This window comes from Pseudomonas sp. EL_65y_Pfl2_R96 (assembly GCF_963970905.1).
Lineage (GTDB): Bacteria > Pseudomonadota > Gammaproteobacteria > Pseudomonadales > Pseudomonadaceae > Aquipseudomonas.
The window spans coordinates 54980-110862 of the sequence record NZ_CAXAQH010000012.1 but is presented as its reverse complement, the minus strand read 5'-3'; the positions used below and the strand labels follow the sequence as shown (position 1 = coordinate 110862).

Sequence of the window (55883 nt, the reverse complement as noted above, 5' to 3'; positions counted from 1 at the left end):
AATCCAGACTCAACCCTGCTTCATCCCCAGACATTCAATGGACCGATCCACCATCGCCTTGGCAATCTCCAGCAAATGCCAGACGGAGAACACCATGGCACGGTCAGCCCCCTTGAGTTGATCGCCACACTGATACGCCGTGACCGAGGCGCAGCGCAGCAGATCCGCTACATAGAGCTGGGCGTCCTCGAAGCTCACGTCTTTGCTGACGTTGTAGAAGCGCAGTTCGTCGGGGGCCGAAGGCTGCTTGCCAGTGAGGTGGAAATCGATCGCACGGTAAAGCGCGGACCGGTCCTTGAGCAGTTCGTCGGCTTTGTTTGAGGATGTTTCGGGGGGCGGGTCGGGAACAGATTTTTCCATGGGTATTGCTCCTATTGCTTCATGGGAGCCATCACTTATCGCCTACTAAACGATTGGGTGGCGGCTGTACGCAGGTTAGTAGGCCGGTCAATAGGAAAACCGGTGCACCCGAAGGTGCCCCACGCACAGCCACCATATTTTGCATGCGGCAAACATTGCCGGACATGATCATGGAATCGCTATGCGCCTATTGTTCCGGGCTACTAAACCCAATCACTGATGAGCAGTGACGGATCGAGACTAGCCACGGAATTTGGCAGGCGCAAGCGAGCGGAATGATCTAGGAAACGTCCTGCAAATGAAAGGGATCGGGCCTGCTGGCACTCTGATTTTCCTGTGCGAAATGTTCCCCGGAAGCTAGAGACAATACTTCTGGTGAGAGAGCTTTTCTGTGGCGAGGGAGCTTGCTCCCGCTGGGCTGCGCAGCAGACCCAAAAACCATTCAACGAGGAGTGTCAGATAAACCTCATCGAATGGTTTTGCGATTGCTGCGCAATCGAGCGGGAGCAAGCTCCCTCGCCACAAAGGCCCTTCAACCGCACCGCTCTCAGCGCTTGTTGAGGCCTCGCGCCAACCGATCGCCACCCAACTGAATCACCGCCACCAACACCACCAGCAACACAATCACCGTCAGCATGATCTGGCTATCAAACCGCTGATACCCATATCGATAAGCGATGTCCCCCAACCCACCGGCCCCAATCGCCCCGGCCATGGCCGACGAGTTGATCATCGTCACCAACGTAATCGTAAAACCACCGACAATCCCCGGCAGCGCTTCGGGCAGCAGTACATGCCAGACGATATGCCAGCGTCGGCAGCCCATCGCCTGCGCCGCTTCGATCAACCCATGGTCGACCTCGCGCAAACTGACTTCGGCAATGCGTGCAAAGAACGGCGTGGCCGCAATGGTCAACGGCACCACGGCTGCCCACACGCCATACGTGGTGCCGACGATCAGCCGGGTGAACGGAATCAGCGCCACCATCAAAATCAAAAACGGAATCGAGCGAAACAGGTTCACGAACGCGCCCAACGCGCGGTTCAGTGCCGGTGCTTCGTAGATCCCGCCCTTGGAACTGGTGACCAGAATCACCGCCAGCGGAATGCCCGCCAGCAGCGCAATCAACGACGACACACCCACCATCAAAAAGGTGTCGATAAAACCCTGAAGCAACCGGTCAAACCACATAACCCAGCACCTCCACCTGTTGCGCCCAGTTGCCAGCGCGCTGACGTAGTTCCTCGACGCCGAGGGACGAACCGGTCACCGCCAGCAGCAATTGCCCGAGCGCATGCCCCTGAATCCGTTCCACACCCCCTTGCAGCAAGCGCACGCGACCCCCGAGGGCGCTGAACAGCGCCGCTAGGTCTGGTTCGTCGTTGGCGCTGCCGTTGAATTGCAATCGCAGCACCACGGCGGCGTCCGAAGACTGCGGCTGTGGACGCAAGCGGCTTTGCAGTTCGTCCGGCAGGCCGTGTTGCAGCGGTGCGAGCAAGGTCTTGCTCACTTCATGCTGCGGGTTGCCGAAGACTTCCCAGACCGGCCCTTGCTCGACGATTCGCCCGTGTTCCAGCACCACGACCCGATCACAGATATCGCGGATCACCGCCATCTCGTGGGTGATCAGCACAATGGTCAGGCCCAGCCGTTGATTGATCTCGCGCAGCAGGCCGAGGATCGATTGGGTGGTCTCCGGGTCCAGCGCCGAAGTGGCTTCGTCACACAGCAGAATCTGCGGGTCATGTACCAGTGCGCGGGCGATGCCGACGCGCTGTTTCTGCCCGCCGGAAAGCTGCGCCGGGTAGGCTTTGTGTTTCTCTTTCAGGCCGACCAGTTCCAGCAGTTCGCGGACTTTGCGCTCGCGCTGCTCCTTGGGCACACCGGCGACTTTCAGCGGCAATTCGACGTTCTGCCAAACCGTTTTGGCCGACATCAAATTGAAGTGCTGGAAGATCATGCCGATCCGCCGCCGCAGCGCCACCAAGTGGTCTTCATCGAACTCGCCGATGTCCACCTGATCGATCAGCACCCGCCCGCTGCTCGGTTGTTCGAGGCGGTTGATGGTGCGGATCAGCGACGACTTGCCGGCACCGCTGCGACCGATGATGCCGAACACTTCGCCGCGCTGGATCGCCAGGTCGATGCCGTGCAAGGCCGCCACCGGACCTTGCTGGCCGTTGTAGGTTTTGCCCAGGCCGATGAAGCGCACATGAGCGCGGTTGAACTCCGGATGCAGTTCGGTCTGTTCAGCTTTATGAGGCTCTGGAATCTCCAGTCGCAGTCGGGTAGCGGCCGTCATGCTCAGCTTTCCCAACCGGCTTGATAGAGCTTGCCGTGGGTCTTATCCAGTGCCGCGCGAACGGCAGGCGAGTGCTGATAAATGTCGATGAATTTGATCAGCCGCGGGTCGGTTTTGCTTTTTGGCTGGATCACGAACTGGATCACGTATTCCTTGTGATCGAGACCGTCGAACAACAGGGCGGAGCCGGCATCGAAGGTCTTCGCCAGACGAATATAGGCCGGGTAACCCTGGACCAGATCGGCGTCGTCGTAGGCGCGCACCAGTTGCACGGCTTCGACCTGAAGGATTTTGATTTTCTTCGGGTTGGCGATGATGTCCTCTTCGGTGGCCTTGTAACCGACGCCCGGTTTGAGGGTGATCAGCCCGGCCTTGGCCAGCAATTGCAGGCCACGACCGCTGTTGATCGGGTCGTTGGCGATGGCCACGCTGGCGCCTTCGGGCAACTCGGCGAAGCTTTTGTATTTTTTCGAGTAGAGGCCGACGTTGTTGATGATGCCCGGGGCGAACGGCACCAGGTCAAAACCGGCGGCGGCCTTGGCGTTTTCCAGGAACGGGATGTGCTGGAAATAGTTCACATCGATGTCGCCGGCGGCGAGGCTGACGTTGGGGGCGATCCAGTCGCTGAACTCCACCAGTTCGACTTTCAGGCCCTGTTTTTTTGCCTCCTCTACGGCTGCTTCCAGGGGAATGGCGAAGGCGGCGGTGGTGCCGATTTTCAGTGGTGCGTCGGCGGCGAAGGTGATGGAGCTGAAGAGGCCGAGGGCCAGGGCCAGTGCTTTGACTGGGTGGGTTAAGCGTTTTTTGGTCATGATGAGTTTTCCAGTCAGTGCATTGAGTTTTTGGTGTCTGTTCGGGCCTCATCGCGGGCAAGCCCGCTCCCACAGTGTTCTCGGGTGTTCACACAAACCCTGTGGGAGCGAGGCTTGCCCGCGATGCTTTTAGCGGCGAAACGCCGACCCCGTATGTTGCTCAGGCAAATGCGCCCCTTCGTGAAACAGCTTTTCCCGCAGGCTGCCATCGTCGTAAGCAGTCTTGTACGACCCTCTGCGCTGCAACTCCGGAATCACCAGTTCGATGAAATCCACATAGCTTTCCGGGGTGACGATCCGTGTCAGGTTGAAGCCGTCGAGACCGGTTTCGGCGATCCAGGATTCGAGTTCGTCGGCCACCTGCTGCGGCGAGCCGAGCACGGTGATGTAGCGGCCACCGAGGGCGTGTTGTTCCAGCAATTTGCGGCGGGTCCAATCGTTGTTTTGCAGGTTCTTGGTGGCGGACTGGATGGCGTTGCTCTTCACGTACTGGATCGGTTCGTCGAGTTCGTACTCGGAAAAATCGATCCCGGTGGACGCCGAGAAATGCGCGACACCGGCCTCGGCACTGGCGTAGCTCAGGTACTCGGCGTGCTTGGCCCAGGCCAGCTCTTCTGTCTCACCGACGATCACGTTCAATCCCATGAACACCTTGATGTCCCAGGGATTGCGCCCGGCCTCGACGGCGCTGGCGCGAACCTTGTCCACCTGAACTTTGGTCGCCGGTTTGTTCTGGCCGCTGATGAACGCGCACTCGGCATGCCGACCGGCGAACAGCAAACCGCGATCGGAACTGCCGGCCTGAAACAGCACCGGCGTGCGTTGCGGCGATGGCTCGCAGAGGTGATAACCCTCGACCTGATAGAACTCGCCCTTGTGCTCGACCTTATGCACCTTGTCTGGCTGGGCGTAGATCCGCTGTTCGCGGTCATTGAGCACCGCGCCGTTTTCCCAGCTGCCTTCCCAGAGTTTGTAGAGCACTTGCAGGTATTCATCGGCCTGGTCGTAGCGGCGGTCGTGTTCCACCTGTTCGCTCAGGCCCATGGCTTTGGCGGCACTGTCCAGATAACCGGTGACGATGTTCCAGCCGACCCGCCCACGGCTCAGATGATCGAGGGTCGACAGGCGCCGGGCGAACAGATACGGCGGTTCGTAGGTCAGGTTGGCGGTCAGGCCGAAGCCGAGGTTTTTGGTGACGGCGGCCATGGCCGAGACCAGCAGCAGCGGGTCGTTGACCGGCAACTGGATCGACTCTTTGAGCGGCACCTCCACCGAGTTCTGGTAGATGTCGTACACGCCGACGATGTCGGCGATGAACAGGCCATCGAACAGCCCGCGCTCGAGCAACTGCGCCAGTTCGGTCCAGTATTCGATGGTCTTGTACTGGGTCGACGTGTCCCGTGGATGGGTCCACAGGCCATGGTTGATGTGCCCGATGCAGTTCATGTTGAACGCGTTGAGCAGGATTTTCTTTTTGGACATTTAGATCGTCCCCCGCAGCGGCGGGTTTTCATCATTGAGGTAGTAATTGCCCACCGCGTGATACTTCCAGCGCACCGGGTCGTGCAGGGTGTGCACCCGGGCGTTGCGCCAGTGGCGATCCAGGCCGTGTTCGGCCAGGGTCGCCTGGCTGCCGGCCAGTTCGAACAGTGTGCTGCCGGCGGTGAGGGAAATTTCGGTGCTGATGGCCCGGGCTTCGGCGACGGCGATCGACGCGGCGGCGACGGTCTCGGCAGTGGTGTCGGCCTGGGCCTGGTCGAGGAATTCTCCAGAGCGTTCCAGCAGGGCTTCGGTGGCGTGCAGGCGAATAGCCAGGTGGCCGAAACTCTTGATGGTCAGCGGGTCTTCGGTGGCTTTTTCATGAGTGGCGTCGATCCACGGCCGGGTTTTGGTCCGCACGAAATGCAGCGCATCCTCATAAGCGGCGCGGGCGATGCCGGTGTCGATGGCGGCGTGGAGAATCTGCGCCAAAGGGCCGACGGTGGTCGGGCGTTCGAAAGCGCTTTGAAACGGGATTACGTCCTGGGCGGCGACGTAGACATCTTCGAACACCACCGAACCGCTGCCGGTGGTGCGCTGGCCGAAGCCGCCCCAGTCGTCGATCACCGTCAGGCCTTTGCTGTTGCGCGGGACGAACGCCAGTTGCTGCACACCGTTTTCGTCCACCGCTGACGTGGGGATGCGCTGGGCGTAAATCGCGCCAGTGGCGTAGAACTTGCGGCCGTTGATGCGGTAGCCGTCTCCATCGCGGGTCAGGCTGGTGACGCGGTCATGGGCGGTTTTGGTACCCAGCTCCGCGAGTGCATTGCCAAAGCGCTGACCGGCTAACACTTCTGCGTACAGGCGTTTTTTCTGCTCGTCAGTGCCGTTAACGCGCAGCACTTCGAGGGCGTAGAAATGGTTCTGTGGAATCTGTCCGAGGGAGCCGTCGGCCTGGGCGATCAACGCGATCACCTTGGCCAGGGTGACGTTGGAAACTCCGGCGCCGCCGTATTCTTTTGGCACGCTGATGCCCCAAAGACCCGAACGGGAAAACACTTCCAGTTCCGGGTATGGCAAACGACGTTCGCGGTCGCGCAGGGCGCTGTCGCGTTTGAAATCGTCGGCCAGGTCACTGGCGACGATCAGAGCTTGCTCATCGCTGCTGATGACCGCGACGTGGTGAGAAAGAGTCATGTGTTTCTCCAGAGATCTGGTCAAAAAGGTTCTGGTCGTCAGATCCAGGAATGGCGAGCCGGCAGAGTGCCGTTGAGGTAGTAAGCGCCTACGGCGTGATACTTCCAGCGCACCGGGTCGTGCAGCGTGTGCACCCGGGCGTTGCGCCAGTGGCGGTCGAGATTGAATTCGGCGAGGGTCGCGCGGCTGCCGGCCAGTTCGAAGAGTTTTTCGCTGGCCAGCAGCGAGATTTCGGTGGTCAGCACTTTGGCTTCCGCCACGGCAATCGAGGCGCGTGCCGCGGACTCGGCGGTGAGCGGCGCGGCGTTGACCTGATCCAGCACTTGCCCGGCCTTGCGCAGCAGCGCTTCGGCGGCGTGCAGTTCGATTTTCAGCTTGCCGATGTCGGCGATCACGTAGAGGTCGTCGCTGGCCCGTTCGACCTTGGCGTCGATCCATGGCCGTGCACGGGTTTTCACGAACTCGATGGCGTCATCGATGGCGCCCCGGGCGATGCCGGCGTCGATGGCCGCTTGAATCAGTTGCGACACGGCGCCCTGGGTATTCGGGCTGTCGTTGATCTTCCAGTTGTCCACCACCAGCTCGGCGTCGACCCGCACGTTATTGAGCAAAAGGGTGCCGCTGGCGGTGGTGCGCTGGCCGAAACCCGACCAGTCATCGACGATGCGCAGCCCCGGTGTGCCGCGACGAATGAAGGCCAGCACTTGCTTGCCGTCGTCGTTCAGCGCCTTGACGGCCACCCAGTGGGCGAACAGGGCGCCGGTGGAATAGAACTTCTGCCCGTTGATGACGAAGCCATCGCCGTCGGCGGTGATCCGCGCCTTGAGCTCCAGGGTGTTTTTGGTCCCGCGTTCTGGTCCCGCGTTACCAATTCGCCAGCCTTCGAGCACACTTTTGAACAGCTGTTTTTTCTGCGACTCGGTGGCGCTGCCGAGTATCAGGTTGAGAATCCCGAACTGGTTCTGCGGGATCTGCCCCAAGGCCGGGTCGGCCGCGGAAATGATCGCGAAGACTGAGGCTAAGGTGACGAATGAAACCTGCGGGCCACCGTACTCACGCGGAATGGCAATGCTGCCCAGGCCGCTGCGGGTGAACTGTTCGATTTCCGACCAGGGCAACTTGCGCTGCTGGTCACGTTTGGCGGCTTGCAGGCGGGCGATGTGCGCCAGCTCATGGGCAGCCTTGATGGCTTGTGCGTCGTTGCGCAAGACCTGCGCGGGCAACAACAAGGGGGCGATGTCCAGGTCACTCTGGACGATTGCATCTGACAGACTGGACATCAGTGCCGCTCCTTGGCTGCACGCAATGCCCTGGCGATTTGCACTGGGGTGATTGTGTTCCGGACCATACCTACCTCACATCTCATGAAAGCGCCGCATGGGTTGCGGCGAATGAAAAACACGAATGTCCGGTGGTCCGGTGTATATACCCTAAACGCGTATAAATAATTAATGAACTAACTTTTAGGAATATGTATAGAAGGGTGATATCGCCCGGTTGGTCAGAGCCCCTGTGGCGAGGGAGCTTGCTCCCGTTCGGCTACGCAGCAGTCGCAAAACGGCCACCACGGTTCAATTACGAAAACGCGTGTACCGGGATTGGGGGCGCTTCGCACCCCAGCGGGAGCAAGCTCCCTCGCCACAAAAAGCCCTCATGTCACAACAAGAGTGTTGCTACAGGGTCTTCACTTCTTTCGGGGTTCAGCGGCTCTGAGCGCTTCTTTCGGCGGCACTTTCAGGTAGGGATTGGCACAGCCGATCTTCAGTGTGCGTGCCGGTGCCCAGCGCGAGTTGTTACCTACCCGGTCGAGGATGCAGTAGGTCACTTCCAGTCGAAGGTCCTCGCCGGCTTCGAGAATGATCGCCGGCGGCACCCAGACCTGAATCGGCTGACCCACATCGCACGCCTTGAGTTTGGGCAGGTCCATGCGTACATCGCCCCAGCGCAGGGTGATTTCGTCGTCGGTGGCCATGTTCAGGTACGGTTCGATGGTCAACGGCACGCCACGCTTGACCTGGTTTGGATTGACCCCCTGACGGCGAATGGTTTCGGGGATGAACACGGGCGCCAGGCTCTGGTTTTCCTCATCGCAACGGGGCGAGGGCAGGCCGCCCGGGCAATCCAGTTTGATCTGGACGCGCGCCGCCGGCGATACCGCAGGCCCTTGCCCGACCTGCATGACCTTGTAATGGATGCGCGCAGAACCATTGGCAATGAAGCTCTCCGGCACTCGCAGGCTCACCGCTTTGCCGTCATGGTTGGCACCCAGCACGCTGGAGGCCACGTAGCAGTCGTTCCAGAACAGCTCGATCAGGTCGCCTTCGTCCATGCCGGGGTAGGGCGGCACGTCGATCATAAGATGAGCGGCCGAGGTGATGTTGATGCCGGCCTTGTGGCTTTGCGCCAGGGTCGGGGTCGCAAGTTCGGGTTTGTTCGAAGTACTTGTCATGGGGTTTCTCTCCTTGAAGCCTTGCCGTGAAGTCCGTTTCTGAAAGTTCGAAAGGCGTGAATTACCAGGCAACAAAACAATGCACTATTTGTGCGTTTTAATAATGATCGGGCGATAGCTGACGCCTGTTGGAGACTAGATAAGAGTGCGTTCGAATGGGTGTCAAGAGAGTTGCTCGGTTAAAGGTTGGTTCTTGAGTTATTCAGAAATCTCCTACGCAGTGTAGTTAATAAACCGCATTGCTCCGTCGAATTTAGTATGGTTTTTGATGGGTTTTACGCCTGAGAGGCAGCAAACCGTTGACGATGGATAGCGAAGGGGTTTATGAATTTTAGGCGTTGTGAATCTGTTGCAGGACATATATATGTACCGCATGGGATGGCGGGAAGTTATCTATGATTGGGGCGAATCAAGTAATCGTTGGCGGCTGCTCTCAGAGTGGAGTCAATGTCACTTCCGTCCATGGAAGTTGACAACTCTAGAGTGGGATAGCACTAAGCGTTATTAAGAAACTTGCTGAGAAACTGCTGGGTCCGTTCTTCTTTCGGATGGGCAAACAGCGCCTTGGCTTCGCCCTGTTCGACAATCACACCCTTGTCGAAAAACACCACCCGGTTGGCCACGTCCCGGGCAAAGCCCATTTCGTGAGTAACGATCACCATGGTGCGTTTCTCCTCGGCCAGGCTGCGGATGGTCGCCAACACTTCACCCACCAGTTCCGGGTCCAGGGCCGAGGTCGGTTCATCGAACAGGATCACTTCCGGTTCCATCGCCAGCGCCCGGGCAATCGCCACACGCTGTTGCTGACCGCCGGACAGGCGTCGCGGGTAAGCGTCTTCCTTGCCCGCCAGGCCGACCTTGGCCAACAGCTTTTTACCCAGGGCGACGGCTTCGGCGCGCGGGATTTTTTTCACCACCAACGGACCTTCAATGACGTTTTCCAGGGCGGTGCGATGGGGGAACAGGTTGAAGTTCTGGAACACGAAACCCACGTGCTGGCGCAAGCGCCGTACCAGGCTCTGCTGCTGGTTCAGGGGGCGGCTGCCATCGATCTCGATGTCGCCGACCTTGATCCGGCCGCTGGTGGGCTCTTCCAGAAAATTCAGGCACCGCAGGAAGGTGGTCTTGCCCGAGCCGCTGGGGCCGATGATCGCCACCACCTCGCCTTCCTTCACCTGCAGATCAATGCCGTTGAGCACCACTTGACCCTTGAACTGCTTTGTCAGTTTTTCCACGACAATCATTGGGTCAGGACTCCTGGTCGTGCCGATTGACCCGCGCTTCCAACTGGTTCTGGAAGTGCGACAGCACCGTTGCCAGAATCCAGTAGATCACCGCGGCGGCAAGATACATGGTGAAAATTTCGAAGGTACGGGCGGTGATCAGCTGCGCCTGGCGGAACAGCTCCGGCACCTGAATGGTGGCCGCCAGCGCAGTGTCCTTGACCAGCGAGATGAAGCTGTTGCCCAACGGTGGCAGGGCCGTGCGCATCGCTTGCGGCAGAATGGCCCGGCGCAAGGTTTGCGCGCGGGTCATGCCGATACTGGCAGCGGCTTCCCACTGGCCGCGTTCAATCGAACTGATCGCGGAACGGAGGGTTTCACAGGCATAAGCGGCCATGTTCAGCGAGAGGCCGATCAGGGCTGCCGGTATCGGATCCAGTTCGAGACCTAATTGCGGCAAGCCGAAATAGATCATGAACAGCTGCACCAGCAACGGCGTGCCGCGAAAGAACGACACGTAGATGCGGGCCAGCCAGCTCACCAGTTTGAGGCGCGACAGGCGCATCAACGCCAGGCCGAAGCCCAGCAGCAAGCCGAAGAACATGCCGCCCAGGCTGAGGATGACCGTAAAGTACACGCCCTTCAGCAGGAAGGGCACGGACTCCAGTACGAGTTGGAAAGCTGCTTCCATTATTTAGTGACGTCAGCGTTGAAGTATTTCTGCGAGATCTTGGCCAGGGTGCCGTCGGCGCGCAGTTTCTCGAGCGCTTTGTTCACCGCTGCCAGCAGTTCAGGCTCGCCTTTGCGCAGGGCAATACCGGATTCCTGACGGGAGAACGGTTCGCCGGCAACGGCGGTGTCCTTGGCTTTGGCGGTCAGTTCCAGGGCCGCCAGACGATCCACCAGAATCGCGTCGATGCGGCCTACGCGCAGGTCCTGATACTTGGTCGGATCATCGTCGTAGGTCTTGATGATGGCTTTCGGGACGTTGTCCTTGAGCCATTGTTCGTAGTTGGTGCCCAGGCCCACACCGACTTTTTTGCCAGCCAGATCGGCGACGGTCTTGATGGTGCCTTCGTTCTTTTTCAGCGTCAGGGCCTGAATGCCGGAGATGGTGTAGGGCTCGGAGAAGTCATACTTCTTCTTGCGCTCTTCGGAGATGGTGACCTGGTTGACCACCGCGTCCAGACGCTTGGATTCCAGGGCCGCGAGGAGGCCGTCCCATTTGGTCGGCTGCAGCTTGACCTTCACGCCCAGCTCTTTGGCCAGCGCCTCGGACAGCTCCACTTCGAAACCGGTCAGTTTGCCGTCGGCATCGACGAAACTGAACGGTGGATAAGTGCCTTCCAGACCGACGTTGATCACGCCCGCGTCCTTGATTTTTTGCAGTTGCTCACCGGCAACCGCTTGCCCCAACAGGCCGGCGCCGAGTGCCAGGCCCAGCGAACCTACCAGCAGATTTCGACGTAGTGCGGAAAAATTCATGACAAGCCCCTGTGTTTTCTTATGAAAGACGCTTAAGGAAAGTTGGCAAATTCGGGATTTGAACGACTGCATTATCCTGCCCTAAAGCAGCCTATGCGTCTCGCTGCAAATTCGCCTGCGGCGTGACTATATGATGTGACCTTTAGATTGGAAAATACTGAATATTATGTTTGTTACTCTTTTTTGAGATATGTGGCGCCTTCGAAAAGATCGCAGCCTGCGGCAGCTCCAAGGATCATGCACGCCGCGAATTTCGGGTTAACGCCGATCCCTGTAGGAGCTGCCGCAGGCTGCGATCTTTCGATCTTTGATGCTTATAAAAAGCTTGTGTAGCCAAACAACGTCGGTGCCCCGCCGGTGTGCAGGAAGATGATCGGGCCGTCATCGAAGCGCTGGCGACCGATACCGTCGAGCAAACCGGCCATGGCCTTGCCGGTATACACCGGATCCAGCAACAACCCTTCCTGACTCGCCAACAGCTTCACCGCCGCCAGTGTCCCGGCATTCGGCTCGCCGTAACGCGGGCCGAAATACTCGTCCCACAGTTCAATTTTGAAACTCGCCGGCAGGCTCACGCCCAACAGCTCTGCGGTGTGCTCGGCGAGGCCCTGGACATTCGGTCGTTGAGCTTCATCGCTTCGGGAAACGGTCACGCCGATGACTGGCAAATCCGGCAGTACTTCGCTCAATGCCAGCGCCAGGCCGCTGTGGGTACCGGCACTGCCGGACGCCAGGACCACCGCGGCGAATTGCAGCCCGGTGTCCTTGATCTGTTCGGCCAGTTCCAGGCCTGCACGGACATAACCCAAAGCGCCCACTGCATTGGAGCCACCAATCGGCACCAGATACGGCTTTTTACCGTTGCTGCGCAGACGTGCGGCCAATGCTTGCAATTGCTCGTCAGCATTGTCGAGGTTTTCCACCAACTCGACCTTGGCATCGAACAGGTCCAGCAACAGCCGATTGCCGTTGCCGACATAGTTGCTGTCGTCGGTGCCGAGAGGGTTTTCCAGCAGCGCCACGCAGCCCAGGCCAAGCTTGGCTGCAATGGCGGCGGTCTGGCGCACGTGGTTGGACTGGATCGCGCCAGCAGTGATCAATGTATCGGCACCCTGGGCCAGGGCATCGGCGGCCAGGTATTCGAGTTTGCGCAGCTTGTTGCCACCCAGTGCCAATGGCGTCAGGTCATCGCGTTTGACATACACATCGCGGCCCAACCAGGTCGACAGGCGCTCGAGTTTTTCCAGGGGGGTAGGGCGGCCGAGCAGATCGAGGCGGTTAAAACGGGCAAGCTGATGTTTGATCATGGGGCCGTACTGGCGGAGGAAGATGTCCGGACTATAGGCGCGGGTATTTTAGCGGGGCAACTGCCAATCGCTTATAGCCAAAAGTGTTGACCACAGCACTATTGGTTCTTAATTCGCCTGCAAGCCGTTGCCGTAAAGTAATCGCCGTTGACGCGGCCAGACAGTCCGGCCGCCCGTGAGGAGTTTTTACCGTGAGTGAGCGTTCCAGCCATTGGCAATTGCAGACCATCGTCAGCCAACTGCGTACGGCGCGCGACCAGTGGCGTGCACAAAACGGCCGCGCCAGCGGCGAGCAGGGCGGTCGCGAGTTGCCATCCCGAGCGGCCATGGCGGACATTCTCGAAGCCTTGTGCGGTGCGCTGTTCCCGATGCGCCTGGGCCCGGTGGATTTGCGCGAGGAGAGTGAAGACTTCTACGTTGGCCACACGCTCGACGTGGCACTGAACGCGTTGCTCGCTCAGGCGCGGCTCGAACTGCGTTATGCCGCGCGCCACAGTGCCCAGGCCGACACTGAAGTCGAGGCCAAGACCATTCAGATCATTCAGGACTTCGCCCTCGCTTTGCCGGGGCTGCGCAGCCTGTTGGACACCGACGTGCTGGCGGCCTATCACGGCGACCCGGCGGCTCGCAGTGTCGATGAAGTGTTGCTCTGCTACCCGGGGATTCTGGCGGTGATTCACCATCGCCTGGCCCATCACTTGTATCGCGCCGGGCTGCCGCTGCTGGCGCGGATCAGCGCGGAAATCGCCCACTCGGCCACGGGTATCGACATCCATCCGGGGGCGCAGATCGGTCGCAGCTTCTTCATCGATCACGGGACCGGCGTGGTGATCGGCGAGACCGCGATCATTGGCGAGCGCGTGCGGATTTATCAGGCAGTGACCCTGGGTGCCAAGCGCTTCCCGTCGGACGAAGATGGCCAGCTGCAGAAGGGCCATCCGCGGCATCCGATCGTCGAGGACGACGTGGTGATCTATGCCGGCGCGACGATTCTGGGGCGCATCACCATCGGCAAGGGTTCGACGATTGGTGGCAACGTCTGGCTGACCCGTAGCGTGCCGGCCGGGTGCAACCTGACCCAGGCGAATCTGCAGCATGATGATGGGACGCAGAAGTAGGGTCAAAAATTTCCAGTGGTCTTTCTGACGCCATCGCGGGCAAGCCACGCTCCCACAGGTTTTGTGTCGAACGGTAATTCCGTGAACAACCCAAAACCTGTGGGAGCGGGCTTGCCCGCGATGATTTCAGGTCAGGCCGAAATAATGGCATTTAGCAAATTTCTCGCCGAACGAATCCCGCAAACCCCGCGTCATACCCTCCCTTGAGCTAGCGTACAAAACGCACCGCCGAACCCTGCGATTAGTCCTTAGCCCCCTATCCATGTTTAACTTGAACGCTCATTCAAGTTAAACCACCGGTTTGCTGCCCGCTCACAACAGGAGGCTTGCCTTTGCCGAGTCCGTTATTGATTGCCCTGTTTCACCCCCTTGAGGTGCACCTTTCATGAGTGCATCGTCCACCCCCGCAAGCGGCCAGGTCCGCATGAATCCGCCGGTTTTTTATTTCGCGGCGACCTTCATTCTGTTGTTCGCCGTTGTCGTCATGGCGATGCCCGAGCAGGCCGGTGCCTGGTTGTTGCAAGCGCAAAACTGGGCGGCCAACACGGTCGGCTGGTACTACATGCTCGCGATGACGCTGTATCTGGTCTTTGTGGTGGTCACCGCCTTGTCTGGCTACGGCAAGATCAAGCTCGGTGCCGACCACGACGAGCCCGAATTCAGCTACCTGTCCTGGGCCGGCATGCTGTTCGCCGCCGGGATCAGCATCACGCTGTTTTTCTTTTGCGTGTCCGAACCGCTGACGCACCTGGCGCAACCGCCGCAAGGCGAGGCCGGCACGGCGGATGCGGCGCGTCAGGCGATGCAGATTCTGTTTTTGCACTGGGGCCTGCACGGCTGGGGCGTGTTCGCCTTCGTCGGCATGGCGCTGGCCTATTTCGCCTATCGGCATAACCTGCCGCTGGCCCTGCGTTCGGCGCTGTACCCGCTGATCGGCAAGCGCATCAACGGCCCCATCGGTTACGCCGTGGATGGTTTCGGCATCATCGCCACGGTATTCGGCCTCGGCGCCGATATGGGTTTTGGCGTATTGCACCTCAACTCCGGCCTGGACTACCTGTTCGGCATCGCCCACACCCAGTGGATTCAGGTCGGCCTGATCACGCTGATGATGGGCGCGGCGATCATTGTGGCGGTGTCCGGGGTCGATAAAGGCGTGCGGGTGATGTCCGACATCAACATGCTGCTGGCCTGTGCGCTGCTGCTGTTCGTGTTGTTCGCCGGCCCCACCCAGCACTTGCTCAATACGCTGATCCAGAACGTCGGCGACTACCTCGGCGCCTTGCCGATGAAGAGTTTCGATCTCTACGCCTACGATAAACCCAGCGACTGGCTGGGCGGCTGGACGGTGTTCTACTGGGCCTGGTGGATTGCATGGTCGCCGTTCGTGGGCCTGTTCATCGCGCGGATTTCCCGTGGCCGGACCATTCGCGAATTCGTCTTCGGCGTGCTGCTGATCCCGCTCGGTTTCACCCTGGCGTGGATGTCGATCTTTGGCAACAGCGCCATCGACCAAGTCCTCAACCACGGCATGAGCGCGCTCGGCATGTCGGCCATCGATAACCCATCGATGACCCTGTACCTGCTACTGGAAACCTACCCATGGAGCAAAACCGTGATCGCGGTCACGGTGTTCATCAGCTTCGTATTCTTCGTGACCTCCGCCGACTCCGGCACTGTGGTGCTGTCGACCTTGTCTGCCAAGGGTGGCAACCTGGATGAAGACGGACCGAAATGGCTGCGGGTGTTCTGGGGCGCGATGACGGCACTGGTGACCAGCGCGCTGTTGTTCTCCGGCAGCATCGATGCCTTGAAGTCAGCGGTGGTACTGACGTCGTTGCCGTTTTCGATGATTTTGCTGCTGATGATGTGGGGGCTGCACAAGGCATTTTATCTGGAGTCGCAGAAGCAGATCGCGCAACTGCATTCCCTTGCGCCGGTGTCCGGATCACGGCGCGGCGGTTGGCGGCAACGTTTGAGTCAGGCGGTGCATTTCCCGTCTCGTGATGAGGTCTATCGCTTCCTCGATAGCACGGTGCGCCCGGCCATTGAGGACGTGACCGCAGTGTTCGTCGAGAAGGGTCTGCACGTGGTCGCTCAGCCTGATCCGGCCAATGACAACGTCAGCCTGGAAATCGGTCACGGCGAACTGCATCCGTTCATCTATCAGGTGCAGATGCGCGGTTACTTCACGCCGTCCTTCGCCCGTGGCGGCATGGGTTCCAAGCGACTCAACAATCGCCGTTACCACCGCGCCGAAGTGCATTTGAGAGAGGGCAGTCAGGATTACGATCTGGTGGGCTACACCAAGGAGCAGGTCATCAACGACATCCTCGACCAGTACGAACGGCACATGCAGTTTTTGCATCTGGTGCGTTGATGGAGGAGGGTTGGCGCTGACGTCTTGTCAGGCGTCAGGGCTCAACACCATGAACAACACCAGCGCCGCCACCGGCACGCCGAACACCGCGCTACCCACCACCAGTTCCGTGCTCAACGGCTGGCCGGCGTTGACCATGCCGACCGCGCCGTTGATCAAGGTCAACGCCAGCCATAGCACGACAAAGCTGTAGGCCAGTGTGTGGGGGGGGCGACTTCGATATCACGCCGTACTTCGGCAAGTCGGTGCGCTTCAATGCCACGCTCCCTGAGCAATTGCTTGAGCGTATCGACCAGACGGTCAGACGAGATCAGCGATACAGCTCAAGATCTGGTTTTTTGGCGGCTGCCGCGTTGCGTGAGTTGTCGGCGTAAACGTTGGGAGTAGGTATCGGTTCTATGCGGTGGGTCAGATTTAATAATCTGTGAAACGTTTCAGCATTTTCTCGAGTCCGAGGTTTATCGGCGTTTGTCCGGGCGTATGCTGGGCAACTTGCAAAGCAGTCGATACCACATTCAAGACAGACAAGAGAGGATTCGATGACCTACACCGCAGCCGAAAACCGCTACGATTCCATCCCTTACCGCCGTGTAGGCCGCAGCGGGTTGGTGCTACCGGCGCTGTCCCTGGGCTTGTGGCACAACTTCGGCGACAGCACGCCGATCGATACCCAGCGCTCGTTGCTGCGCACGGCATTCGATCTGGGCATCAACCATTTCGACCTGGCCAACAACTACGGCCCGCCGTATGGCAGCGCCGAAATCAACTTCGGTCGTTTGTTGCGTGAAGACTTCAAGCAGTACCGCGATGAGTTGATCATCTCCAGTAAGGCCGGTTGGGATATGTGGGCCGGTCCTTACGGTCAGGGCGGTGGTTCGCGCAAATACGTGCTGGCCAGCCTCGATCAGAGCCTGCAACGCCTGGGCCTCGACTACGTAGACATCTTCTATTCCCACCGCTTCGACCCGGACACGCCGCTGGAAGAAACCGCCAGCGCACTGGCCACCGCCGTGCAGCAGGGCAAGGCGCTGTATATCGGTATCTCGTCCTATTCCGGGGTGAAAACCCGTGAAATCGCCGGGTTGCTGAAAGAGTGGAAAGTCCCGCTGTTGATCCACCAACCGGCCTACAACCTGCTCAATCGCTGGGTGGAAAAAGACCTGCTGGACACCACCGATGAACTCGGCACCGGCGTGATCGCCTTCACGCCCTTGGCTCAGGGGCTGTTGACCGACAAGTACCTCAATGGCGTGCCAGCGGACGCGCGGGTCAATCGTCCGGGCGGTGGTTCGTTGCAGGCGTCGCACCTGTCCGAAGCCAACATCGCCCATGTGCGGGCGCTCAATGAAATCGCCAAGCGCCGCGGTCAGAGCCTGGCGCAACTGGCGCTGGCCTGGACCCTGCGCGACTCACGGGTGACCTCGGCGCTGATTGGCGCGAGCCGGCCGGAGCAGATTATCGAAAACGTCGGGGCGTTGAAGAACCTGAGTTTTAGCGTGGAAGAGTTGGCGGAGATTGATCGGTTTGCCCAAGAGGGTGGGATCAATCTTTGGGAGAAGCCTTCGACGGCTGAGTAACTCCGTACTGATCGTTCCCACGCTCCGCGTGGGAATGCAGCCCGGGACGCTCCGCGTCCCATCCAGAGCCGAACGCAGAGCGTCCGTTGAGGCATTCCCACGCGGAGCGTGGGAACGATCGGATCAGCGAAAAAACGGCACATCCCCCAACACCGTAGCCCGCTGCATCACCCGCCGCGCCGGGCGGTAATCATCGACCGCGTGGTGCTGGGTCACGCGGTTGTCCCAAAACGCGATGTCGTCTTTCTGCCAGCGCCAGCGAATGGTGAATTCAGGCCGAGTGGTGTGGGCGAACAAAAACTTCAGAACCGCCTCGCTTTCCGTCTCCGACAGCTCATTGATCTTCGACGTGAACCCTTCATTGACGAACAGCGACCGGCGCCCGCTTACCGGATGGGTACGAATCACCGGGTGCGACAGCGGTGGGTTCTTGCGTCGGGCTTCTTCCCACTGAACCAAGGCTTCTGGTGTATTGCCATAGCGCTCCAGCGGGAACGAGCGGGTGAAATCGTGAGTGGCGGTCAGCCCTTCGAGCAAGGTTTTCATCGGTGCGGACAGTGCTTCATACGCCGCAATACCACTGGCCCACAGCGTGTCGCCGCCAAATTCCGGCAGCAGTTTGGCGCTGAGCACCGCGCCCATGGCCGGGGTCGGCAGGAAGGTCACGTCGGTGTGCCAAATCGCGTTGTCTCGCACGTCGGTGACAGCGGTGTCGAGGATCAGCACTTCCGGCTGCTCCGGCACGTTCGGGTAGATCGGGTGAATGTGCAGGTCGCCGAAATAGGCGGCGAATCGCGCTTGCTGTTGCGGCTCGATCGGCTGGTCGCGGAAGAACAGCACTTGATGTTTGAGCAGCGCTTGTTCGATGGCGTCGCGTTGCTCAACGTTCAGCGGCTGGCTGATATCGATGCCGCTGATTTGCGCGCCGAGGGCGGAGCTTAAAGGGACAATGGTCGGGTGGCTCATGATGGTTCTCTTCAAAAAAGGCTTAGTGAGCCTGGCCGTGCCATGGCACCAGTTTGCGTTGCAGCGCGCGCAGGCCCATTTCCATGGCGAAGGCGATCAGCGCGATCACCAGAATCCCCAGCACCACCACATCGGTGACCAGGAACTGCGCGGCTGACTGCACCATAAAGCCCAAACCACTGGTGGCGGCGATCAACTCGGCGGCCACCAGCGTCGACCAACCCACCCCCAGACCAATTCGCACACCGGTCAAAATGTCCGGCAAGGCACTGGGCAGAATCACATGCCGAATCAACTGCGCCCGGGTCGCACCCAGCGACTGCGCGGCTCGCAACTTGGCCGGGTCGACGGTGCGTACGCCAGTGGCAGTGGCAATCGCGATCGGGGCGAAGATCGCCAGGTAGATCAACAAGACTTTCGACAGTTCACCGATGCCACACCAGATCACGATCAGCGGCAGATAAGCCAAGGGTGGAATCGGGCGATAGAACTCGATCAGCGGATCGAGAATGCCGCGAGCGATGCGGTTGTGGCCGATGGCAATGCCGACCGGCACGGCAGTCAGCACCGCAAAGCCAAGGCCCAGACCGATCCGGCTGAGGCTCGCGCCCAAGTGCTGCCACAAGGTCGAATCCATGTAGCCGGTGGTCACCAGCAACCAGCCTTTTTGCAGCACGGCGGACGGCGGCGGCAGGAACAGTGGTTCGATCAAACCAGTGGCCGTGACGGCCCACCAAATGATAACGAGGGCGACCAACGTCAGTACGCTGATCCAGCGCGTGTTCAAACTGCGACGCAGCGCAATTACCGCCGAGCTCTTCACCTTTGAGCCTGGTTTCACCGTGGCGGCGGGAACTTCATAAGTGCTCATGCGCGCTCCTGCCGCTGGACGGCGCTGCGTTGGGAGAACACTTTGGCGAGCACGTGTTCGCGGGTTTCGATAAAGCGCGGGTCGGATTTGATCGCCCGCGCCGATTCGCCGGTAGCGTAACGCTGACCGAAATCCAGGCTCAGACGCTCGACGATTTGCCCGGGGTTGGGCGCCAACAGAATCAGGTCGGTGGCGAGGAACACTGCTTCTTCAATGTCGTGGGTAATCAGGAACACTGGTTTGGCGGTGCGCTGCCAGACTTGCAGCAACAGCTCCTGCATCTGTTCACGGGTGAAGGCGTCAAGGGCGCCGAAGGGTTCGTCCATCAGCAACACCCGAGGGTCGGCGGCGAGGGCGCGAGCCAGGCCGACACGTTGTTTCTGCCCGCCCGAGAGTTGCCAGATCCGGCGGTTTTCGAAACCGCAAAGGTCCACCAGCGCGAGCATTTCCCGGGCGCGCTGTTCACGTTTTTCCCGCGAAGTGCCGGCCAGTTCCAGGCCGAAACCGACGTTGGCCAGCACGTCCTGCCAGGGCAGCAGAGCGTCGTCCTGGAACACCACGCCGCGCTCGGCGCTCGGGCCTTTGACCGGCACGCCGTCAAGGGTGATGCGCCCGGCGCTGGGCTCGACGAAACCGGCAATCAGGTTCAACAGCGAGGTCTTGCCACTGCCGGACGGGCCGAGGGCGACCAGCAACTGCTGGGGCCCAAGGCTCAGGGAAATATCCGCCAGCACCGGTTCCGCTGCGCCTGGGTACTGTGCGCTGATGCGTTCCAGCTGTAGCAAAGCCATCGCGGTTAACTCCCGATCAGTTGGTGATGTACTTGGCGCTGACGTACGGCGCGTAGTCCGGCAGCACGGCCTCGACCTTGCCCTGTTCCTTGAGGAACACAGCGGTGTCGGTGATGGCCTTGGTGGTCGGCGCGCCAAGGGTGATCACCTGATCAGCCGCCAGCGGGAAAACGTTGCCTTGCAGCAGCAACGGAATGTCGCTGGCCTTGGCGCCGGAGAGTTTCACCAGTTTGTCGACATTGCTTTGATTGGCCAGCCAGGCTTTCGGGTCTTTGCGGTAGTCGGCGTAGGCATCGAGGGTCACTTTGGCGAACGCGGTGACGATTTCCGGGTGCTTCTCGGCGAAATCCTTACGCACGATCCAGGCATCGAAAGTCGGTGCGCCGAACTTGGCCAACTCGCCCGAGGTGATCAGCACTTTGCCGTTTTCCTTGGCCACGCCGAGGGCCGGGTCCCACACGTAGGTGGCGTCGATATCACCGCGTTTCCATGCAGCAATGATCGCGGGTGGCGCGAGGTTGAGGACGGTGACTTTCGAGGGATCAATGTTCCAGTGTTTCAGCGCGGCCAGCAGGCTGTAGTGGCCGGTGGATACAAACGGTACGGCGACTTTTTTGCCGATCAGGTCTTGCGGGGTCTTGATCCCGGAACCGTCGCGGGCGACCAGTGCTTCAGCGGCGCCGATCTGGGTGGCGATGAGGAAGGTTTCCACCGGGACTTTGCGGGTGATTGCAGCCGTCAGGGGGCTGGAACCGAGGTAGCCGATCTGCACGTCGCCGGAAGCGATGGCGGCAATGATGTCGGCACCGTTGTCGAATTTGCGCCAGTCGATGTTGGCTTTGGTGGCTTTTTCGTAGGCGCCGTCGGCCTGGGCGACTTTCGCCGGGTCGACGGTGGTCTGGTAGGCGACGGTCACGTCTGCCGCCTGAGCCAGGAGACTCGCCGCAGCCAGAAACGCGGCGACCAGAAGGCGAAGAGGGGAAGTCAGTTTCATCGGGAAGCTCCTTGTCAGGCGACCGAGAGTCGGCGTGAAAAGGAGACTAAATGATATAAGAATCCGAAAATAAATAACTTTTTCGAATTACCTTATGAGCGGAAAATTCTAAGAGAGAATAGTTGTATATCGTTTTTGTGGCGAGGGAGCTTGCTCCCGCTGGAGGCCGAAGGACTCCCAAAAACAGCGAAGATGTGTCTGATCGAACACGGTCGCAGATTTTACGGCTGCTGCGCAGCCGAACGGGAGCAAGCTCCCTCGCCACAGAGGTTTGCGTCTAATTACTGATCGCCAGAATGCTCGCCTGATACGACCCGACAAACACATCGAAATCGCCGACTTCGTTCTGTTCAAGCGTCACTTGTTGAGCCAGCGACGAGCGCGCCAGTTCTTCAAATTTAGCCTGGTCTTCGCTTGAAAGCGGTTCGCTGCGGAAAAACTCTGCATGCACCCGGCTCTGGCGCAAAGAGAACTGGGCGAAGCTTTCCTTGTGCTCGGCCATCGCTGCCAGCACTTGAGCCGAAGGCGTCAGGGACGAGTCCTTGACCTTGGCCCGTTGTGCGTCCAGCGCCTTGCTGTGGGCATCGCCGCCATGGCTCTGATCCAGCAACGCCGCCAATGGCGCAATCTTTTCCAACAATTCGCCGGCCCATTCCTTCAGGTCTACCGGGTGCCCGTCGCGTTGCAATTGCAGGCCCGGACGACGACCTTCCTTGACCACGCTGAGGAAGTTCGAGGTCGCGTTGCCGCAACTGGTACTGGTCAACAGCGGGCTGTCGTTCAGCGCGCAGTACAGCAGGAACGCGTCGAGGAACCGCGATTCGGTGAGGTCGATGCCCATCGGCAGGAACGGGTTGATGTCCAGGCAACGTACTTCGACGTACTGGATGCCACGGGCCACCAGCGCCTGAATCGGCCGTTCGCCGGTGTAGGTCACGCGTTTCGGGCGGATGTTGGAGTAGTACTCGTTTTCGATCTGCAGGATGTTGGTGTTGAGCTGAACCCACTCGCCGTCCTGGTGTGTACCGACCTCGACGTACGGCGGGTAAGGCGTGGCCACCGCTTTGCGCAGGCTGTCGGTGTAGCTTGACAGGTCGTTGTAGCACGGCGTCAAACCGGCCTGGGCGTTGCTCTGGTAACCCAGATCGCTCATGCGCAGGCTGGTGGCGTACGGCAGGTACAAGGTGTCCGGGTCCAGTTGTTCCAACTGGTGCGAACGACCGCGCAGGAAACCGGCGTCCAGCGCAGGCGAGGCGCCGAACAGGTACATCAGCAGCCAGCTGTAGCGGCGAAAGTTGCGGATCAGCGCGATGTAGGCCGACGATTGGTAATCGCGATCGGTGCCGTCAAAGCCTTCAGCCTCTTTGAGCAGTGGCCAGAGCTTTTCCGGCAGGGAAAAGTTGTAGTGAATCCCGGCGATGCACTGCATGGTCTTGCCGTAACGCAGGGCCAGGCCCTTGCGATAGACGTACTTGAGCTGACCGATGTTGGAGGTGCCGTAATAGGCGATCGGGATGTCTTCCTCGGCCGGCAACGGGCACGGCATCGATGGACTCCACAGGTACTCGTTGCCAAGCTTGCTGTAGGCAAAACGGTGAATGCTGTCGAGGCTCGCCAGGGTGTCCGCCGGGTCGGGCAGGGCGGGCGTGATGAACTCCAGCAGCGACTCGGAATAGTCGGTGGTGATTTTTTCGTTGGTCAGCGCGGAACCCAGTTCTTCAGGGTGCGGCGTTTGTGCCAGGCGACCATCGCCGGTCACGCGCAGGCATTCACGTTCGATGCCGTGAAGGCACTGTTCGAGCAGAGAGAGGTTAGCGCGCTCGCCGAGCAGAGCCAGGCGGCGGTTGAGAAGTTCGCTCAAGTTGGATTCCTTCACGCGTCGTTCGCCCCAATATGGGGGTGGGCAAGACGGTCTACAAGGGTGAAGTTGAAACTGGCGTTTTCGCCTGGTTTTGGAACGCCACAATCCCTGTGGGAGCGAGCCTGCTCGCGAAGAGGGAGTGTCGGTCAACATTAAAGTCGCCTGGCACACCGCCTTCGCGAGCAGGCTCGCTCCCACAGAAAACTCCAGCGCTGCAGTCACAGCGCCGAAATTAACCTAAATCGATGGCAGGGAGCTACAGGACTGCGAACGTGCCTTGTGCTTTTGCGACCAGTTTGTCGCCTTGCATCACATCGGCTTCGACCACCAGCGTGCGGCGGCCCGGGTGGATTACCCGTGCCGTGCACATCACTTCACCGTCAGCGACGGCGCGGATGTAGTTGATCTTGCACTCGATGGTCGCGCTCTGCTGGTCAAAGCCATGGGTGCTGGAACAGGCCAGCCCCATGGCAATGTCCACCAGACTGAACAAGGCCCCGCCGTGCAGCTTGCCGCCGCGATTGCGCAGCTCCGGTGCCAGCGCCAGGGCGACTTGCGCCACCCCGGTTTCCAGGCTGTGCAAGCGACAGCCCAGCAGCTTGAAAAACGCGCTTTCGGTCAAGCCGGCCGGGATGTCCATCAGCGTTTCTTCAACTGCTTGGCGTTGGCGAACAGCGACGCCATGGCGTTGTTGGAAGGGGCCGCTGCGGTGGTTTCCTTGCGCGGTGCGCTGTTCTGGGATTGGCGCGGTGCCGAACCCGGACGTGCACCGCGAGCGCCATCGATCTTCTCGCCCGGGGTATCGCTCATGCGCATCGACAAGCCAACGCGTTTGCGCGGGATGTCGACTTCCATGACCTTCACCTTGACCACGTCACCGGCCTTCACCGCTTCGCGCGGATCCTTGATGAACTTCTCCGAAAGCGCGGAGATATGCACCAAACCGTCCTGATGCACGCCGATGTCGACGAACGCGCCGAAGTTGGTCACGTTGGTGACGACGCCTTCGAGGATCATGCCCGGTTGCAAGTCCTTGAGGTCTTCGACGCCCTCCTGGAACTCGGCGGTCTTGAACTCGGGACGCGGGTCGCGGCCGGGTTTTTCCAGCTCTTGCAGAATGTCGGTGACCGTCGGCAGACCGAAGGTTTCGTCGGTGTACTTCTTCGGGTCCAGGCGCTTGAGGAACGTGGCGTCGCCGATCAGCGAGCGAATGTCGCGGTCGGTTTCGGCGGCGATGCGTTGCACCAGCGGATAGGCTTCCGGGTGAACCGCGGATGAATCCAGCGGGTTGTCGCCGTTCATCACGCGCAGGAAACCGGCGGCCTGTTCGAAGGTTTTTTCACCCAGACGGGCGACTTTCTTCAACGCCGCACGGGTTTTGAACGCACCGTGCTCGTCGCGGTGGCTGACGATGTTCTGCGCCAGGGTCGCGTTGAGGCCGGAGATACGTGCCAGCAACGCCACGGAGGCGGTGTTGACGTCCACACCCACGGCGTTCACGCAGTCTTCGACTACTGCGTCCAGGCCGCGCGCCAGTTTCAGCTGCGACACGTCGTGCTGGTATTGGCCGACGCCGATGGATTTCGGATCGATCTTCACCAGTTCAGCCAGCGGATCCTGCAAGCGACGGGCAATCGACACCGCGCCACGGATCGACACGTCCAGGTCCGGGAATTCCTTGGAGGCCAGTTCCGACGCCGAGTACACCGATGCACCGGCCTCGGAGACCATGACTTTGGTCATCTTCATGGCTGGGTATTTTTTGATCAGCTCAGCGGCGAGCTTGTCGGTTTCGCGGCTGGCGGTGCCGTTGCCGATGGCGATCAGGTCTACCGAATGCTTGGCGCACAGGGCGGCGAGCACGGCGAGGGTCTGGTCCCACTTGTTGTGCGGCACGTGGGGGTAAACCGTGGCGTGGTCCAGCAGCTTGCCGGTGGAGTCGACCACGGCGACCTTGCAACCGGTGCGCAGGCCCGGGTCGAGGCCCAGCGTTGCGCGGGGGCCGGCCGGCGCGGCCAGCAGCAAGTCGTGCAGGTTGTGGGCGAACACGTTGATCGCTTCGGTTTCCGCGCCATCGCGCAACTCACCCAGCAGGTCGGTTTCCAGGTGCGTGTAGAGCTTGACCTTCCAGGTCCAGCGCACCACTTCGCCCAGCCATTTGTCGGCGGCGCGGTTCTGGTTCTGGATGCCGAATTGCTGACCGATCATGCCTTCGCACGGGTGCATGGTGCCCGGCAGCTCGTCGCCGACTTTCAGCGCGGAGCTCAAAATGCCTTCGTTGCGGCCACGGAAAATCGCCAGCGCGCGGTGCGATGGCATGCTTTTCAGCGGTTCGTCGTGCTCGAAGTAGTCGCGGAATTTGGCGCCTTCCTCTTCCTTGCCGGCGATCACGCGGGCACTGAGGGTGGCTTCCTGCTTGAGGTAGTTGCGCAACTTGTCCAGCAGGCCAGCGTCTTCGGCGAAGCGCTCCATGAGGATGTACTTGGCGCCTTCCAGGGCGGCTTTCACATCGGCCACGCCCTTTTCGGCGTCGATGAAGCGCGCGGCTTCGGTTTCCGGGCTCAGGGTCGGATCGTTGAACAAACCGTCGGCCAGCTCGCCGAGGCCGGCTTCCAGGGCGATCTGGCCCTTGGTGCGGCGCTTCTGCTTGTACGGCAGGTACAAGTCTTCGAGGCGGGTCTTGGTGTCGGCGAGTTTGATGTCGCGCTCAAGTTGCGGGGTCAGCTTGCCTTGCTCTTCGATGCTGGCAAGGATGCTGATACGCCGTTCATCGAGTTCTCGCAGGTAGCGCAGACGCTCTTCCAGATGACGCAATTGCGTGTCATCGAGGCTGCCGGTCACTTCTTTCCGGTAGCGGGCGATGAAGGGCACCGTGGAGCCTTCATCGAGTAGCGCGACGGCCGCTTCGACCTGTTGTGGGCGTACGCCGAGTTCCTCGGCGATGCGGCTGTTGATGCTGTCCATAAAACCACCTGACAAATTGTGAAAGCAGGCTCGCAGGCGCAAAAATAAAGGCTCGGCGAGTCTGGTTGAGCGGCCTGGCGTGCGCCGCTACCTGGATCAACAGGCTTCCCGTTGACCCGTGAAATCGAACAATTACTGCCAGCGCCATGAAAAAAGAGCGGCTACCAGCAGTAACGATCAGACGTTGCCTGACACAAAAGGCCGCGCATTATAACCAGCGTTCTGACATTCGGGGGCATCACTGGCTGTAGGCACAATGCCCGGCTTTCTGGCGGTGAAGGAAAAATCTGCTAACAATGCACACGGTGCGTATAACGGCAGCTAGGCCATAATGCGCACCGAGATCAAAGGAGCATCCAATGAGCAGCACTGCACAAACTGCTGAAGGCGAAAAAATTCTTATCGTTGACGACGATCCGGGGCTGAGCAGCCTGCTGGAACGTTTTTTCGTCAGCAAGGGCTACCGTGCCCGCGCCGTACCGAACACCGAACAGATGGACCGCCTGCTGGCGCGTGAAGTGTTCAACCTGGTCGTCCTCGACCTGATGCTGCCCGGCGAAGACGGCCTGACCGCCTGCCGCCGCCTGCGCACGGCGAACAATCAGATTCCGATCATCATGCTCACCGCCAAGGGCGACGAGCTGAGCCGCATCAAGGGCCTGGAACTGGGCGCCGACGATTACCTGGCCAAGCCGTTCAACCCGGACGAGCTGATGGCCCGGGTCAAAGCGGTGCTGCGGCGCCAGGCGGCACCGGTGCCGGGCGCGCCGGGCAGCGAAGACGAAAACGTGACCTTCGGTGATTACGTGCTGTCTCTGGCCACCCGCGAACTCAAGCGCGGTGACGAAGTGCACATGCTCACCACCGGTGAGTTCGCGGTGCTCAAGGCCCTGGTCATGAATGCCCGTCAGCCGCTGACCCGCGACAAACTGATGAACCTGGCCCGTGGCCGCGAGTGGGATGCCCTGGAGCGTTCCATCGACGTGCAGATCTCCCGTCTGCGCCGGATGATCGAGCCCGATCCGTCCAAACCGCGCTACATCCAGACTGTCTGGGGCGTGGGCTACGTGTTCGTTCCGGATGGCGCCGCCACCAAGTGATCGGCGATTTGTAGGAGCGGGTCTTGTGGGCAGCGGGTCAGAGGACCTTGCCCGCAGACTCGCGATCCGCAATATGCGAGCATCGCTCGCTCCTGCAAGTGTGTAGCGGTTATCCATGAAAACCCCTGTTTGGTTCCCCCAGAGCTTCTTCTCCCGCACCCTGTGGCTGGTGCTGATCGTCGTCCTGTTCTCCAAGGCGCTGACCCTGGTTTATCTGTTGATGAACGAAGACGTGCTGGTGGACCGCCAATACAGCCACGGCGTCGCCCTGACACTGCGTGCCTATTGGGCTGCCGATGAAGAAAACCGCGCCAGGATTGCCGATGCTGCGACCCTGATTCGGGTCGTCGGCGCCGGTGTGCCGGAAGGCGAACAACACTGGCCGTACAGCGAGATCTATCAGCGGCAGATGCAGGCGGAGCTGGGTGCCGACACCGAAGTCCGATTACGCATGCATTCCCCGCCGGCGCTGTGGGTCCGGGCGCCCAGCCTGGGCGATGGCTGGCTGAAAGTGCCGCTGTACCCGCATCCGTTGCGTGGCCAGAAAATCTGGAACGTGCTGGGCTGGTTCCTCGCCATTGGTCTGCTGTCCACCGCCTCGGCGTGGATTTTCGTCAGCCAGCTCAATCAACCACTGAAACGTCTGGTCTATGCCGCGAGGCAACTCGGTCAGGGCCGCAGCGTGCGCCTGCCGATCAGTGATACACCGAGCGAGATGACCGAGGTCTATCGCGCCTTCAACCAGATGGCCGAAGACGTCGAACAGGCTGGTCGCGAGCGCGAGCTGATGCTGGCCGGGGTGTCCCACGACCTGCGCACGCCTCTGACCCGTTTGCGGCTGTCCCTGGAGCTGATGGGCGACCACAGCGACCTGACGGATGACATGATCCGCGACATCGAAGACATGGACGCGATTCTCGACCAGTTCCTGGCGTTCATTCGTGATGGACGTGACGAGTCGGTGGAAGAAGTGGACCTGAGCGATCTGGTTCGCGAAGTCGCCGCGCCGTACAACCAGAACGAAGAGAAAGTGCACTTGCGCCTGGAGCCGATCCAGCCGTTCCCGCTGCGTCGGGTGTCGATGAAGCGGCTGCTGAACAACCTGATCGGGAATGCCTTGCATCACGCCGGCAGTGGAGTGGAAGTGGCGGCTTATGTGTCCGGGGATACCAGCGCACCGTATGTGGTGCTGAGTGTCATGGACCGTGGGGCGGGGATCGATCCGTCGGAACTGGAGGCGATCTTCAACCCGTTCACCCGTGGTGATCGTGCCCGGGGTGGGAAGGGGACCGGGTTGGGGTTGGCGATCGTGAAGCGGATCGCTTCGATGCATGGCGGCAATGTCGAGTTGCGCAACCGGTCCGGTGGCGGGCTGGAAGCGCGGGTGCGGTTGCCGCTTGGGTTGATGTTGCCGCGGGATGCTGTCTGAGCGCCGTACACAACCTCTGTGGCGAGGGAGCTTGCTCCCGCTCGGTTGCGCAGCAGCCGCAAAACCCGGCAACCGTATTTCAATAAAAGAATACGGTTGCCGGAATCGGGAGTCCTTCGGCCTCCAGCGGGAGCAAGCTCCCTCGCCACAGGGACCGAGTAAGCTTCAACCTTTCCCTTTGGTCCGCGTCATATTCGGCCCGCCATTCTTCTCCAGATGCTCAATGATGATCCCCGCCACGTTCTTCCCGGTGGTGGTTTCAATCCCTTCCAGCCCCGGCGACGAGTTCACTTCCATCACCAGCGGCCCGTGATTGGAGCGCAGGATATCCACCCCCGCCACAGCTAAACCCATGACCTTCGCCGCGCGCAATGCGGTCATGCGTTCCTCCGGGGTGATCTTGATCAGGCTCGCACTGCCACCGCGATGCAGGTTGGAGCGAAACTCCCCCGGCTTGGCCTGGCGCTTCATCGCCGCAATCACCTTGTCGCCAACCACGAAACAACGAATGTCCGCGCCGCCGGCTTCCTTGATGTATTCCTGAACCATGATGTTCTGCTTCAGGCCCATGAACGCCTCGATCACTGACTCTGCCGCCGTCGCCGTTTCACACAGCACCACGCCGATGCCCTGGGTGCCTTCCAGCACCTTGATCACCAGCGGCGCGCCGTTGACCATCTCGATCAAGTCGGGAATGTCGTCCGGGGAGTGGGCAAAACCGGTGACCGGTAAACCGATCCCTCGGCGCGACAGCAATTGCAGCGAACGCAGTTTGTCTCGCGAACGGGCGATGGCCACCGATTCGTTGAGCGGAAACACCCCCATCATTTCGAACTGGCGCAGCACCGCGCAGCCATAAAACGTTACCGATGCACCGATCCGCGGGATCACCGCATCGAAACCTTCCAGCGGTTTGCCGCGGTAGTGGATTTGCGGCTTGTGACTGGCAATGTTCATGTAGGCGCGCAGGGTATCGATCACCACCATTTCATGGCCACGCTCCATACCGGCTTCGACCAGACGACGGGTGGAATACAGACGCGGGTTCCGCGACAGCACAGCGATCTTCATGCAACACCTGTGGAGAGGGTAGATACCGGGAACACCGGCTTGTCTTGTACATACTTGATGCCCGGATTGACCACTAACTGGCCGTCGATCAGGGCTTTGGAGCCGAGTAACAGGCGATAACGCATGGACTTGCGGCAGGCGAGGGTGAACTCGACCCGCCAGACCCGATCACCGAGGGCCAGGGTGGTGCTGACCACGTAGCGCATCTGCGCGTGGCCGTTGGAGCTTTTAATGGTTTTCATCGTCACCAGCGGTGCTTCGCAGCGCCGGTGCCGCAATTGCACCACCGTGCCCAGGTGCGCGGTGAAGCGCACCCACTGTTCGCCGTCGCGCTCGAACGGCTCGATGTCGGTGGCATGCAGGCTGGAGGTGCTGGCGCCGGTGTCGATTTTTGCCCGAAGGCCCGCGACTCCCAAATCCGGGAGCGCCACCCACTCGCGCAGACCGACAACGGTCAAATGGTCAAATGTCTTCAAAAGTGCTCAACCGGCAAAAACCGCTCAGGCCGCGTGCGGCCGAATTCGCGGTATTCACGCAGAATAATGGGTAAAAGGCGACAGATATCTACTGCCCGGATTTTCATCCCTCACACGGGGGGGAATGCCTGCATTCTAATCCACAGCGTGGTGATTCATGGCACGACAGAAACGGTAGTACAGTTCATCGATATTTCAGAATGAGGTCATTCCATGGCACAAAAAAGCGAAGAGGACGACAAGGTCCGTCTCGATAAATGGTTGTGGGCCGCGCGTTTTTATAAAACACGTGCCTTGGCCAAGGCCGCGATTGAAAGTGGCAAGGTGCATTGCCGGGGCGAGCGCTGCAAGCCGGGCAAGGAGCCGAGGGTCGGCGACGAGTTTCAGATCCGCACGGGCTTCGAAGAGCGCACGGTGGTGGTCCAGGCGCTGTCGATCGTGCGCCGTGGCGCGCCGCAGGCTCAGGCCCTGTATGCCGAAACCGAAGCCAGCGTTGCCAAGCGCGAAGCGGCTGCGGCCATGCGCAAGGCCGGGGCGTTGGGCGTGAGCACCGACGGCAAGCCGAGCAAGAAGCAGCGCCGGGATCTGTTCAAGTTTCGTGGCAGCAGCAACGACGAGCAGTGACGGCCGTCGGGTGCAGACTTGCAATCGCCCACCTGTGCAGCCATATGGGGGTATTCGCCAGCGACGCATTGAGCAGTTGAAAATACCGCTCGTCGAAAACCGAGGTTTGGCCTTGCTTGGAACAACCCCGGATTGTCCATAAAATGCCTCCATGGCTGAACTTGGCGCACTCAAAAGCGCTGCCATTGCGCGACCTCCATTTTTGTAACCTTTTTTTTGTCACCAATTCAGATACCCAGACCTATGACCGATCTACCGGATACCGACTACACCCAACGCTTCATCTTCGATGACAGCGACACCCGCGGCGAACTGGTGGCGTTGGAGCGTAGCTATGCCGAAGTCCTCGCCAAACACGCCTATCCGGAGCCGGTCGCGCAACTGCTGGGCGAGCTGATGGCCGCGGCAGCGTTGCTGGTTGGCACCTTGAAGTTCGATGGCTTGCTGATTCTTCAGGCCCGTTCCGAAGGTCCGGTGCCGTTGCTGATGATCGAGTGCTCCAGCGAGCGCGAAATTCGCGGCCTGGCCCGTTATCACGCCGAGCAGATCGCGCCGGATGCGACCCTCGCCGACCTGATGCCCAATGGCGTGTTGGCGCTGACCGTCGACCCGACCCAGGGTCAGCGTTACCAGGGTATCGTCGACCTCGACGGTGCGACCCTGTCGGAATGCTTCACCAACTATTTCGTCATGTCGCAGCAGGTTGGTACGCGTTTCTGGCTGTACGCCGACGGCCGTCGTGCCCGTGGTCTGTTGCTGCAGCAATTGCCTGCCGATCGTCTGAAAGACGAAGAAGAGCGTGCTGCCAGCTGGCAGCACATCACCGCGCTGGGTGGCACCCTGACCGCCGATGAATTGCTGAGCCTGGACAACGAAACCGTGCTCCATCGCCTCTACCATGAAGAGCAAGTGCGCCTGTTCGATGTGCAGAAACTACGCTTCCGTTGCAGCTGCTCTCGGGAACGCTCGGGCAATGCGCTGGTCAGTCTGGGTCTGGAAGATGCTCAGAAACTGGTGGTTGAACATGGCGGCAGCATCGAGATCGATTGCCAGTTTTGCAATGAGCGCTACCTGTTCGATGCGGCCGATATCACCCAATTATTCGCCGGTGCAGGGGTTGATACGCCGTCATATACCCGGCACTAAAACGCTTCAGCGCAGGTAAATTCACTGCTTAACGCCGGAATAACGCCGTTCTGACGGGAGGGCCCTACACTTTTTGGGCTTTTCTGGCATAATCCGGCCCACTTTTTTCGCGGTAGTAGTGCACGACTTTCTACTACAAAACGTTTGGAGCACTCGGCCACTGGCCGACGGGGAACCTCATGACGCAAGCCAATAACGCCGTGTACACCGATCTAAGTGTTGATGATCTGGTTAAACAAGCCCTGAATCGCGGTGAAGGCGAGCTTGCCGATACCGGCGCGCTGGTTGTTCGCACCGGTCACCGTACCGGCCGTTCGCCAGTCGATCGTTTTATCGTTGAAGAGCCGACCACCCAGGACGCCATTGCCTGGGGCCCGATCAACCGCAAGTTCCCGGCCGACAAGTTCGATGCCCTGTGGGCTCGCGTCGAGGCGTTCAACAACGCGCAAGAGCATTTCGTTTCCCACGTGCACGTAGGTTCGGCTGAAGAGCATTACCTAGCCGTGAAAATGACCACCCAGACTGCCTGGCAGAACCTGTTCGGTCGTTGCCTGTTCATCAATCCGGCCCAGTACAACCCGGCCGGTCGTGAAGAGTGGCAAGTCCTCAACGTCGCCAACTTCGAGTGCGTGCCAGAGCGTGACGGCACCAACTCCGACGGCTGCGTGATCATCAACTTCGCCCAGAAGAAAGTGCTGCTGGCGGGCATGCGTTACGCCGGCGAAATGAAGAAAGCCATGTTCTCGGTGCAGAACTTCCTGCTGCCGGCCGCCGATGTGTTGCCAATGCACTGCGCCGCCAACATAGGCGAAGAGGGCGACGTGACCCTGTTCTTCGGTCTGTCCGGCACCGGCAAGACCACCCTGTCCGCCGACGAAAGCCGTTACCTGATCGGTGACGACGAGCACGGCTGGGGCGAGGGCGTGGTGTTCAACATCGAAGGCGGTTGCTATGCCAAGTGCATCGACCTGTCCGAGAAGAACGAGCCAGTCATCTGGAAAGCCATCAAGCACGGCGCAGTCTTGGAAAACGTCGTTATCGACGACGCCAAGCACGCCGACTACACCGATGTCAGCCTGACCCAGAACAGCCGCGCTGCTTACCCACTTGAGCACGTTGCCAAGCGTTCCGAGAAGAACCTCGGTGGCGAGCCGAACGCAGTGATCTTCCTGACCTGCGACCTGACCGGCGTGCTGCCGCCAGTGTCGATCCTCAATGAAGAACAAGCCGCTTACCACTTCCTGTCCGGCTACACCGCACTGGTGGGCTCAACCGAAATGGGTTCCGGCAGCGGCATCAAGTCGACCTTCTCCACCTGCTTCGGCGCACCGTTCTTCCCGCGTCCGGCTGGCGAATACGCCGAACTGCTGATCAAACGCATCCGCGGCTTCGGCTCCAAGGTCTACCTGGTCAACACCGGCTGGACCGGCGGCGGCTACGGCGTCGGCAAACGCTTCAACATCCCGACCACCCGCGGCGTGATCGCAGCGATCCAGAGCGGCGCGTTGATCGGTGCTGAGACTGAGCACTTGGACACCATCAACCTTGACGTGCCATTGGCTGTGCCGGGCGTTGAGACTGGCCTGTTGAACCCACGTAACACCTGGGCTGACAAGGCTGCTTATGATGAGGCTGCCAAGGCGCTGGCTGGGTTGTTTGTTGAGAACTTCAAGAAGTTTGATGTGAGCGACGCGATCAAGGCTGCTGGGCCGAAGTTGTAAGAGCTGGTTTGATGTAATGAGAAAGCCGCCCTTTGGGGCGGCTTTTTTGTGGGCGCTGATTCATTTCCCTTGAAGCAGAACTGGCAATATTCCCGCAGTAAACACGCTAAACAGCCAGAATAATTCCACTTCTGCTGTCTTGAACCACTAGGTCTCTTCCACTTCCCGCGTGTCCCACCGTTGCTTCTTGATTGCTTTATAGAGCATGCCAATGGTTAGCGGGACTTTGTCGCCACGTCCCTTGGCCCGGTGCTTGAGGTACACGGTATCGACGTGTCCAACGGGTCACCAATGCAACGCTCGAAAATAGCTTCCAGCCCACGGTAGTCGCACGTTACGGCGTCGATGTTAGCCGGGATCCACGCGGCGTCTTTTACAAGCCACCAATCGACTGCAAATCCTGCGTTGATGATGATTTGTTCAAACAAAATGCGTTGAGCTCGACCGTTTCCTTCACGAAAGGGGTGGATAACGTTTAGGTCGCCGTATGTCTCAGCAACGTTAACAACTAGCTCAGCTTTACTGCTGCCTACGAACCAGGCAGCGCATTCCATGGCACGAAAGATCTTTTCGGCTTCCGGGATGATTCGTTCTGCCGTACAAAAAAGCGTGTCGCCCTTCTGGATATTCACTGTTCTTAGCAATCCGGCCCATTCGTAGACGTCACAAAACAGGGACTTATGAATATGCTTCAGGAGGCAGAGGTCGTACGGAGGGGGAAGGAGACGAAGTTTGCTGACGGCAATTTCTGAGAGTTCTCGCTCTGCTTTTTGTAGCTGCTTCCTGGATGTTGAGCAGGTTATGCAGAACGTCGCTATCGGCGTAACAATAGGGGTCTTGGCCGACCCCGTATTTATCCACCATTAACGTGGATTCTGACGATATTTTTTGAGTACCGATTCCCGTGTCGGGAGCGGCTTTTCGGCATCGGCACACGTGGTGTCGAAGCCTTCAAGACGCAAGCTCGCCAAGTAGTTCGACCGGCGGGGGTGCAATGTTCAAGTGTGGCTCAAACGACCTGGCAAATAGGTTGGTATTTTTGATGCTTTGGAGCTTCTAGACTGCAGGTTTTTCCAGCCTTTGAGCCATGCGCGCCAGAATATGCCTCACTCGTTATGTGTTGGGGGCTGGCTTGTTTTTTCTTGTCAGTAAAGCGGACAGCGAGTGGGTATTCAGCGGGAAGTCGCGAAGATCACTCTCGCTGAGAGACCACTTACGAATAACGCTACCTGTCTGAGCGCCGGATGGTTTGCTTGCTTTGGTGGCGGTTATGCTTGGTTCGCGCCCTGGTTTTTTAGCCTTTTGGCCTGGGGCTCGACTTAACTGAGCATCTTGTAGTCGACGTCCCGTTTCATCGGATTCGCCTATCTTGTTCAAGTCTTGCTCCAGACCCAATGCGTGCATCACCGACAGATAAGCACCCATTGTCACCCCCGCACCACCAGACTCCAGAGAACGCAATGTCATGACAGACATACCGGCTCGCTCTGCCACTTGTTTCGCTGTCGGCCTTCGACGTAAACGAGCCAGTTTTAGGCGTTCGCCGAGGTCGGTAAGCAGTCGTGCAATACGCGGGAGCAGTGGCGCTGTTTTTCTAGCCATGAAGCTAATATGCCTTCACTTCTGAGGTGATAGAGCCAGAATAATTGCAGTTGTGCGTGCTGTTTCAGACGCGGCATCTGCTTTATTGGCTTTCCAGTTCCTGTGTATCCCAGCGTTGGGTCTTGATGGCTTGATAGAGCATGCCGATGGTCAGGGGGACTTTGTCACCGCGCCCCTTTGCCCTGCGCTTGAAATGCACATCAAAACCATCCGGCTGAAAGTAGCGATAGGCATCGTAGTCCACGAAATCGATCCCGAACTGTTCTTCCAACGCTTCCATCAAATGCAGCGCATCAGCACCGTTGCAGCCCAGGTCGAAGTTGATCGAGGTGGTGAGACTGATGGTTTTGCGTTCGGGCAGGCCGAGTTCTTCGTGCAGCAACTGCATGAGCAGGTGCATGGTGTGATCGTCGGGGAAGTTGGGAGCGAGGTTCATGGTGCATCGTCCGTAAGGGGTATGTTTGATCGTTCTCACGCGGAGCGTGGGAACGATCTTCACTCAGCGTCAGGCCGGCGCTTTCCAGCCCATCATGCGTTGTTGGGCGACTTGTAGCAGGTCGCAGCCATCCTGGGTTAGCAAGAAGAGTGCGTGGGTGATGTGGGGAATGTCTTCGACATCACCGTCTTTGAAGCAAGTGCAGTGCAGGGTTTTGAGGAGATCACTGGAGGCCCGGATGCGTTGGAGGGCGGCTTCGAGGATGTCTTGGGGGTTGGTCTCTGTGTCGATGATCAGGGGCGGCGAATCGGTGAGATTGGTTTGGAGCGGGAGGTAGCGATTGTTTGTGGACGGATTCCATTTATTCATTTTATGTATTCTCAAATGCATCAGATGAAGCCACCACCATCGTGACCAAGCGATGGAGGCGGACTGTGTTCGGGTTGGTCAACCGGTGGAATCCATAAAGGCCGGCACGCCTTAAGGCGTCCCAAACACAGCCACCATATAGCGTGCAGACACTTGAGTGCCGGCAGCATACAACGGACGCGTTTATGTATTCCATCGGGTGACCAAGCCCGAGCCGCTGATTTGGCAGCGACAGTCACGACTATAGGTGTGAGCCACCGGGTGGCGATAGGCGACAAGGTGTCTTCGGTTGTAGGACCGGGATGAAGCTTAGATAGGGCGTTGCTTACAGACTCATCGCTTGAGCAATTTGTCTCGTTTGATTGCCATCAGGTGTGTGACTTCTTCATCTGGAATGCTGGGGCGAGGGGCGTCGAGGCTGGTTTGTACTTGTGCTTTGAACCATGCGTCGCAGGCCGTTTTGTCGAGTTGTTGAGTGTCGGATGTTTCGCTTCTCATCTGGTGGACCGCGTTATCGTTCTTCGCGAGCAAGCCCACACAGGGGGATTGTGGTGGAGTTGGGGGTTGTTTTTTGCATCAAACCGCTGTGGTTTTCGGCAGGCGTTGTCGGGCGATTTCGAGCAGTTCGTTGCCGTCCTGGGTCAGCAGGTACAGCGCGTTGACGATGTTGGGAATGTCTTTCACGTCGGCCTGTTTAAAGCACAGGCAATAGAGCGTTTCGAGCAGGTCGCTGGCGGCGCGGATGCGTTGGCGGGCGGCGTCGAGGATTTCGTGCGGGCTGGCTTCGGTGTCGATGACCAACACCGGGGTGTCGCTGTAGCTGGTTTTGAGCGGGCGATAGCGGTCTGTTAATGAGTGGCGCGTGTTCATCGAAGTCAGTCCTGTGGAAAGTCGGGCAGTCTCGCCGGCAGGCCGACACAGTGTTTCAGCCGCGTCGAAAACTATAGAGGGACGCGCCGAGGCGCCGCAAGGTGCTGAAAATGGACAGGTTTTGTAGGGGGATTACCGGCGTTATCGCCCTTTTCCTACGCACACCCCGACTATTTTTTAAGCTTTTCCCCTAGAGGTCGATATTCCTACGGGATTGTCAGGCGCTTCTCAGCAAACCTCTGTATGGTGCGCGCCAGAATCTATAGGACGTTTCTAAGCGTCCGTTACACGCTAAAGGGAATTAGGTATGCAGTGGCTCCGTATGGCCTCGATTTTATTGCTATGGGCCGGTGTTTGTCGGATGGCGGGCGCTGCCGACGTCGGTCATTCGGTGCTCCTTGCCAACATGGCCCGCACCGGTTGGCCGGATGCGCTGACTAGCCAGGCAGACGTCGACACCGCGTCCCGTGCCGAGGTGCTGATGGTGGGCAAGGCGCTGCTGGCCAGCGAAGCGCTGGATGAACAGGGGCTGAAACAGCGACTGGGCGTGCAGGCTGTGAAGCTGAAGTCGGTCAGGCAAGTGCGTGACGGGTTGTGGGATCGGTTGCTGGTCACCTACCGCAGCGCCAGTCAGAACTGCGACGATGAACCCTTCTGCCCGCGTGTGCGCAGCGTCGCCGATTTGCGTCAGCTGGCGGCGGCGTTCACCGGCGAAATCAGCCCGGCCCATGCCGTTTGGGCGAGCAGGAGCCAGGTGTTCCATGAGCAGGCGCTGGATGAGCAACTGCGGGTGGCGGTGTTGATGCCTTGAGTTCGCTGATGGTTTGGCGCTGATTGTGCTGGCCTCTTCGCGAGCCAGCCCGCTCCCACATTAGACCGGGTCCCCAGGTAAGAGCGCGGTCAACTGTGGGAGCGGGCTTGCTCGCGAAAGCGATCTGCCAGCCGCCCCATTCTCCAAGCCTTGCAGTCTCCCCGAACTATCCGCTGTATCATCCGGTATCGTTTTTGCCCCCGACCTTTTCTCGACTCGCTGCGTTCGCCGGCTAGGCTTTGGGCTTCGCAGCGGTCAACGGAGTGACAGCTTATGCACAACACCCTGGAACAGGTTTTCGGTTATCCACAGTTTCGGCCCGGCCAGGAGGCGGCGGTCAGCGCGGTGCTGGCCGGGCGCTCGGCGGCGGCGATTTTCCCTACCGGCTCGGGCAAGTCTCTTTGCTATCAATTACCGGCCTTGTTGCTGCCGCACCTGACATTGGTTGTGTCGCCTTTGCTGGCGTTGATGCAGGATCAGTTGGCGTTCTTGCAGCGCCACGGGATTGCGGCGGGCAGTATCGATTCGGCCCAGAGCCGCGATGACGCCAGCGATGTGATGGCCCGCGCGAAGTCCGGGGAATTGAAGATTCTGATGATTTCCGTGGAGCGCTTGAAGAACGAGCGCTTCCGCCATTTTTTGCAGCAGGTGCCAATCTCGCTGCTGGTGGTGGACGAGGCCCACTGCATCTCCGAGTGGGGCCACAACTTCCGCCCCGACTACCTCAAGCTGCCGGACTATCAGCGCCAGTTCAACATTCCCCAGGCTCTGCTGTTGACCGCCACCGCGACACCCAAGGTGATCGCCGACATGGAAGCCAGATTCGCCATCGCCCCTGAAGATGTGGTGACCACCGGTTTCTACCGACCCAACCTCAATTTGTTGGTGGAGCCGGTACGCGGTCAGGACAAGCGCCGACGTCTCGTCGAATGGATGAGCCAGCGCCCCGACCAGCCGAGCATCGTCTACGTCACCCTGCAGAAAACCGCCGAGCACATTGCCGAGCATTTGAGCAGGAATGGCATTCAGGCCGAGGCCTATCACGCCGGTTTGCCCCACGAACAACGGGAAGGGATACAGAAGCGGTTCATGGGCGGGCAGTCCAATTGCATCGTCGCCACCATCGCCTTCGGCATGGGTATCGATAAAAGCGATATCCGCAATGTGGTGCATTTCGACTTGCCCAAATCCATCGAAAACTACAGCCAGGAAATCGGCCGCGCCGGCCGTGACGGGCAGCCGTCCGACTGCCTTGTATTGGCCAACCGTGACAGCCTCAACGTGCTGGAAAACTTCGTCTACGGCGACACGCCGGAGCTGGACGGCATTCGTTGCGTGCTCGATGAGCTGCAAGCCGCCGCGCCCGAGGGGCAGTGGGAGTTTCTGCTGGGGCCTTTGGCCGATCAGAGCAACATTCGCCAGTTACCGCTCAAGACCTTGCTGGTACAGCTGGAGCTGCGGGGGTTGATCGCTCCGCGCTATGCCTATTACGCCGAATACCGCTTCAAGTATTTGCAGGAGCCCGAAGCGTTGCTGGCCCGGTTCGAAGGTGAGCGCAGGGACTTCGTCTCGGCGATCATCAAGACTTCCAGCCGCGCACGGACCTGGGCCACGGTGAATTTCGATGCACTGTATGAACAGCATTCCGCCGAGCGCAGTCGGGTGGTCAAGGCGCTGGACTATTTTCAGGAAAAAGGCTGGGTCGAGCTGGAAAGCAAGCAGATGACCGAGGTCTACAGCCTGCTGAAAACGGACTTTGATTCCCAAGCCCTGAGCGCCGAACTGCACGCCTGCTTCACCCAGCACGAGCGCACCGAGATTGCACGGATTCACGCCATGCTGGATCTCTTCGCCACCGACCACTGTCTGGGCTATCGCCTGGCGGAGTACTTCGGCGACGAAAACGCACCGCAGCGGTGTGGGCATTGTTCGGTGTGTCACGGCCACGTAGCGCGGCTACCCGAGCCGCCGGAATTGCCGGCGCTTGTGGATAAAAGCTTCGAGGCGCTGTGCGGTGATTTTATCCACAGGCATGAGCTGCACACGGGGAGTGTTCCATCGGCAGAGCGCGTGACGCGGTTTCTGTGCGGGATCAGCGTGCCGCTGTTTACCAAGCTCAAGGCGCGATCGATTCCGGGGTTTGCGGCGTTGGAGGATTATCCGTATGCCGAGGTTCGGGCGTGGGCCGAAGCGCATTTGCCAAGTTGAAAGACGGTCAATGTGGGAGCGGGCTTGCTCGCGAAGAGGCCATCACATCCATCCGCTGAATGTCGCCCATCACAGGAATAAACTTCAAAAACACCCATGGGCTGACTATGGTGAGGACTGTCTTTGGATCGCCAACAAGAGAACAATCATGAGCCAGACACTGTTCGATATTCAGCGCGCCGCCGTGATCGGGGCGGGCACCATGGGCCGTGGCATTGTCATGTGCCTGGCCAACGCCGGGGTACCGGTGCAGTGGGTCGATAACAATCCGCAGATGCTTGAGTTGGCGCTCGCCAGCGTGGCTGAGACTTATGCGCACAACGTGCGTCAGGGGCGGATCGATCAGGCCGAGGCGGATGCGCGCATTGCACGGGTGACGGCGGCTGCCGATTACGCAGCGATTCGCGATGTCGATCTGGTTATCGAAGCGGTCTACGAAAATCTCGAGCTGAAGCAGAACATCTTTCGCGAACTAGACGGTCTGCTCAAACCCGAAGCGATTCTGGCCAGCAATACCTCGGCGCTGGATATCGACGCGATCGCCGCTGCCACTCGCCGTCCGCATCAGGTCCTGGGCCTGCATTTCTTCAGCCCGGCACACATCATGAAATTGCTGGAGATCGTGCGCGGTGCCCAGACGGCGCCGGCGGTGCTTGATGCGGCGCTGGCGCTGGGGCTGCGCATGGGCAAGGTCAGCGTGGTCTCGGGCAATTGCCACGGTTTCATCGGCAACCGCATGCTGCATCCGTACGTGCTCGAAGCGCGCAAGATGTTGCTGGAGGGTGCTTTGCCTTATCAGGTGGATGCAGCGCTGCAAGGTTTTGGTTTCGCCATGGGGCCGTTCCGCATGTATGACGTGGTCGGCATCGACCTGGAATGGCGCGCTCGGGAACTGGCTGGCAAAGGCCAGGATGCGCCGCAGGTTCAGGTGGACAACCGACTGTGCGAGCTGGGGCGCTTCGGGCAGAAGAGTGGCGATGGGTATTATCACTACGAACCGGGCAGTCGTCAGGCTGAGCACGATCTGGAAGTCGATGCGTTGGTGCTGGAAGTCAGCGAGGGGTTGGGGTTCCAGCGTCGCGACATTGACCCTGAAGAGGTTCTGGAGCGCTGTTTGCTGGCGCTGGTCAACGAAGGGGCGAAGATTCTTCAGGAAGGCATCGCGGCGTCGGCGCATGACATCGACCTGGTGTACCTCAATGGTTATGGTTTCCCGGCGGACAAGGGCGGGCCGATGGCTTGGGCGGATCGGCAAGGGTTGGCGGATATTCATCTGCGATTGTTGCAGCTTGAGACCAAGCAGGGTGATCACTGGGCGCCGGCGCGGTTGATTGGGGAGTTGGCGGCGCAGGGTAAAGGGTTTGCCGAGATGTGATTTTATGTGGCGTCGGTGAAGGCCCCTTCGCGAGCAGGCTCGCTCCCACAGTTGATCTTCATTGAACACAGATTTTGTGTATGACTGAGATCCAGTGTGGGAGCGAGCCTGCTCGCGAAGGGGTACGACGCGGTTTCACCTTAAACTAGCCACCCAACCCCAGGAACCAACGCTGATGTCCAACCCGATGCCCCAACGCACCGACTACCCGCACTTCCAGCCCATCACCACCCGCTGGCACGACAATGACGCCTACGGTCACGTCAACAACGTCACCTACTACAGTTTTTTCGACACGGCGGTGAACACCTACCTGATCGAAGTCGGCGGCCTGGATATCCATGACGGCGAGGTGGTGGGTTTTGTGGTGAGTTCGGCCTGCGATTACTTTGCTTCTATCGCCTTCCCGGATCGGATCGAAATCGGCCTGCGGGTGGGCAAGCTGGGTAACAGCTCGGTGCAATACGAATTGGCGGTGTTCAAGGCCGGCGAAGACGAAGCCTGCGCGGCGGGGCGTTTCGTGCATGTATTCGTGGATCGAGCGTCGAATCAGCCGGTGGCGATTCCTGCCGGGTTGCGCGGGGCGTTGGAGCGACTGGCGAGCTGAGGGCAAAAAAAATCGCAGCCCGAGGGCTGCGATTTTTTGATCTACCGGTAAACGAGGCGATTCAAGCCTCAGTCGCGATAGCGATGGTGATGCTTGCGATGGCCATAGGCATGGCCGCGACCCGGATGGCCGTCACGGTAGTAGCGACGATCATCATCGTCATAACCACGACGGTAGGAACGACGATCGTCGTCATCGCTCTTGTTGCCCATGTAGTTACCCAGCGCGCCACCGGCGCCGCCGCCTGCTGCGGAGCCGATCAGGCTACCGGTGGTGCCGCCCATGCTGCGGCCGACCACGTTACCGCCAGCTGCGCCCAAGGCACCGCCAATGGCGGCTTCGCCACGGCTGCGTCTGTCTGCGCCCACTGCGCTACCACCCGCGCCGCCCAGGGCCGCGCCAATGGTTGAACCTGTACTGCCGCCTAGCGATTGACCGACGACCGAGCCCAGAACCCCGCCCAATGCGCCGCCCACACCTGCTTCGGTGGTGCCGCCAGCAGACGCGAAGCCACTGACCAGGCCAAGGGACAACAAGAGAATCGAGGAGAACTTCATAGAGGAACCTCAAGGGGATGACGGCGCGATCCTGAGGCTGTGTCGGGGTTGTGACAATAGAAATCCGACGAATAACACGACTTGAGCACAATTCTATAAGTTGCTGTTTTTTGGGCGGAACTTAAGTATTTTTCGCCGGTCTTTAGCTACTTCGCAAAGGCCGTTTTCATATAAAAATGGCCTTTTTTGTGGGCGATTGGAAAGTGCTGGATCGGAAAAGCTGTTTGAATGATCCACCGCTTTCGCGAGCAAGCCCGCTGTCGCGTCAAGCCGACTTGGCCATGATCAACCCCGTTTCACTCGCCGCTTCCAAGCGGATCGCCACAAACTTCGACGTCGGCGTATGGCTGCCATCCCCAGTGCTTTCCAGCGGCACCAACGGGTTCACTTCCGGGTAGTAAGCGGCCGCTTGCCCGGCAGGGATATCAAACGCCAGCAGCGTAAAGCCCTTCACCCGCCGCACACGGCCATCATCCCAGAGCGAAACGATGTCAGCTTTCTGCCCCGGTTTGAACCCCAGGCGAATGATGTCGGCTTCATTGACGAACAACACATCCCGCTGACCTTTCACCCCACGATAACGATCATCAAGACCATAAATGGTGGTGTTGTACTGATCATGGGAGCGCATCGACTGCATGATCAGGTCCGGCAATACGCCGGTGGCGCGGGTGCGTTCGTGCACCAGGTCTTTGTGCAGGATGTTCGGACGGAAGTTGGCCCGGCCCGACAGGGTGTTCCAGCGGCGAGCGCCGGCGCTGTTGCCCAGGTAGAAACCGCCCGGGTTCTGGATCTTCTCGTTGAAGTCCCGAAAGCCCGGGATGGTGTCGGCGATCAGGTCGCGGATGCGGCTGTAATCCGCTATCAGCCAGTTCCAGTCCACCGGTTTGCTGCCCAGGGTCGCGGCGGCGATACCGGCGATGATCGCAGGTTCCGAGCGCATCTGGTTCGACAGCGGCTGCAACTGACCGTTGGAGGCGTGGACCATGCTGAACGAGTCTTCCACGGTCACCGCTTGGGCGCCTTCGGTCTGGATATCGATGTCGGTACGGCCCAGGCACGGCAGGATCAGCGCGTCTTTACCGTGGGTCAGATGGCTGCGGTTGAGCTTGGTGCTGATCTGCACGGTCAGGTCGCAGTTGCGCAGGGCCTGGAAGGTCCGTGGGCTGTCCGGGGTGGCTTGGGCGAAGTTGCCGCCCAGGCCGATGAAGACTTTCGAACGGCCTTCGGCCATGGCGTGAATCGCCTCGACCACGTTGTGGCCGTTTTCACGGGGTACCTTGAACTGGAAGCGCCGCTCCAGGGCGTCGAGGAACGCCACCGGCGGACGTTCGTTGATGCCCATCGTCCGGTCGCCCTGCACGTTACTGTGGCCACGCACCGGGCACAGACCGGCACCCGGCCGGCCGATGTTGCCGCGCAACAGCATCAGGTTGGCGATTTCCTGGATGGTCGCCACTGAATGGCGATGCTGGGTGATGCCCATGGCCCAGCACATGATCACGTTCTTGCCTTTGGCGTACATGCGCGCCGCTTGCTCGATCTCCACCAGGGTCAGTCCGGACTGCTCGACGATCTGCTCCCATGGGGTGTCGTCGACGGTGCCGAGGTATTCCAGAACGTTGGCGCTGTGTTCGTTGAGGAAGTCGTGGTCGAACACCGCAGGCTCACCAGCCTTCTGCGCATCGCGCTCCCATTGCAGCAGGAACTTGGCCATGCCGCGCATGATCGCCATGTCGCCGCCCAATGCCGGACGGAAGTACGCGGTGTTGGTCGGCTTGTCGCCGTTGGTGAGCATTTCGATCGGGTGTTGCGGGTGCTGGAAGCGTTCCAGGCCGCGCTCTTTCAGCGGGTTGATGCACACCACCTGCGCACCGCGTTTCACCGCTTCGCGCAGTGGCTCAAGCATCCGCGGGTGGTTGGTGCCAGGGTTCTGGCCCCAGACAAAAATCGCATCGGCGTGTTCGAAGTCGTCGAAGGTCACGGTGCCTTTGCCGACGCCGACGCTTTGGGCCAATGCCACACCGCTGGCTTCGTGACACATGTTCGAGCAGTCGGGGAAATTGTTGGTGCCGTAGGTGCGCACGAACAGTTGATAGAGGAACGCCGCTTCGTTGCTGGCGCGGCCCGAGGTGTAGAACTCGGCCTGATTCGGGCTCGACAGGCCTTGCAAATGCTTGGCGATCAAGGAGAATGCCGCTTCCCAGCTGATCGGTTTGTAACGATCGGTTTCGGCGTCGTAGCTCAGTGGCTCGGTCAGACGGCCCTGGTACTCGAGCCAATAATCACTTTGCTCCAGCAACGAGCTAACGCTGTGTTTGGCGAAAAACGCGCCATCGACACGCCGTTTGGTCGCTTCCCAGTTCACTGCTTTGGCGCCGTTCTCGCAGAACATCACCATGCCGCCTTCCTGAGAATCGCCCCAGGCGCAGCCGGGGCAGTCGAACCCGCCGTTCTTGTTGGTCTTGAGCATCATGCGCAGATTTTTCAACGCGTTGTCGCTGGTCAACCAGGCGCGGGCAACGCTGGCCAGCGCGCCCCAGCCACCGGCCGCTCCCTTATAGGGCTTGTAACGTGGAGCGGGTTTCTGGTCGGCTTGTTGGTGTTGGTTCACGCTTGATTCTCCGTCGCGGGGCTGTAGACCCGCGGCGCACTTTTCTGCGGCAGGTGGATGAGGTTGAGGTTGTGTCGACGGGCCCATTGCACGGCCAGGCCCGTGGGCGACGACAGGCTGACCAGGGTCTGGATGCCGGCGCGTAACACTTTCTGGATCAATTCGAGGCTGCAACGGCTGGTGACAATCGCCAGGCCATTGGTGGTCGGAATTTTCTGGCGGATCAACCCGCCGATCAGCTTGTCGAGGGCGTTGTGCCGGCCGATGTCTTCACGGCCCAGCAGCAATTCGCCTTTGCCATTCATGAACACCGCCGCATGCACCGCGCCGCAATACTGGCCCAAAGGCTGGAATTCAGCGATGCGATGGCGCAAACCGTCCAGCCATTCGGCCGGGGGCAGCGGGGCGCCGGGCAGTACTTTGAGATCGGGCAATGCTTGCTCCACCGCTTCCACGCCGCAGAGCCCGCAACCGCTGGTGCCGGCCAGTTGCCGACGCTGCTGCTTGAGGTTCCAGAAGGCGCGGTTGGCGATGGTCACTTGTGCGTATTGCGCCGACCCCGAGCCGCTGAGTTGCAAGTCGTAGATGTCTGAAGCGTCTTCGATGATGCCGCTGCCGAGGCTGAAGCCGACGATGAAGTCTTCAAGATCCGTCGGCGTCACCAACATGACCGCCTGGCTGATGCCGTTGTAGGCGATCGCCAATGCAACTTCCTCGGCCAGCGCGGTGCTGGACGATTCGGAGTATTCAAGGTTGCAGTAACTGTATGTCTGGCTTGCGGTGGGCGCGGGCGTTTCAAGAGCAGGCGCCGCGCAGCCGGGGCGCTTGGCGTTCATTAGGCATCACCGACGGTTTGGTCAGCTTTAAGCCTAGGCGCGTCAACATGTCGCGTCTAATCGCTATTACTGATCTACCGATAGATGGCGTCGATCAAGTGTCTGTCAGTGATTTCTGATAGATCGCAAAACAGGCTTCTGCCAAGGCCGAACGCGGAGCGCTGCGACGCATGATCAGCCCCAGCCGGGCGAGGGTCTGGGCGCTTTCGATAGGTTGCAGACGCAAGTGATCGGTGAGGTTTTCAAGGCCGCCGTTCAGCGGCATGACCGCGCAACACAGGCCGCCGTGTACCGCCTGTAACAATTGGTGGACCGCATCGGTTTGCAGCAACGGCTGTGGGGTCAGGCCACGGCTGTGGAAGTTATGGTCGATGGACTGGCGAAAATGCATGCCGCTGGTGAGCATGCCCATCGGCAGTTCGATCAGCGACTCCCAGCTCAGTGGCGCCTCGCCGAAACTGAAGAAGCGTTGATCGTAGAGCAGGCCCATGCGGGTTTCGTTGAAGGCCAGGGAATCGAAGCGCTCGCCATCCAGACGCTCCAGGTACGACACGCCGAGGTCGAGACGGTTGTTCGCCAGTTGTTCGAGGATCTGTTCGGAACTCAGGGCCGAGAGTTCGAAGCGCAGGTTCGGATGCTCGGCATGCAGGCGTTGCATCAGTGGCACCGGGTCGAAGCTCGACAGCGGCACCACGCCCAGACGCAACGTACCCACGAGGTTGCCACGACAGGCTGCCGCTTCGGCCTGCAAACCGTCGTAAGCCGCCAGCACCGTACGTGCCCACGCCAGCACGCGCTCGCCCGGCGCGGTGAAACCTTCGAAGCGTTGGCCGCGGTTGACCAGCGGCAGTTCGAGCTCTTCTTCGAGGCTGCGCAGGCGCATGGACAGGGTCGGCTGGGTGATGTGACAGCGCGCGGCGGCCTGGCCGAAGTGCCGGGTTTCGTCGAGAGCGATGAGGAATTTGAGCTGCTTGATGTCCATCTTCGCTCCAGGGCGCGGGCAAGGTTCGCGATTCTACCGCCTGCGCGGAGTTGGGTCATTGGTCGGCCGGGAACCGGGCTCCGGAAGACTGGTCTAGTCTTGGGCGTCTGGAACCTGAATCCCAAGGAGTGTGCACCATGAGTATTTTTAGCTTTGTGAAAGAAGCAGGCGAAAAACTTATCGATCTGCTGACGCCTGGCAATGCCAACGCCAGCGAGCAGTTGAAGGAACACATCAGCAAGGTCGGCCTGGGTAGCCCGAATGTTCAGGCGACCATTGATGGCGACAAAGTCACTGTCACCGGCGAAGTGGCAAGCCAGGAAGAGAAGGAAAAGATTCTGCTGGCCGTGGGCAATATTGCCGGTGTCGGTAGTGTGGATGACCAGATTACTGTGATCGGCCCGGTTGCTCAGGCGGCGCGGTTCGTCACCGTCAAAAAGGGCGACACCCTCAGCGCGATTTCCAAGGCCGAATACGGCGACGCGAACAAGTACAACAAAATCTTCGAGGCCAACAAACCAATGCTTTCACACCCGGACAAGATCTATCCGGGGCAGGTGTTGCGGATTCCTGAGTAAGGCTTGAGATCGCTTTCGCGGGCAAGCCTCGCTCCCACAGGAATTGTGTCGTTAACGAAGGATGCGAACGACACAGACCCTGTGGGAGCGTGGCTTGCCCGCGATGCAGGCGACTCGGTCTAAAGCCCTGCAATGAGCTCCCGATAATCCCCCACCGCCGCAAACTCGGCAGTGTCCTTCGGCCCTTTGCGGCTGTCTGGCTCGCTCACGGCCAACAGGTGTGCCACGCCAAAATTGCGAGCACTGCGCAGAATCGGCAACGTATCGTCGATAAACAGACTGCGCGCCGGGTCGAAGCCGATGTCGGCCTGCAAGGCATCCCAGAACTGCGGGTCTTCCTTGGCGAAACCGTAATCGTGGGAGCTGATCAACCGCTCGAAATAGGGCGCCAGTTCAATTCTTTCCAGCTTCAATGACAGCGAATCGCGGTGAGCATTGGTGATCAGCACCACGCGCTTGCCGGCCTGTTTGATCGCCGCCAGAAAAGTGTCCGCATCCGGACGCAGGGCAATCAGGTGTGCGGTTTCCAGTTTCAGCTCGCGCACCGACAGCTTCAGCTCGGCGCTCCAGAAGTCCAGGCAGTACCACTGCAACTGACCGGCATGGCGTTCGAACAGCGGCTGCAATTCCAGCTCCGCCATGGCCAGGCTCACTCCGTGCAGCTCGGCATAACGCTTTGGCAGATGCTCCATCCAGAAATGGTTGTCGTAGTGCAGGTCCAGCAGCGTGCCGTCCATATCCAGCAGAACGGTATCGATGTCGCGCCAGGGCAGCAGGGACATAAAAAACTTCTCCAGCGGTAAAAAAGATATCCGAGATAAACAATCAGGATAGGCCTGATGCCAGTCATTCAAGCCCCCTAGCCACAAGCCCGCTCCCACATGAATTGCGCTTAACTGACCAGCATTAAGGATAGGCCGGGTATAGTAACCCGCTTACGCCAAGGAGCCTCTTATGCGCCAGAAACCCACCGTACTCGCCCGCGAGATTGTCGCCACCAGCCGATTATTCTGTGTCGAAGAGCTGAAGTTGCGCTTTTCCAACGGCGTGGAACGTACTTACGAGCGCCTGGTCGGCAAAGGTGCCGGTTATGGCGCGGTGATGATCGTGGCGATGCTCGACGCGGACCACGCGGTGCTGGTGGAGGAATACTGCGGCGGCACCGATGCCTACGAACTGTCCCTGCCCAAAGGCTTGATCGAACCGGGCGAAGACGTGCTGGCGGCGGCCGAGCGGGAGCTCAAGGAAGAGGCCGGGTATGGCGCGGGGCAGCTGGAGCATCTGACCGAGTTGTCGTTGTCACCCGGCTACATGAGCCAGAAGATTCAGGTGGTGCTGGCCACCGATCTGTACGAAGAACGCTTGGAGGGCGACGAACCCGAGCCGATGGGCGTGGACAAGATCAACCTGCGTGAATTGTCGGCGTTGGCGCAGAATCCGCGATTCACTGAGGGCCGTGCCTTGGCGGCGCTGTATCTGGCCCGTGACCTGCTGACTCAGCGTGGGGTATTCCTGCCATGAAGTTGAACTTTCCCCATTCGTTGATGGCGCCGGTCGTTGAACTGGCTTTAAAGGCAGGCGAGGCGATCCTGCCGTTCTGGCGCGTCAATGTTGCCGTGACGGCAAAGTCCGATGATTCCCCGGTCACGGCCGCCGACATGGCCGCTCACCATGTGATTCTGGCCGGGTTGACGGCGCTGGATCCGAGCATCCCGGTGTTGTCCGAAGAGGACGCCAACATTCCCCAGAGCGTGCGCGCCGGCTGGCAGCGCTGGTGGCTGGTCGACCCGTTGGACGGGACCAAGGAGTTCATTTCCGGCAGCGAAGAGTTCACCGTCAACATTGCGCTGATCGAGCAGGGGCGTGTGGTGTTCGGCGTGGTGTCGATGCCCACCAACGGGCGTTTTTATGTCGGCGGTGCCGGGTTCGGGGCCTGGCGTGGCGATCAGGGTGCCGAGCCGTTGCCGATTCAGGTTCGTGAGGTTCCGGCTGTGGGTGAAGCCTTCACGGTGGTCGCCAGTCGTCGGCATTCGAGCCCTGAACAGGAGCGGTTACTCGCGGGGTTGAGCGACAGCCTGGGTGAGCTGCAATTGGCCAACATCGGCAGTTCGCTGAAGTTTTGCCTGCTGGCGGAAGGGGCGGCGGATTGTTATCCACGGTTGGCGCCGACTTCGCAGTGGGATACCGCAGCGGCGCAAGGTGTGCTGGAAGGCGCGGGCGGTGAGGTACTGGATTTGAATGGTGAGCCGTTCTGTTATCCGGCGCGGGAGTCGTTGTTGAATGAGTTCTTTTTGGCGCTGCCGGCTAAGGCGGTATGGCGGGAGAAGTTGTTGGCTTTGGCTCGCAACTAAGATCGTTCCCATGCTCCGCGTGGGAATGCCTCCAGGGACGCTCCGCGTCCAGTGACGCGGAGCGTCACGGGCTGCATTCCCACGCAGAGCGTGGGAACGATCAGTCATCGGTGAAGGACGTACTGCCCGGTAAACCTCACCGCATCCTCTTCGCTCCCGGTATTCACGATCCGCGAATGCAGTGTCAACCGCGCCCGCCCATAGCGTCGATACATCGCCACAAACTTCCTCCACACGGCCGCACTTGGCGCCAGGCAAATCGCCGTCGCGTCAGAGGTGACCGGCAGCGGATAGTTGATCTGCCCTTCCTGAATCACGATATGCCCGTCATCGATGCCTTCTTCGCGCAAACGCAAATGCAACCAGCCCCAGCCGGCCAGCACCGCGCCGCAATACAGGCTGCCACCGAACATGGTGCTCTTGTGATTGACATTGGCCGCAAGCGGTAGATGCAGGCGCAGTTGTTGATCGTGCCAGTCGAGCACCTTGAGGCCCATGTCCCGCGTGAGAGGGATGTCGTGGTGGAGGATCGATTCCAGGTGACGACAGTCGCGGTTCATTCAAAGGCCTCTTGTTTGAAGATGATGAGTTGACGGTAGCTCAATCGACATCGTCGGTGGGGTTACCGGCGCCGCCGTCGGCGAAGTTCAGGCCATGCTTGCGCAGTTTGTCATGCAAGGTTTTGCGCGGAATGCCGAGTGCTTCGGCGAGGCTGCGCACGGAGCTGTGGGAGCGCGCCAGTTCGGCGGCAATCAGGCTCTTTTCGAAGTTCTCCACTTGCTCGCTCAAACCGCCGCTGACCACTTCAATCGTGCTGCCGACGCCACCCTCCGGCGCGCTGTTGTCCAGGGCCAGTTCCAGGCCCAGGGCAAAGCGTTCAGCGGCGTTCTGCAGTTCGCGCACATTACCTGGCCAGGTATGGCGCAACAGCAGCGCCCGGTGCCCCGGTTGCAATTCATGGGGCGGCAAGCCGTGGCGGGCACTGGCTTCATCGGCGAAATGCTGGAACAGCACCAGCGCATCTTCGCCGCGCTCGCGCAGCGGCGGAATGCGTAGCGGCGCGACGTTCAGGCGGTAATACAAGTCGGCGCGGAAGCGGCCCTGATCGGCGGATTGACGCAGATCTTCCTTGGTCGCGGCGATGATGCGGATATCCAGCGGGATCTGTTGGTTGCCGCCCAGTCGCTCGACGACCCGTTCTTGCAGCAAGCGCAGCAATTTCACCTGCACGTCCAGGCTCATGCTTTCGATTTCATCGAGGAACAACGTGCCGCCATTGGCGAATTCGAACTTGCCGATACGACGTTTCTGCGCGCCGGTGAAGGCGCCTGGCTCGTGACCGAACAGCTCGCTTTCCACCACCGACTCGGCCAGGGCCCCGGCGTTGATTGCCACGAACGGGCCGTTACGCCGACTCGACAGGTCGTGCAGCGCGCGGGCCACCACTTCTTTGCCCGCACCGGTTTCGCCGAGGATCAGCACATCGGCCTTGGTCGCCGCCAGTGCACCGATCTGCTCACGCAGGCGCAGCATCGGCGCCGATTGCCCGACCAGTCGAGCGCTCAGCTCGTTGCGATCGCTCAGGGCCAGACGCAGGCTGCGGTTGTCCAGCACTAGCCGGCGCAGGGCCAGGGCACGGCGCACGCTGTCGAGCAAGGCGTCGCTGGCGAAAGGTTTTTCCAGAAAGTCATAAGCCCCGGCGCGCATGGCTTGTACCGCCAGCGGTACGTCGCCGTGGCCGGTGATCAGCAGCACGGGCAGTTCCGGGTCCTGGGCGTGGAGTTCGGTCAGCAGTTCGAGACCGTCCATGCCCGGCATGCGGATGTCGCTGACCACCACACCCGGCCAATCGCGTTCCAGTTGCCCGGCCAGGCCATTGGCTTCAGCGAGCGGCAGGATCTTCAGGCCGGCCAGGTCCAGGGTCTGGCTCAATGCTTGGCGTAGATGGGGATCGTCGTCGATCAACACGACCTGGATGCGGTTGTCGATGGTCATGCACTTCGGTCCTCGGACGGTTGCAGGCTCACGCCCGGTGCGCCTGCGCGCAACTTCAGGGTAATCAGGGCGCCACCTTCCTTGTGGTTGGAGAACGACAGTTCACCGCCGAAGGCGCGCATCAGGGTGTCGCAGATCGCCAGCCCCAGCCCAAGCCCCTGAGTGCGGGTCTTGGTGGTGTAGAAGGGCTCACCGGCACGACCCAGCGCTTCCAGGCAGAACCCGGGGCCGTTGTCGCGAATGTACAGGTTGACGCCGTCGACGGTGGACTCGGCACTCAACCAGAGTTTACGCGGCGGGCCTTTTTCCGTCAGGGCATCGAGGGCATTGGCCAGCAGATTGCCGAGTACCTGGCGCAAGCGGGTTTCCCCGGCTTCGACCCACAGGGTGGCGGCCGGCAGGTCACGGATCAGTTCGACTTCCATGCTGCGCCGACGCTTGGCCAGTAACGCCAGCGCGTCGTCCAGTGCCGGTTGCAGGGCCACGCTTTCCGGGGCGTGGCGATCACGCCGGGCAAAGGCGCGCAGGTGGGCGATGATCGAGGCCATGCGCCCGGTCAATTCGCTGATCAGCTTGAGGTTGCCGCGAGCATCCTCGGTGCGCTGATGGTCGAGCAGCACTTCGGCGTTTTCCGCGTAGCTGCGGATTGCCGCCAGCGGTTGGTTGAGTTCATGGCTGATGCTCGCCGACATCGTTCCCAGTGCCGAGAGCTTGCCGGCCTGCACCAGATCATCCTGGGCGCGTACCAGTTCTTGTTGGGCGTGTTCGCGCTCCAGCACTTCCTGTTTCAATCGACGGTTGAGGCCCTCGAGGTCGCTGGTCCGTTCGGCGACCCGGCCTTCCAGTTCCTGGCGGGCTTTACCTTCGAAGGCGATCCGGTCCAGGTAATGGCGTCGACGCTGCATCATCAGGCCGAGCAGCAGCATTAATACCAACAGCGTTGCACCGCCGATGGCCAGGACCGTGCGTACCGGGCGGTCGATCAGCGTGCGCGGCGCAAGGATACTGACGCTCCAACCGGTTTCTTCGATCTGCCGGGTTTGGGTCAGCCAGGCGTCGGAGGCGAGATCCAACGGCTTTGGATCGCGGGTCGGGTAGGGTTGAACCGCGGTGATGGCCTCACGCTCTTCGTCGTTCAATGGACGGGTCGAACGGAAACGCCACTCTGGCCGCGACGTGAGGATGACCACGCCGTTGTGGTCGGTGACCAACAGTTGTTCAGGGGTTTTGCCCCAGAGGCTTTCGGTGTGGTCGAGGTCGACCTTGACCACCAGCACGCCGATGATTTTTTCGCGGTCACGTACCGCCGCGGCGAAGAAGTAACCGCGCTTGGCCGAGGTGGTGCCCAGGCCGAAGAAGCGCCCAAGGCGCCCGGCCATGGCTTCACTGAAATAAGGGCGGAAGGCGAAATTGCGGCCAACGAAACTGTCGTGTTTGTCCCAGTTGGAGGCCGCCAGCGTCTTGCCAGTGGTGTCCATCAGGTACATGACTTCGGCGCCGGTCTGGGCACTGATATTTTTCAGCAGGCGATTGGCATTGCCTTGAACCACGCCCTCGTCGGGTGCGGCCAATGTCGCGCGCAGGGCGGGCAGTTCGCTGAGAATCTGCGGCAGCACTTCATACCGGTGCAGGGTACCCAGCAGGTTGGCGACGTAGAGGTCGAGGGTCTGACGGTTCTGCCCGGCCAGTTCGCTGCGGTAGTAACGCTCGGCCAGATGCTCCAGCGGCCACAGCAAGGGTGCCAGGCACAGCGCGAGTAGCGCCAGGCTGCGCCAGCGGGGTCTGCGGGGGAGGGTCGGAGTCATGAGCATCAAGCGCCTATGGATATAGACGCATTATGCCTAGGCTTGCGGGCGCAGTCTGCGCACCTTGGATCAAGTGCGCGCTGGCGGTGAAAATTCAGACAGGAATTCAGGAAAAGACTTCAGCGTCCTTCAAGAACGCGGCGGCCTGGTCCTTGGCGGACAACTGCGGTGCTTCGTCCAGCTGCCAGTCGATACCCAGGTCCGGGTCGTCCCAGCGAATGCTGCGCTCGGCCGACGGGGTGTAGTAGTCGGTGGTTTTGTAGAGGAACTCGGCGAAATCACTCAGTACCACGAAACCATGGGCAAAACCTTCCGGCACCCAGAGTTGGCGATGGTTGTCGGCGGACAGGCGCACCGCGACCCATTTGCCGAAATGCGGCGAGCTGCGGCGAATGTCCACGGCCACGTCCAGCACTTCACCGGCGGTGACGCGGACCAGTTTGCCCTGAGTGTTTTCCAGCTGGTAGTGCAAACCGCGCAGTACGCCTTTTTGCGAGCGGGAATGGTTGTCCTGAACGAACTGGGTGTTCAGGCCGGTTGCTTCTTCAAAAGCCTTGGCGTTGAAGCTCTCATAGAAGAAGCCGCGCTCGTCACCAAATACCTTGGGTTCGATGATCAGAACACCGGGGAGGTCGGTGGTGACTACATTCATAGTGTTTCTCCAGCAATAGGCGTTAATGGCCGACATTCTTACGCAAAGTGACGGCTGGCGCGAGTGGTGCGGTGAAGAGAGTTGCGCGGGCATTTGATTCACGCCAACCAGGAAGGGGGTTGCGTATCGCCCCAAGCAGTGGCGATATAAGTGCCTAATAAAATTTCAGGGGTCGTTGTATGCCGCTCGCCACGTTGATTCATCGCGCCAGTCTGCCAAGCCCGCAGGTGTCTGCGGCGCAAGCGCTTGAGCTGCTGGAAGAGCATTACGGGCTGAGCGGGCGGCTACAGGCCTTGGGCAGCCAGCAGGATCTCAACTATCGGGTCGACAGTGATCAGGGGCGTTTTGTCCTGAAAATCTGCCGTGGCGATTATTCGGCGCTGGAGCTGCAAGCCCAGCACGCAGGGCTCAAACATTTGGCGGAGCACCCCGGCGTGCAGGTGCCGCGAGTGATCCCTGCCAGGAACGGTGCAGATCTTCTCTCTCTGGACGTCGGTGGCCAGGCGGTGCATGTACGCCTGCTCGATTACATCGACGGCCAATCCCTGACGCATCTCGATCATCTAAGCCATTCAGTGGTCGCCGGTTTCGGTCGGCTCTGCGGCGAAATGGACCTGGCGCTGACCGGTTTCGATCATCCGGGCCTTGAGCGCACCCTTCAGTGGGACGCTCGCCACGCCAACGCGTTGATTGCGCATTTGCTGCCGGTGATCAAGGACGACCAGCAACGAAAACGGATGGCTGAGAAGGCTGAACAGGCCGAGCGCCATTTGCAGCCTTTGGTGAATAAGCTGCCGGTGCAGGCAATTCACATGGACGTCACCGACGACAACGTGGTCTGGCAGCGTGATGCGCAACGCCAATGGCAATTGCAGGGGGTGATCGATTTCGGCGATCTGGTCCGAACCTGGCGGATCACCGATCTGTCGGTGACCTGTGCCGCGCTGCTGCACCATGCCGATGGCGATCCGTTCTACATTTTGCCGGCGGTTCGGGCTTATCACGCGGTCAATCCGTTGCAGCATGAAGAGTTGCTGGCGCTCTGGCCGCTGATCGTTGCGCGCTCGGCGGTGTTGGTGCTCAGTGGCGAACAGCAGGTCAGCATCGATCCGGGCAATGAGTACAGTCGCGACAACCTGACCCATGAGTGGGAAATTTTCCGCGTTGCCACATCGGTGCCGTTGGCGTTGATGGAGGCGGCGATTCTTTCCACGGTCGGTCAAAGCCTGCCGGGCATCGACAGTGAAGGCTTCGCGCCCTTACTGCCGAGCCTGGTGGGGCGTGAATTTGCGTTGATCGATTTGGGCGTGCTCAGTCCGCATTTCGAGGCGGGTAACTGGGAGCAGCAAGGGATCGATCTGCGCCTGTTGACGGAAGCCGCCGCCGCTCACGGTCTGGCGGCCAGTCGATATGGCCAGTATCGTCTGTCCCAAACCCGACCGGACAGCGCCAGCGAACCGGACACTTTCCCGCTGCACGTTGCGTTGCAAGTGCCTGACGGCACGGCGGTCGAAGCGCCGTTTGCCGGGGT

General features: G+C 60.1%; 53 protein-coding genes and 4 pseudogenes (1 of these 57 cut by a window edge). 17 read left to right on the top strand and 40 right to left on the bottom strand.

Features of this window, described 5'->3' with window-relative positions; genetic code table 11:
* Positions 1 to 9: 9 nt before the first annotated feature.
* The 12 genes from AACY49_RS14835 to AACY49_RS14780 form a co-directional block, all read right to left on the bottom strand.
* The gene (locus AACY49_RS14835) at positions 10 to 360 is read right to left on the bottom strand and encodes a DUF6124 family protein (protein ID WP_258698073.1); all 351 of its coding nucleotides are present in this window, start codon (positions 358 to 360) and stop codon (positions 10 to 12) included.
* A 547-nt stretch (positions 361 to 907) separates the two neighbouring features.
* Positions 908 to 1552, bottom strand: a complete 645-nt coding sequence (locus AACY49_RS14830; RefSeq protein ID WP_030128490.1) for a methionine ABC transporter permease — start codon at positions 1550 to 1552, stop codon at positions 908 to 910.
* Positions 1542 to 2663: a methionine ABC transporter ATP-binding protein gene (locus AACY49_RS14825; protein WP_258698072.1), complete on the bottom strand. Its 1122-nt coding sequence runs from the start codon at positions 2661 to 2663 to the stop codon at positions 1542 to 1544. Before AACY49_RS14825 ends, AACY49_RS14830 begins: the two co-directional genes overlap by 11 nt.
* 2 nt (positions 2664 to 2665) lie before the next feature.
* Positions 2666 to 3475 carry a MetQ/NlpA family ABC transporter substrate-binding protein gene (locus AACY49_RS14820; protein ID WP_339524675.1) on the bottom strand — a complete coding sequence of 270 codons (810 nt, stop codon included), beginning with the start codon at positions 3473 to 3475 and terminating at the stop codon, positions 2666 to 2668.
* 129 nt (positions 3476 to 3604) lie between these two features.
* Complete coding sequence (locus tag AACY49_RS14815) at positions 3605 to 4957, bottom strand: LLM class flavin-dependent oxidoreductase (protein WP_339524673.1); 1353 nt, start codon at positions 4955 to 4957, stop codon at positions 3605 to 3607.
* Positions 4958 to 6151: an SfnB family sulfur acquisition oxidoreductase gene (locus tag AACY49_RS14810; protein ID WP_339524671.1), complete on the bottom strand. Its 1194-nt coding sequence runs from the start codon at positions 6149 to 6151 to the stop codon at positions 4958 to 4960.
* A 38-nt stretch (positions 6152 to 6189) separates the two neighbouring features.
* Positions 6190 to 7431: an SfnB family sulfur acquisition oxidoreductase gene (locus tag AACY49_RS14805; RefSeq protein ID WP_339524669.1), complete on the bottom strand. Its 1242-nt coding sequence runs from the start codon at positions 7429 to 7431 to the stop codon at positions 6190 to 6192.
* 404 nt (positions 7432 to 7835) lie between these two features.
* The gene (locus AACY49_RS14800; RefSeq protein ID WP_339524667.1) at positions 7836 to 8600 is read right to left on the bottom strand and encodes a hypothetical protein; all 765 of its coding nucleotides are present in this window, start codon (positions 8598 to 8600) and stop codon (positions 7836 to 7838) included.
* A 494-nt stretch (positions 8601 to 9094) separates the two neighbouring features.
* A complete protein-coding gene (tcyN, locus tag AACY49_RS14795; RefSeq protein ID WP_339524665.1) occupies positions 9095 to 9844 on the bottom strand; it encodes an L-cystine ABC transporter ATP-binding protein TcyN in 750 nt (249 codons plus the stop codon).
* 4 nt (positions 9845 to 9848) lie between these two features.
* Entirely contained in the window at positions 9849 to 10514 is a 666-nt protein-coding gene (gene tcyL / locus AACY49_RS14790) for a cystine ABC transporter permease (RefSeq protein WP_258698065.1), read from the bottom strand.
* The gene (tcyJ, locus tag AACY49_RS14785; protein WP_258698064.1) at positions 10514 to 11308 is read right to left on the bottom strand and encodes a cystine ABC transporter substrate-binding protein; all 795 of its coding nucleotides are present in this window, start codon (positions 11306 to 11308) and stop codon (positions 10514 to 10516) included. The genes tcyL and tcyJ overlap by 1 nt, the downstream gene beginning before the upstream one ends.
* 314 nt (positions 11309 to 11622) lie before the next feature.
* Positions 11623 to 12615 carry a D-cysteine desulfhydrase gene (locus AACY49_RS14780; RefSeq protein WP_258698063.1) on the bottom strand — a complete coding sequence of 331 codons (993 nt, stop codon included), beginning with the start codon at positions 12613 to 12615 and terminating at the stop codon, positions 11623 to 11625.
* 191 nt (positions 12616 to 12806) lie between these two features.
* Between AACY49_RS14780 and epsC the strand changes: the two genes are divergently transcribed.
* The gene (gene epsC, locus AACY49_RS14775; RefSeq protein ID WP_339524662.1) at positions 12807 to 13733 is read left to right on the top strand and encodes a serine O-acetyltransferase EpsC; all 927 of its coding nucleotides are present in this window, start codon (positions 12807 to 12809) and stop codon (positions 13731 to 13733) included.
* A gap of 424 nt (positions 13734 to 14157) precedes the next feature.
* Complete coding sequence (betT, locus tag AACY49_RS14770; protein ID WP_339524756.1) at positions 14158 to 16113, top strand: choline transporter BetT; 1956 nt, start codon at positions 14158 to 14160, stop codon at positions 16111 to 16113.
* Between the two features lie 27 nt (positions 16114 to 16140).
* Here the strand turns inward: betT and AACY49_RS14765 are convergent, their stop codons facing one another.
* The gene (locus AACY49_RS14765) at positions 16141 to 16272 is read right to left on the bottom strand and encodes a hypothetical protein (RefSeq protein ID WP_258698061.1); all 132 of its coding nucleotides are present in this window, start codon (positions 16270 to 16272) and stop codon (positions 16141 to 16143) included.
* Positions 16273 to 16310: 38 nt separating this feature from the next.
* Between AACY49_RS14765 and AACY49_RS14760 the strand changes: the two are divergent.
* Both AACY49_RS14760 and mgrA read left to right on the top strand, forming a co-directional pair.
* A pseudogene (locus AACY49_RS14760) lies at positions 16311 to 16487 on the top strand (type II toxin-antitoxin system HicB family antitoxin); the annotation flags it as partial.
* 165 nt (positions 16488 to 16652) lie between these two features.
* Positions 16653 to 17690, top strand: coding sequence for an L-glyceraldehyde 3-phosphate reductase (gene mgrA / locus AACY49_RS14755; protein WP_258698060.1), 1038 nt, complete (start codon positions 16653 to 16655; stop codon positions 17688 to 17690).
* Positions 17691 to 17813: 123 nt separating this feature from the next.
* Here mgrA and tauD read toward each other — a convergent pair whose 3' ends face one another.
* The 7 genes from tauD to AACY49_RS14720 all read right to left on the bottom strand — a co-directional run bounded on the left by tauD (position 17814) and on the right by AACY49_RS14720 (position 26137).
* A complete protein-coding gene (gene tauD, locus AACY49_RS14750; RefSeq protein WP_339524659.1) occupies positions 17814 to 18656 on the bottom strand; it encodes a taurine dioxygenase in 843 nt (280 codons plus the stop codon).
* 22 nt (positions 18657 to 18678) lie between these two features.
* Positions 18679 to 19527, bottom strand: a complete 849-nt coding sequence (tauC, locus tag AACY49_RS14745) for a taurine ABC transporter permease TauC (RefSeq protein ID WP_339524656.1) — start codon at positions 19525 to 19527, stop codon at positions 18679 to 18681.
* Positions 19524 to 20318 carry a taurine ABC transporter ATP-binding subunit gene (gene tauB, locus AACY49_RS14740; protein ID WP_258698057.1) on the bottom strand — a complete coding sequence of 265 codons (795 nt, stop codon included), beginning with the start codon at positions 20316 to 20318 and terminating at the stop codon, positions 19524 to 19526. The genes tauC and tauB overlap by 4 nt, the downstream gene beginning before the upstream one ends.
* Positions 20319 to 20334: 16 nt before the next feature.
* Positions 20335 to 21312, bottom strand: a complete 978-nt coding sequence (gene tauA / locus AACY49_RS14735; RefSeq protein WP_339524653.1) for a taurine ABC transporter substrate-binding protein — start codon at positions 21310 to 21312, stop codon at positions 20335 to 20337.
* Positions 21313 to 21589: 277 nt separating this feature from the next.
* Entirely contained in the window at positions 21590 to 23173 is a 1584-nt protein-coding gene (gene gshA / locus AACY49_RS14730) for a glutamate--cysteine ligase (protein ID WP_339524651.1), read from the bottom strand.
* A 256-nt stretch (positions 23174 to 23429) separates the two neighbouring features.
* A complete protein-coding gene (locus tag AACY49_RS14725) occupies positions 23430 to 23813 on the bottom strand; it encodes a PaaI family thioesterase (protein WP_258698054.1) in 384 nt (127 codons plus the stop codon).
* Positions 23813 to 26137 carry a Tex family protein gene (locus AACY49_RS14720; RefSeq protein ID WP_258698053.1) on the bottom strand — a complete coding sequence of 775 codons (2325 nt, stop codon included), beginning with the start codon at positions 26135 to 26137 and terminating at the stop codon, positions 23813 to 23815. Before AACY49_RS14720 ends, AACY49_RS14725 begins: the two co-directional genes overlap by 1 nt.
* A gap of 359 nt (positions 26138 to 26496) precedes the next feature.
* Between AACY49_RS14720 and ompR the strand changes: the two genes are divergently transcribed.
* Together ompR and AACY49_RS14710 are read left to right on the top strand one after the other, a co-directional pair.
* Positions 26497 to 27237, top strand: coding sequence for an osmolarity response regulator transcription factor OmpR (gene ompR / locus AACY49_RS14715; RefSeq protein ID WP_258698052.1), 741 nt, complete (start codon positions 26497 to 26499; stop codon positions 27235 to 27237).
* Positions 27238 to 27352: 115 nt separating this feature from the next.
* Positions 27353 to 28666 (top strand): ATP-binding protein, encoded by a 1314-nt coding sequence (locus AACY49_RS14710; protein ID WP_258698051.1) that lies wholly within the window; start codon positions 27353 to 27355, stop codon positions 28664 to 28666.
* 165 nt (positions 28667 to 28831) lie between these two features.
* Here AACY49_RS14710 and rimK read toward each other — a convergent pair whose 3' ends face one another.
* Positions 28832 to 29737 carry a 30S ribosomal protein S6--L-glutamate ligase gene (rimK, locus tag AACY49_RS14705; protein ID WP_008005189.1) on the bottom strand — a complete coding sequence of 302 codons (906 nt, stop codon included), beginning with the start codon at positions 29735 to 29737 and terminating at the stop codon, positions 28832 to 28834.
* Complete coding sequence (gene rimB / locus AACY49_RS14700; RefSeq protein ID WP_018929317.1) at positions 29734 to 30213, bottom strand: retropepsin-like aspartic endopeptidase RimB; 480 nt, start codon at positions 30211 to 30213, stop codon at positions 29734 to 29736. Before rimB ends, rimK begins: the two co-directional genes overlap by 4 nt.
* Positions 30214 to 30426: 213 nt before the next feature.
* Here rimB and AACY49_RS14695 point away from each other — a divergent pair, with 213 nt between their 5' ends.
* Complete coding sequence (locus AACY49_RS14695; protein ID WP_339524645.1) at positions 30427 to 30837, top strand: RNA-binding S4 domain-containing protein; 411 nt, start codon at positions 30427 to 30429, stop codon at positions 30835 to 30837.
* A gap of 7 nt (positions 30838 to 30844) precedes the next feature.
* Here the strand turns inward: AACY49_RS14695 and AACY49_RS14690 are convergent.
* A pseudogene (locus tag AACY49_RS14690) lies at positions 30845 to 30977 on the bottom strand (phosphatase PAP2 family protein); the annotation flags it as partial.
* Between the two features lie 103 nt (positions 30978 to 31080).
* Between AACY49_RS14690 and hslO the strand changes: the two are divergent.
* Together hslO and AACY49_RS14680 are read left to right on the top strand one after the other, a co-directional pair.
* Positions 31081 to 31983 carry an Hsp33 family molecular chaperone HslO gene (gene hslO / locus AACY49_RS14685; protein WP_258698049.1) on the top strand — a complete coding sequence of 301 codons (903 nt, stop codon included), beginning with the start codon at positions 31081 to 31083 and terminating at the stop codon, positions 31981 to 31983.
* Positions 31984 to 32162: 179 nt separating this feature from the next.
* A complete protein-coding gene (locus AACY49_RS14680) occupies positions 32163 to 33704 on the top strand; it encodes a phosphoenolpyruvate carboxykinase (protein ID WP_258698048.1) in 1542 nt (513 codons plus the stop codon).
* 147 nt (positions 33705 to 33851) lie between these two features.
* Here the strand turns inward: AACY49_RS14680 and AACY49_RS31840 are convergent.
* From AACY49_RS31840 to AACY49_RS14645, 8 genes and pseudogenes are all read right to left on the bottom strand, one after another.
* A pseudogene (locus AACY49_RS31840) lies at positions 33852 to 33968 on the bottom strand (DUF1493 family protein); the annotation flags it as partial.
* Positions 33920 to 34568: pseudogene (locus AACY49_RS14675) on the bottom strand (Fic/DOC family protein). The pseudogenes AACY49_RS31840 and AACY49_RS14675, both read right to left, overlap by 49 nt.
* On the bottom strand, positions 34568 to 34699 hold the full coding sequence (locus AACY49_RS14670; RefSeq protein ID WP_339524643.1) for a YhfG family protein: 132 nt from the start codon (positions 34697 to 34699) through the stop codon (positions 34568 to 34570). Before AACY49_RS14670 ends, AACY49_RS14675 begins: the two are co-directional and overlap by 1 nt.
* Before the next feature lie 118 nt (positions 34700 to 34817).
* Positions 34818 to 35306 (bottom strand): helix-turn-helix domain-containing protein, encoded by a 489-nt coding sequence (locus AACY49_RS14665; RefSeq protein WP_339524641.1) that lies wholly within the window; start codon positions 35304 to 35306, stop codon positions 34818 to 34820.
* Between the two features lie 82 nt (positions 35307 to 35388).
* The gene (locus AACY49_RS14660) at positions 35389 to 35742 is read right to left on the bottom strand and encodes a DUF1493 family protein (RefSeq protein WP_258698046.1); all 354 of its coding nucleotides are present in this window, start codon (positions 35740 to 35742) and stop codon (positions 35389 to 35391) included.
* A 69-nt stretch (positions 35743 to 35811) separates the two neighbouring features.
* The gene (locus AACY49_RS14655; protein ID WP_258698045.1) at positions 35812 to 36111 is read right to left on the bottom strand and encodes a hypothetical protein; all 300 of its coding nucleotides are present in this window, start codon (positions 36109 to 36111) and stop codon (positions 35812 to 35814) included.
* A 333-nt stretch (positions 36112 to 36444) separates the two neighbouring features.
* Positions 36445 to 36609 (bottom strand): antitoxin PaaA2 family protein, encoded by a 165-nt coding sequence (locus AACY49_RS14650; RefSeq protein ID WP_339524638.1) that lies wholly within the window; start codon positions 36607 to 36609, stop codon positions 36445 to 36447.
* A 78-nt stretch (positions 36610 to 36687) separates the two neighbouring features.
* Positions 36688 to 36981 carry a hypothetical protein gene (locus AACY49_RS14645; RefSeq protein ID WP_258698044.1) on the bottom strand — a complete coding sequence of 98 codons (294 nt, stop codon included), beginning with the start codon at positions 36979 to 36981 and terminating at the stop codon, positions 36688 to 36690.
* A 307-nt stretch (positions 36982 to 37288) separates the two neighbouring features.
* On the opposite strand from AACY49_RS14645, the gene AACY49_RS14640 reads away from it, so the two are divergent.
* The 4 genes from AACY49_RS14640 (at position 37289) to AACY49_RS14625 (ending at position 41982) form a co-directional block, all read left to right on the top strand.
* A complete protein-coding gene (locus tag AACY49_RS14640; RefSeq protein ID WP_258698043.1) occupies positions 37289 to 37792 on the top strand; it encodes a polysaccharide deacetylase in 504 nt (167 codons plus the stop codon).
* Positions 37793 to 38065: 273 nt separating this feature from the next.
* Positions 38066 to 40000: a RecQ family ATP-dependent DNA helicase gene (locus AACY49_RS14635; protein ID WP_339524636.1), complete on the top strand. Its 1935-nt coding sequence runs from the start codon at positions 38066 to 38068 to the stop codon at positions 39998 to 40000.
* A 148-nt stretch (positions 40001 to 40148) separates the two neighbouring features.
* On the top strand, positions 40149 to 41375 hold the full coding sequence (locus AACY49_RS14630; protein WP_258698041.1) for a 3-hydroxyacyl-CoA dehydrogenase: 1227 nt from the start codon (positions 40149 to 40151) through the stop codon (positions 41373 to 41375).
* 175 nt (positions 41376 to 41550) lie between these two features.
* On the top strand, positions 41551 to 41982 hold the full coding sequence (locus AACY49_RS14625; protein ID WP_320392567.1) for an acyl-CoA thioesterase: 432 nt from the start codon (positions 41551 to 41553) through the stop codon (positions 41980 to 41982).
* 68 nt (positions 41983 to 42050) lie between these two features.
* Here the strand turns inward: AACY49_RS14625 and AACY49_RS14620 are convergent, their stop codons facing one another.
* From AACY49_RS14620 to AACY49_RS14605, 4 genes are all read right to left on the bottom strand, one after another.
* On the bottom strand, positions 42051 to 42539 hold the full coding sequence (locus tag AACY49_RS14620; protein WP_258698039.1) for a glycine zipper domain-containing protein: 489 nt from the start codon (positions 42537 to 42539) through the stop codon (positions 42051 to 42053).
* A gap of 265 nt (positions 42540 to 42804) precedes the next feature.
* A complete protein-coding gene (locus AACY49_RS14615; protein ID WP_339524632.1) occupies positions 42805 to 45153 on the bottom strand; it encodes an FdhF/YdeP family oxidoreductase in 2349 nt (782 codons plus the stop codon).
* Positions 45150 to 45989: a formate dehydrogenase accessory sulfurtransferase FdhD gene (fdhD, locus tag AACY49_RS14610; protein WP_258698037.1), complete on the bottom strand. Its 840-nt coding sequence runs from the start codon at positions 45987 to 45989 to the stop codon at positions 45150 to 45152. Before fdhD ends, AACY49_RS14615 begins: the two co-directional genes overlap by 4 nt.
* 94 nt (positions 45990 to 46083) lie before the next feature.
* Positions 46084 to 46971: a LysR family transcriptional regulator gene (locus tag AACY49_RS14605; protein WP_258698036.1), complete on the bottom strand. Its 888-nt coding sequence runs from the start codon at positions 46969 to 46971 to the stop codon at positions 46084 to 46086.
* A 137-nt stretch (positions 46972 to 47108) separates the two neighbouring features.
* Between AACY49_RS14605 and lysM the strand changes: the two genes are divergently transcribed.
* Positions 47109 to 47549, top strand: a complete 441-nt coding sequence (gene lysM / locus AACY49_RS14600; RefSeq protein ID WP_339524628.1) for a peptidoglycan-binding protein LysM — start codon at positions 47109 to 47111, stop codon at positions 47547 to 47549.
* Between the two features lie 119 nt (positions 47550 to 47668).
* Here lysM and yrfG read toward each other — a convergent pair whose 3' ends face one another.
* The gene (gene yrfG / locus AACY49_RS14595; protein WP_339524626.1) at positions 47669 to 48331 is read right to left on the bottom strand and encodes a GMP/IMP nucleotidase; all 663 of its coding nucleotides are present in this window, start codon (positions 48329 to 48331) and stop codon (positions 47669 to 47671) included.
* Positions 48332 to 48503: 172 nt separating this feature from the next.
* Here yrfG and nudE point away from each other — a divergent pair, with 172 nt between their 5' ends.
* Both nudE and cysQ read left to right on the top strand, forming a co-directional pair.
* Positions 48504 to 49070: an ADP compounds hydrolase NudE gene (gene nudE, locus AACY49_RS14590; protein ID WP_258698033.1), complete on the top strand. Its 567-nt coding sequence runs from the start codon at positions 48504 to 48506 to the stop codon at positions 49068 to 49070.
* The gene (gene cysQ, locus AACY49_RS14585) at positions 49067 to 49900 is read left to right on the top strand and encodes a 3'(2'),5'-bisphosphate nucleotidase CysQ (protein WP_339524624.1); all 834 of its coding nucleotides are present in this window, start codon (positions 49067 to 49069) and stop codon (positions 49898 to 49900) included. The genes nudE and cysQ overlap by 4 nt, the downstream gene beginning before the upstream one ends.
* A 104-nt stretch (positions 49901 to 50004) precedes the next feature.
* On the opposite strand, the gene AACY49_RS14580 is transcribed toward cysQ, so the two are convergent.
* From AACY49_RS14580 to rfbC, 4 genes are all read right to left on the bottom strand, one after another.
* Positions 50005 to 50460, bottom strand: coding sequence for a thioesterase domain-containing protein (locus AACY49_RS14580; protein ID WP_339524622.1), 456 nt, complete (start codon positions 50458 to 50460; stop codon positions 50005 to 50007).
* A gap of 40 nt (positions 50461 to 50500) precedes the next feature.
* Complete coding sequence (locus AACY49_RS14575; protein WP_339524620.1) at positions 50501 to 51895, bottom strand: sigma-54-dependent transcriptional regulator; 1395 nt, start codon at positions 51893 to 51895, stop codon at positions 50501 to 50503.
* Positions 51892 to 53700, bottom strand: a complete 1809-nt coding sequence (locus AACY49_RS14570) for a sensor histidine kinase (protein ID WP_339524619.1) — start codon at positions 53698 to 53700, stop codon at positions 51892 to 51894. Before AACY49_RS14570 ends, AACY49_RS14575 begins: the two co-directional genes overlap by 4 nt.
* A gap of 106 nt (positions 53701 to 53806) precedes the next feature.
* The gene (gene rfbC / locus AACY49_RS14565) at positions 53807 to 54352 is read right to left on the bottom strand and encodes a dTDP-4-dehydrorhamnose 3,5-epimerase (RefSeq protein WP_258698028.1); all 546 of its coding nucleotides are present in this window, start codon (positions 54350 to 54352) and stop codon (positions 53807 to 53809) included.
* A gap of 179 nt (positions 54353 to 54531) precedes the next feature.
* Here rfbC and AACY49_RS14560 point away from each other — a divergent pair, with 179 nt between their 5' ends.
* On the top strand, positions 54532 to 55883 hold the beginning of the coding sequence (locus tag AACY49_RS14560) for an aminotransferase (RefSeq protein ID WP_339524618.1). The gene runs 1561 nt beyond the window's last position; the window shows 1352 of its 2913 coding nt (coding positions 1-1352); its start codon is at positions 54532 to 54534; its stop codon lies beyond the right edge, outside the window.

Excerpts from the sequence above, each read along its gene's own strand:
- AACY49_RS14835 (WP_258698073.1), bottom strand. The coding sequence starts at position 360 with ATGGAAAAATCTGTTCCCGACCCGCCCCCCGAAACATCCTCAAACAAA.
- AACY49_RS14830 (WP_030128490.1), bottom strand. The coding sequence starts at position 1,552 with ATGTGGTTTGACCGGTTGCTTCAGGGTTTTATCGACACCTTTTTGATG.
- AACY49_RS14825 (WP_258698072.1), bottom strand. The coding sequence starts at position 2,663 with ATGACGGCCGCTACCCGACTGCGACTGGAGATTCCAGAGCCTCATAAA.
- AACY49_RS14820 (WP_339524675.1), bottom strand. The coding sequence starts at position 3,475 with ATGACCAAAAAACGCTTAACCCACCCAGTCAAAGCACTGGCCCTGGCC.
- AACY49_RS14815 (WP_339524673.1), bottom strand. The coding sequence starts at position 4,957 with ATGTCCAAAAAGAAAATCCTGCTCAACGCGTTCAACATGAACTGCATC.
- AACY49_RS14810 (WP_339524671.1), bottom strand. The coding sequence starts at position 6,151 with ATGACTCTTTCTCACCACGTCGCGGTCATCAGCAGCGATGAGCAAGCT.
- AACY49_RS14805 (WP_339524669.1), bottom strand. The coding sequence starts at position 7,431 with ATGTCCAGTCTGTCAGATGCAATCGTCCAGAGTGACCTGGACATCGCC.
- AACY49_RS14800 (WP_339524667.1), bottom strand. The coding sequence starts at position 8,600 with ATGACAAGTACTTCGAACAAACCCGAACTTGCGACCCCGACCCTGGCG.
- tcyN (WP_339524665.1), bottom strand. The coding sequence starts at position 9,844 with ATGATTGTCGTGGAAAAACTGACAAAGCAGTTCAAGGGTCAAGTGGTG.
- tcyL (WP_258698065.1), bottom strand. The coding sequence starts at position 10,514 with ATGGAAGCAGCTTTCCAACTCGTACTGGAGTCCGTGCCCTTCCTGCTG.
- tcyJ (WP_258698064.1), bottom strand. The coding sequence starts at position 11,308 with ATGAATTTTTCCGCACTACGTCGAAATCTGCTGGTAGGTTCGCTGGGC.
- AACY49_RS14780 (WP_258698063.1), bottom strand. The coding sequence starts at position 12,615 with ATGATCAAACATCAGCTTGCCCGTTTTAACCGCCTCGATCTGCTCGGC.
- betT (WP_339524756.1), top strand. The coding sequence starts at position 14,158 with ATGAATCCGCCGGTTTTTTATTTCGCGGCGACCTTCATTCTGTTGTTC.
- mgrA (WP_258698060.1), top strand. The coding sequence starts at position 16,653 with ATGACCTACACCGCAGCCGAAAACCGCTACGATTCCATCCCTTACCGC.
- tauD (WP_339524659.1), bottom strand. The coding sequence starts at position 18,656 with ATGAGCCACCCGACCATTGTCCCTTTAAGCTCCGCCCTCGGCGCGCAA.
- tauC (WP_339524656.1), bottom strand. The coding sequence starts at position 19,527 with ATGAGCACTTATGAAGTTCCCGCCGCCACGGTGAAACCAGGCTCAAAG.
- tauB (WP_258698057.1), bottom strand. The coding sequence starts at position 20,318 with ATGGCTTTGCTACAGCTGGAACGCATCAGCGCACAGTACCCAGGCGCA.
- tauA (WP_339524653.1), bottom strand. The coding sequence starts at position 21,312 with ATGAAACTGACTTCCCCTCTTCGCCTTCTGGTCGCCGCGTTTCTGGCT.
- AACY49_RS14725 (WP_258698054.1), bottom strand. The coding sequence starts at position 23,813 with ATGGACATCCCGGCCGGCTTGACCGAAAGCGCGTTTTTCAAGCTGCTG.
- AACY49_RS14720 (WP_258698053.1), bottom strand. The coding sequence starts at position 26,137 with ATGGACAGCATCAACAGCCGCATCGCCGAGGAACTCGGCGTACGCCCA.
- ompR (WP_258698052.1), top strand. The coding sequence starts at position 26,497 with ATGAGCAGCACTGCACAAACTGCTGAAGGCGAAAAAATTCTTATCGTT.
- AACY49_RS14710 (WP_258698051.1), top strand. The coding sequence starts at position 27,353 with ATGAAAACCCCTGTTTGGTTCCCCCAGAGCTTCTTCTCCCGCACCCTG.
- rimK (WP_008005189.1), bottom strand. The coding sequence starts at position 29,737 with ATGAAGATCGCTGTGCTGTCGCGGAACCCGCGTCTGTATTCCACCCGT.
- AACY49_RS14695 (WP_339524645.1), top strand. The coding sequence starts at position 30,427 with ATGGCACAAAAAAGCGAAGAGGACGACAAGGTCCGTCTCGATAAATGG.
- hslO (WP_258698049.1), top strand. The coding sequence starts at position 31,081 with ATGACCGATCTACCGGATACCGACTACACCCAACGCTTCATCTTCGAT.
- AACY49_RS14680 (WP_258698048.1), top strand. The coding sequence starts at position 32,163 with ATGACGCAAGCCAATAACGCCGTGTACACCGATCTAAGTGTTGATGAT.
- AACY49_RS14665 (WP_339524641.1), bottom strand. The coding sequence starts at position 35,306 with ATGGCTAGAAAAACAGCGCCACTGCTCCCGCGTATTGCACGACTGCTT.
- AACY49_RS14660 (WP_258698046.1), bottom strand. The coding sequence starts at position 35,742 with ATGAACCTCGCTCCCAACTTCCCCGACGATCACACCATGCACCTGCTC.
- AACY49_RS14655 (WP_258698045.1), bottom strand. The coding sequence starts at position 36,111 with ATGAATAAATGGAATCCGTCCACAAACAATCGCTACCTCCCGCTCCAA.
- AACY49_RS14650 (WP_339524638.1), bottom strand. The coding sequence starts at position 36,609 with ATGAGAAGCGAAACATCCGACACTCAACAACTCGACAAAACGGCCTGC.
- AACY49_RS14645 (WP_258698044.1), bottom strand. The coding sequence starts at position 36,981 with ATGAACACGCGCCACTCATTAACAGACCGCTATCGCCCGCTCAAAACC.
- AACY49_RS14640 (WP_258698043.1), top strand. The coding sequence starts at position 37,289 with ATGCAGTGGCTCCGTATGGCCTCGATTTTATTGCTATGGGCCGGTGTT.
- AACY49_RS14635 (WP_339524636.1), top strand. The coding sequence starts at position 38,066 with ATGCACAACACCCTGGAACAGGTTTTCGGTTATCCACAGTTTCGGCCC.
- AACY49_RS14630 (WP_258698041.1), top strand. The coding sequence starts at position 40,149 with ATGAGCCAGACACTGTTCGATATTCAGCGCGCCGCCGTGATCGGGGCG.
- AACY49_RS14625 (WP_320392567.1), top strand. The coding sequence starts at position 41,551 with ATGTCCAACCCGATGCCCCAACGCACCGACTACCCGCACTTCCAGCCC.
- AACY49_RS14620 (WP_258698039.1), bottom strand. The coding sequence starts at position 42,539 with ATGAAGTTCTCCTCGATTCTCTTGTTGTCCCTTGGCCTGGTCAGTGGC.
- fdhD (WP_258698037.1), bottom strand. The coding sequence starts at position 45,989 with ATGAACGCCAAGCGCCCCGGCTGCGCGGCGCCTGCTCTTGAAACGCCC.
- AACY49_RS14605 (WP_258698036.1), bottom strand. The coding sequence starts at position 46,971 with ATGGACATCAAGCAGCTCAAATTCCTCATCGCTCTCGACGAAACCCGG.
- lysM (WP_339524628.1), top strand. The coding sequence starts at position 47,109 with ATGAGTATTTTTAGCTTTGTGAAAGAAGCAGGCGAAAAACTTATCGAT.
- yrfG (WP_339524626.1), bottom strand. The coding sequence starts at position 48,331 with ATGTCCCTGCTGCCCTGGCGCGACATCGATACCGTTCTGCTGGATATG.
- nudE (WP_258698033.1), top strand. The coding sequence starts at position 48,504 with ATGCGCCAGAAACCCACCGTACTCGCCCGCGAGATTGTCGCCACCAGC.
- cysQ (WP_339524624.1), top strand. The coding sequence starts at position 49,067 with ATGAAGTTGAACTTTCCCCATTCGTTGATGGCGCCGGTCGTTGAACTG.
- AACY49_RS14580 (WP_339524622.1), bottom strand. The coding sequence starts at position 50,460 with ATGAACCGCGACTGTCGTCACCTGGAATCGATCCTCCACCACGACATC.
- AACY49_RS14575 (WP_339524620.1), bottom strand. The coding sequence starts at position 51,895 with ATGACCATCGACAACCGCATCCAGGTCGTGTTGATCGACGACGATCCC.
- AACY49_RS14570 (WP_339524619.1), bottom strand. The coding sequence starts at position 53,700 with ATGACTCCGACCCTCCCCCGCAGACCCCGCTGGCGCAGCCTGGCGCTA.
- rfbC (WP_258698028.1), bottom strand. The coding sequence starts at position 54,352 with ATGAATGTAGTCACCACCGACCTCCCCGGTGTTCTGATCATCGAACCC.